The organism is Lysinibacillus sp. NPDC056959 (assembly GCF_042674095.1).
Classification (GTDB): Bacteria; Bacillota; Bacilli; order Bacillales_A; family Planococcaceae; genus Lysinibacillus; species Lysinibacillus zambalensis.
In genome coordinates this window covers 357,656-415,326 of the sequence record NZ_JBHURE010000001.1, presented here as the reverse complement: position 1 = coordinate 415,326, position 57,671 = coordinate 357,656, and the positions used below count along the sequence as shown (strand labels likewise).

47 protein-coding genes (1 of these 47 cut by a window edge) are annotated in these 57,671 nt (G+C 37.3%); 36 read left to right on the top strand and 11 right to left on the bottom strand.

Going from position 1 to position 57,671, the window contains the following annotated elements:
- From ACFTQ7_RS01890 to glpK, 6 genes are all read left to right on the top strand, one after another.
- Window positions 1–1,111, top strand: partial view of an AAA family ATPase gene (locus ACFTQ7_RS01890; protein ID WP_386826987.1) — the 3' portion only. Its footprint begins 179 nt before the window's first position; 1,111 of the gene's 1,290 nt are visible here — the last part of the coding sequence; its start codon lies beyond the left edge, outside the window; its stop codon occupies window positions 1,109–1,111.
- 91 nt (window positions 1,112–1,202) lie between these two features.
- The gene (locus ACFTQ7_RS01885; RefSeq protein WP_079559607.1) at window positions 1,203–1,778 is read left to right on the top strand and encodes an RloB family protein; all 576 of its coding nucleotides are present in this window, start codon (window positions 1,203–1,205) and stop codon (window positions 1,776–1,778) included.
- 451 nt (window positions 1,779–2,229) lie between these two features.
- On the top strand, window positions 2,230–3,873 hold the full coding sequence (locus ACFTQ7_RS01880; RefSeq protein ID WP_386826986.1) for a glycerol-3-phosphate dehydrogenase/oxidase: 1,644 nt from the start codon (window positions 2,230–2,232) through the stop codon (window positions 3,871–3,873).
- 268 nt (window positions 3,874–4,141) lie between these two features.
- Window positions 4,142–4,705 (top strand): glycerol-3-phosphate responsive antiterminator, encoded by a 564-nt coding sequence (locus tag ACFTQ7_RS01875; RefSeq protein ID WP_349659049.1) that lies wholly within the window; start codon window positions 4,142–4,144, stop codon window positions 4,703–4,705.
- Window positions 4,706–4,861: 156 nt separating this feature from the next.
- Window positions 4,862–5,665: an MIP/aquaporin family protein gene (locus ACFTQ7_RS01870; protein WP_386826985.1), complete on the top strand. Its 804-nt coding sequence runs from the start codon at window positions 4,862–4,864 to the stop codon at window positions 5,663–5,665.
- Between the two features lie 31 nt (window positions 5,666–5,696).
- The gene (gene glpK / locus ACFTQ7_RS01865) at window positions 5,697–7,193 is read left to right on the top strand and encodes a glycerol kinase GlpK (protein WP_386826984.1); all 1,497 of its coding nucleotides are present in this window, start codon (window positions 5,697–5,699) and stop codon (window positions 7,191–7,193) included.
- Between the two features lie 442 nt (window positions 7,194–7,635).
- Here glpK and ACFTQ7_RS01860 read toward each other — a convergent pair whose 3' ends face one another.
- Window positions 7,636–9,309, bottom strand: coding sequence for an S-layer homology domain-containing protein (locus tag ACFTQ7_RS01860; protein WP_386826983.1), 1,674 nt, complete (start codon window positions 9,307–9,309; stop codon window positions 7,636–7,638).
- A gap of 407 nt (window positions 9,310–9,716) precedes the next feature.
- On the opposite strand from ACFTQ7_RS01860, the gene ACFTQ7_RS01855 reads away from it, so the two are divergent.
- Window positions 9,717–11,798 (top strand): catalase, encoded by a 2,082-nt coding sequence (locus tag ACFTQ7_RS01855; protein ID WP_386826982.1) that lies wholly within the window; start codon window positions 9,717–9,719, stop codon window positions 11,796–11,798.
- Window positions 11,799–12,131: 333 nt separating this feature from the next.
- Here ACFTQ7_RS01855 and ACFTQ7_RS01850 read toward each other — a convergent pair whose 3' ends face one another.
- Window positions 12,132–12,680, bottom strand: a complete 549-nt coding sequence (locus ACFTQ7_RS01850) for a hypothetical protein (RefSeq protein WP_386826981.1) — start codon at window positions 12,678–12,680, stop codon at window positions 12,132–12,134.
- A 122-nt stretch (window positions 12,681–12,802) separates the two neighbouring features.
- On the opposite strand from ACFTQ7_RS01850, the gene lpdA reads away from it, so the two are divergent.
- Window positions 12,803–14,140, top strand: a complete 1,338-nt coding sequence (gene lpdA, locus ACFTQ7_RS01845; RefSeq protein WP_386826980.1) for a dihydrolipoyl dehydrogenase — start codon at window positions 12,803–12,805, stop codon at window positions 14,138–14,140.
- A gap of 109 nt (window positions 14,141–14,249) precedes the next feature.
- On the opposite strand, the gene ACFTQ7_RS01840 is transcribed toward lpdA, so the two are convergent.
- On the bottom strand, window positions 14,250–14,483 hold the full coding sequence (locus ACFTQ7_RS01840; RefSeq protein ID WP_386826979.1) for a hypothetical protein: 234 nt from the start codon (window positions 14,481–14,483) through the stop codon (window positions 14,250–14,252).
- A gap of 362 nt (window positions 14,484–14,845) precedes the next feature.
- Here ACFTQ7_RS01840 and ACFTQ7_RS01835 point away from each other — a divergent pair, with 362 nt between their 5' ends.
- The 3 genes from ACFTQ7_RS01835 to ssuE are packed head-to-tail and all read left to right on the top strand — an operon-like array spanning window position 14,846 to window position 17,423.
- A complete protein-coding gene (locus ACFTQ7_RS01835) occupies window positions 14,846–15,892 on the top strand; it encodes an LLM class flavin-dependent oxidoreductase (RefSeq protein WP_386826978.1) in 1,047 nt (348 codons plus the stop codon).
- An 11-nt stretch (window positions 15,893–15,903) separates the two neighbouring features.
- A complete protein-coding gene (locus tag ACFTQ7_RS01830; RefSeq protein WP_386826977.1) occupies window positions 15,904–16,863 on the top strand; it encodes an ATP-grasp domain-containing protein in 960 nt (319 codons plus the stop codon).
- A gap of 26 nt (window positions 16,864–16,889) precedes the next feature.
- Window positions 16,890–17,423, top strand: coding sequence for an NADPH-dependent FMN reductase (gene ssuE / locus ACFTQ7_RS01825; protein ID WP_386826976.1), 534 nt, complete (start codon window positions 16,890–16,892; stop codon window positions 17,421–17,423).
- Between the two features lie 148 nt (window positions 17,424–17,571).
- Here the strand turns inward: ssuE and ACFTQ7_RS01820 are convergent, their stop codons facing one another.
- Window positions 17,572–17,727: a hypothetical protein gene (locus ACFTQ7_RS01820; RefSeq protein WP_386826975.1), complete on the bottom strand. Its 156-nt coding sequence runs from the start codon at window positions 17,725–17,727 to the stop codon at window positions 17,572–17,574.
- Between the two features lie 208 nt (window positions 17,728–17,935).
- Here ACFTQ7_RS01820 and ACFTQ7_RS01815 point away from each other — a divergent pair, with 208 nt between their 5' ends.
- The 7 genes from ACFTQ7_RS01815 (at window position 17,936) to ACFTQ7_RS01785 (ending at window position 30,988) form a co-directional block, all read left to right on the top strand.
- Window positions 17,936–19,324 carry an aldehyde dehydrogenase gene (locus tag ACFTQ7_RS01815; protein ID WP_386827019.1) on the top strand — a complete coding sequence of 463 codons (1,389 nt, stop codon included), beginning with the start codon at window positions 17,936–17,938 and terminating at the stop codon, window positions 19,322–19,324.
- Between the two features lie 511 nt (window positions 19,325–19,835).
- On the top strand, window positions 19,836–21,302 hold the full coding sequence (locus tag ACFTQ7_RS01810) for a UDP-N-acetylmuramoyl-L-alanyl-D-glutamate--2,6-diaminopimelate ligase (RefSeq protein ID WP_386826974.1): 1,467 nt from the start codon (window positions 19,836–19,838) through the stop codon (window positions 21,300–21,302).
- Between the two features lie 287 nt (window positions 21,303–21,589).
- Window positions 21,590–23,167 (top strand): peptide chain release factor 3, encoded by a 1,578-nt coding sequence (locus ACFTQ7_RS01805; protein ID WP_386826973.1) that lies wholly within the window; start codon window positions 21,590–21,592, stop codon window positions 23,165–23,167.
- Window positions 23,168–23,987: 820 nt separating this feature from the next.
- Window positions 23,988–27,032: an efflux RND transporter permease subunit gene (locus tag ACFTQ7_RS01800; RefSeq protein WP_386826972.1), complete on the top strand. Its 3,045-nt coding sequence runs from the start codon at window positions 23,988–23,990 to the stop codon at window positions 27,030–27,032.
- A gap of 135 nt (window positions 27,033–27,167) precedes the next feature.
- Complete coding sequence (locus tag ACFTQ7_RS01795) at window positions 27,168–28,253, top strand: SDR family oxidoreductase (RefSeq protein WP_386826971.1); 1,086 nt, start codon at window positions 27,168–27,170, stop codon at window positions 28,251–28,253.
- 511 nt (window positions 28,254–28,764) lie between these two features.
- Entirely contained in the window at window positions 28,765–29,526 is a 762-nt protein-coding gene (locus tag ACFTQ7_RS01790) for a TerC family protein (protein WP_386826970.1), read from the top strand.
- A gap of 106 nt (window positions 29,527–29,632) precedes the next feature.
- Complete coding sequence (locus ACFTQ7_RS01785) at window positions 29,633–30,988, top strand: TrkH family potassium uptake protein (protein WP_197142252.1); 1,356 nt, start codon at window positions 29,633–29,635, stop codon at window positions 30,986–30,988.
- 502 nt (window positions 30,989–31,490) lie between these two features.
- Here ACFTQ7_RS01785 and ACFTQ7_RS01780 read toward each other — a convergent pair.
- Window positions 31,491–33,230 carry a B12-binding domain-containing radical SAM protein gene (locus tag ACFTQ7_RS01780; RefSeq protein WP_386826969.1) on the bottom strand — a complete coding sequence of 580 codons (1,740 nt, stop codon included), beginning with the start codon at window positions 33,228–33,230 and terminating at the stop codon, window positions 31,491–31,493.
- Between the two features lie 199 nt (window positions 33,231–33,429).
- On the opposite strand from ACFTQ7_RS01780, the gene ACFTQ7_RS01775 reads away from it, so the two are divergent.
- Both ACFTQ7_RS01775 and ACFTQ7_RS01770 read left to right on the top strand, forming a co-directional pair.
- The gene (locus ACFTQ7_RS01775) at window positions 33,430–34,905 is read left to right on the top strand and encodes a PAS domain-containing sensor histidine kinase (protein WP_386826968.1); all 1,476 of its coding nucleotides are present in this window, start codon (window positions 33,430–33,432) and stop codon (window positions 34,903–34,905) included.
- Between the two features lie 118 nt (window positions 34,906–35,023).
- Window positions 35,024–35,470: a MarR family winged helix-turn-helix transcriptional regulator gene (locus ACFTQ7_RS01770; protein ID WP_386826967.1), complete on the top strand. Its 447-nt coding sequence runs from the start codon at window positions 35,024–35,026 to the stop codon at window positions 35,468–35,470.
- A 282-nt stretch (window positions 35,471–35,752) separates the two neighbouring features.
- Here the strand turns inward: ACFTQ7_RS01770 and ACFTQ7_RS01765 are convergent, their stop codons facing one another.
- The 3 genes from ACFTQ7_RS01765 to ACFTQ7_RS01755 all read right to left on the bottom strand — a co-directional run bounded on the left by ACFTQ7_RS01765 (window position 35,753) and on the right by ACFTQ7_RS01755 (window position 37,405).
- Window positions 35,753–36,457: a hypothetical protein gene (locus ACFTQ7_RS01765; RefSeq protein ID WP_386826966.1), complete on the bottom strand. Its 705-nt coding sequence runs from the start codon at window positions 36,455–36,457 to the stop codon at window positions 35,753–35,755.
- A 63-nt stretch (window positions 36,458–36,520) separates the two neighbouring features.
- Window positions 36,521–37,135 carry a CPBP family intramembrane glutamic endopeptidase gene (locus tag ACFTQ7_RS01760; RefSeq protein WP_349659027.1) on the bottom strand — a complete coding sequence of 205 codons (615 nt, stop codon included), beginning with the start codon at window positions 37,133–37,135 and terminating at the stop codon, window positions 36,521–36,523.
- Between the two features lie 81 nt (window positions 37,136–37,216).
- Window positions 37,217–37,405, bottom strand: coding sequence for a YkvS family protein (locus ACFTQ7_RS01755; protein WP_053483503.1), 189 nt, complete (start codon window positions 37,403–37,405; stop codon window positions 37,217–37,219).
- A 125-nt stretch (window positions 37,406–37,530) separates the two neighbouring features.
- Here ACFTQ7_RS01755 and ACFTQ7_RS01750 point away from each other — a divergent pair, with 125 nt between their 5' ends.
- From ACFTQ7_RS01750 to ACFTQ7_RS01740, 3 genes are all read left to right on the top strand, one after another.
- The gene (locus tag ACFTQ7_RS01750) at window positions 37,531–37,719 is read left to right on the top strand and encodes a hypothetical protein (RefSeq protein WP_349659026.1); all 189 of its coding nucleotides are present in this window, start codon (window positions 37,531–37,533) and stop codon (window positions 37,717–37,719) included.
- A gap of 92 nt (window positions 37,720–37,811) precedes the next feature.
- Window positions 37,812–37,988 (top strand): aspartyl-phosphate phosphatase Spo0E family protein, encoded by a 177-nt coding sequence (locus ACFTQ7_RS01745; protein WP_079559641.1) that lies wholly within the window; start codon window positions 37,812–37,814, stop codon window positions 37,986–37,988.
- A gap of 332 nt (window positions 37,989–38,320) precedes the next feature.
- Complete coding sequence (locus tag ACFTQ7_RS01740) at window positions 38,321–39,187, top strand: NAD(P)-dependent oxidoreductase (RefSeq protein WP_386826965.1); 867 nt, start codon at window positions 38,321–38,323, stop codon at window positions 39,185–39,187.
- A gap of 123 nt (window positions 39,188–39,310) precedes the next feature.
- Here ACFTQ7_RS01740 and ACFTQ7_RS01735 read toward each other — a convergent pair whose 3' ends face one another.
- Complete coding sequence (locus ACFTQ7_RS01735; protein WP_197142234.1) at window positions 39,311–39,703, bottom strand: DoxX family protein; 393 nt, start codon at window positions 39,701–39,703, stop codon at window positions 39,311–39,313.
- A gap of 159 nt (window positions 39,704–39,862) precedes the next feature.
- Between ACFTQ7_RS01735 and ACFTQ7_RS01730 the strand changes: the two genes are divergently transcribed.
- The 6 genes from ACFTQ7_RS01730 to ACFTQ7_RS01705 all read left to right on the top strand — a co-directional run bounded on the left by ACFTQ7_RS01730 (window position 39,863) and on the right by ACFTQ7_RS01705 (window position 49,155).
- Window positions 39,863–40,180: a winged helix-turn-helix transcriptional regulator gene (locus ACFTQ7_RS01730; protein ID WP_386826964.1), complete on the top strand. Its 318-nt coding sequence runs from the start codon at window positions 39,863–39,865 to the stop codon at window positions 40,178–40,180.
- Between the two features lie 519 nt (window positions 40,181–40,699).
- A complete protein-coding gene (locus ACFTQ7_RS01725) occupies window positions 40,700–42,028 on the top strand; it encodes an MFS transporter (RefSeq protein ID WP_386826963.1) in 1,329 nt (442 codons plus the stop codon).
- A gap of 215 nt (window positions 42,029–42,243) precedes the next feature.
- Entirely contained in the window at window positions 42,244–43,146 is a 903-nt protein-coding gene (locus ACFTQ7_RS01720; RefSeq protein ID WP_197142230.1) for a chemotaxis protein, read from the top strand.
- Between the two features lie 277 nt (window positions 43,147–43,423).
- Complete coding sequence (locus tag ACFTQ7_RS01715) at window positions 43,424–44,977, top strand: Ppx/GppA phosphatase family protein (RefSeq protein WP_386826962.1); 1,554 nt, start codon at window positions 43,424–43,426, stop codon at window positions 44,975–44,977.
- Window positions 44,967–47,123 carry an RNA degradosome polyphosphate kinase gene (locus ACFTQ7_RS01710; protein ID WP_386826961.1) on the top strand — a complete coding sequence of 719 codons (2,157 nt, stop codon included), beginning with the start codon at window positions 44,967–44,969 and terminating at the stop codon, window positions 47,121–47,123. The genes ACFTQ7_RS01715 and ACFTQ7_RS01710 overlap by 11 nt, the downstream gene beginning before the upstream one ends.
- A gap of 28 nt (window positions 47,124–47,151) precedes the next feature.
- Window positions 47,152–49,155, top strand: coding sequence for an EAL domain-containing protein (locus tag ACFTQ7_RS01705; RefSeq protein ID WP_386826960.1), 2,004 nt, complete (start codon window positions 47,152–47,154; stop codon window positions 49,153–49,155).
- A gap of 150 nt (window positions 49,156–49,305) precedes the next feature.
- Here ACFTQ7_RS01705 and ACFTQ7_RS01700 read toward each other — a convergent pair whose 3' ends face one another.
- On the bottom strand, window positions 49,306–49,920 hold the full coding sequence (locus ACFTQ7_RS01700; protein WP_386826959.1) for a TetR/AcrR family transcriptional regulator: 615 nt from the start codon (window positions 49,918–49,920) through the stop codon (window positions 49,306–49,308).
- A gap of 217 nt (window positions 49,921–50,137) precedes the next feature.
- On the opposite strand from ACFTQ7_RS01700, the gene ACFTQ7_RS01695 reads away from it, so the two are divergent.
- The 7 genes from ACFTQ7_RS01695 to ACFTQ7_RS01665 all read left to right on the top strand — a co-directional run bounded on the left by ACFTQ7_RS01695 (window position 50,138) and on the right by ACFTQ7_RS01665 (window position 57,326).
- On the top strand, window positions 50,138–51,031 hold the full coding sequence (locus tag ACFTQ7_RS01695) for an NAD(P)-dependent oxidoreductase (protein ID WP_386826958.1): 894 nt from the start codon (window positions 50,138–50,140) through the stop codon (window positions 51,029–51,031).
- Window positions 51,032–51,046: 15 nt separating this feature from the next.
- Window positions 51,047–52,567, top strand: a complete 1,521-nt coding sequence (locus ACFTQ7_RS01690) for a CoA-acylating methylmalonate-semialdehyde dehydrogenase (protein ID WP_386826957.1) — start codon at window positions 51,047–51,049, stop codon at window positions 52,565–52,567.
- Between the two features lie 63 nt (window positions 52,568–52,630).
- Window positions 52,631–53,947 (top strand): GntP family permease, encoded by a 1,317-nt coding sequence (locus tag ACFTQ7_RS01685; protein WP_386826956.1) that lies wholly within the window; start codon window positions 52,631–52,633, stop codon window positions 53,945–53,947.
- Between the two features lie 12 nt (window positions 53,948–53,959).
- Window positions 53,960–54,721 (top strand): 3-hydroxybutyrate dehydrogenase, encoded by a 762-nt coding sequence (locus tag ACFTQ7_RS01680; RefSeq protein ID WP_349659014.1) that lies wholly within the window; start codon window positions 53,960–53,962, stop codon window positions 54,719–54,721.
- Between the two features lie 16 nt (window positions 54,722–54,737).
- Window positions 54,738–55,922, top strand: coding sequence for an iron-containing alcohol dehydrogenase (locus ACFTQ7_RS01675; RefSeq protein ID WP_386826955.1), 1,185 nt, complete (start codon window positions 54,738–54,740; stop codon window positions 55,920–55,922).
- Between the two features lie 143 nt (window positions 55,923–56,065).
- The gene (locus ACFTQ7_RS01670; protein ID WP_386826954.1) at window positions 56,066–56,518 is read left to right on the top strand and encodes an HIT family protein; all 453 of its coding nucleotides are present in this window, start codon (window positions 56,066–56,068) and stop codon (window positions 56,516–56,518) included.
- Complete coding sequence (locus ACFTQ7_RS01665; protein WP_386826953.1) at window positions 56,511–57,326, top strand: PP2C family serine/threonine-protein phosphatase; 816 nt, start codon at window positions 56,511–56,513, stop codon at window positions 57,324–57,326. The genes ACFTQ7_RS01670 and ACFTQ7_RS01665 overlap by 8 nt, the downstream gene beginning before the upstream one ends.
- On the opposite strand, the gene ACFTQ7_RS01660 is transcribed toward ACFTQ7_RS01665, so the two are convergent.
- Window positions 57,323–57,671: hypothetical protein (locus ACFTQ7_RS01660; RefSeq protein ID WP_386826952.1), on the bottom strand; the 349-nt coding region annotated here is incomplete at its 5' end. The two genes, ACFTQ7_RS01665 and ACFTQ7_RS01660, sit on opposite strands and share 4 nt — an antisense overlap.

Genomic DNA, 57,671 nt, shown 5'->3' with positions numbered 1-57,671 from the left:
ATTCACGGCCATAAAAATTTTACGTTCTTTATTGTTTAACTTTGAAAATCTGAATAATGTTAAACAACTACGTTTGCCCTACCAGCCGTTTAAGTTAGGAGGTCAGCAAGGGAAACCGACAGAATTTATGATTTCATTATTCCTAGATGGGGTACTGTACGATTATGAGGTTCAATATAATGCTTCACAAGTACTTTATGAAGGGCTAACTAAAACGACAAAATCTTTGAAAGAGCAGCTCTTTACTAGACAATGGGATGGGACAGAATATTTGTATGAAACTGCCGAAAGCACAGCGCAAGAGCTGACAAAATATACGCGTAATAATACAGCGTTCTTATCAGTATTAAATGTCTTTAATGACCCAGATGCTACGAAAATATTTGATTGGTTTTTACATAAAATATTGTTTTTAGATGAAGCGAATCGGTTATCAAGTCATCCACTTATTCGTAAACTTGAAGAAGAGCCCTTTAAAAAAGAAGTGATGAAGTTGCTAAAGGTTGCAGACTTTTCTATACAAGATGTGACGGCAAGACGCGTTGAGCGTAGAGAGAAAAATACAATTGGCTATGATTTTGACACGCCAGAGGTTATTCAAGAAGTGGACATCGATTTGCACTATTTATCGTTCGATGAATCAGGTGCGCCAATCGGGACAGAGACGATCAATTGGACGATGGATTCGAAGGGGACAGTCCGTATGCTGCATTTGGCATGTGTCATGGTAGATGCATACAATAAGGAGAAGACTATTTTTATAGATGAATTTGATACAGCATTTCATGTGTCCATCTGCGAATTTTTAATGGCCATTATGAACAGCAAGCGTAATGTTACGAATCAATTTGTTGTCACAAGTCATGAAATTGATTTATTAGACCAGCCACTTCGTTCCGATCAAATATGGTTTGTAAATAAAAGCTTTAAAAATGAATCCGAGTTATACTCCTTATTCGATTTTGCAGATTTGCAGAAGAAACGTGGAGATATTTCCTATGCCAAGCGTTACTTAAAAGGAGAATTTGGGGCTACACCGGTTATTAATGAATATTTATCAGATCAATATTTAACTTCTTTCAACGGGTATCCAAACACCCCGCTAAAATAGAGGGATTCAGCCGAAGAACGCCAAGTCCGGTGGCAATTTATCTGTGCGACAGCCGAGGCATAATTGATAGGAAGTGGGAGGTGTCTGAGCAGTGAGAGTACGTCAGCAAGGGAATCGAACACTGCGTAAAACCATTTTAATTTATTGTGAAGGTGAAACCGAACGCATTTATTTTGAGCAACTGCGTATTTTAAAGCGCTCCAAACTGGTAAGTGTCAAAATAAAAAACGTTAAACGTTCGGCTATTAAGCTTGCTCAGCATGCCTATCGAGATTCAAGCTATCAATATTTTGATGAGGTTTGGATTGTTTTTGATAAGGATGATTTAACGGAAAAACAATTAGAGGAAGTGAATGACTTTTGTGAGGAGAATAATATTCATATTGCCTATTCAAATGAAGCGTTCGAATTATGGCTACTATTGCATTTTGAAGAGGTCGATATGTCTGAAAAGTATCCTCGTGCAGTATTAAATGACAAGATGGAGCAGCATCTTGGTATAACACGTTATATTCGTCATAAAGCGGATGAATCTGTCATTGCACCTATCGCACTTCGACATGAGGTTGCTATTAAAAATTGCACAGATATGATGGCACTTCGCAAGACGGAAAGCCGTGATAATCCTTATTGCAACATACATGAAATGATACAATACATATTTTAACTTCTTCAGCGGGTGTCCATAAACCTGCTGTTTTTATATTTCAACACAAGAGGTGGGAATAACAATTATTAAAAGTATGACATATATTAAGTTGATCTTCGTTACGACTGGGCGACTTCTTCAATGCGACAACGTCAATTAAGATTTATTTATCCATGATTCAAAATGTAGATAAATAAATTTGTTGTATTGGGGAATAAATAACACCAGAAGCCATGACAATTGAACAGTACATATGAACGTTCTAAACCTATAAATGATTGAAAAGGGTATTTTGTATTTGTATGATTTAGTCTATCGAACTTGCCTTTTCTTTCTAAACACATTACAATGAAGTTAAGTTAATATAAGGTTTGAGCGATTGAGAGACCATTAAAAACATATGTACATTGTGTACATGTGCTTTTAATGGTCTCTTTTTTTCGTTCTTAAATTAAGGAGGAATTTTATTATGAGTACGGCTTCAGCAATACAACGTCAACAAACGATTGAAGAATTACAAAGTAAAGAATACGATTTATTGGTGATTGGTGGAGGTATTACAGGTTGTGGTATCGCACTTGATGCAATTGCTCGTGGACTATCTGTAGCGTTAGTTGAGATGCAAGACTACGCTGCTGGGACTTCTAGTCGTTCGACAAAATTAGTGCACGGTGGACTTCGTTATTTAAAACAATTTGAAATAAAAGAGGTTGCAGAATTAGGGAAAGAGCGTGCAATCGTTTATGAAAATGGACCACATGTAACAACGCCAGTTTGGATGCTACTTCCATTCCATACAGGTGGCACATTTGGTAAATTCTCAACGAATGTTGGTTTACGTGTTTATGATTTTTTAGCAGGGGTTAAACGTTCTGAGCGTCGATATATGTTAAACGCTGCGAAAACAATGGAAAAAGAACCTTTAGTCAAAGCTGAGGAATTACGTGGCGGTGGTGTTTATGTAGAATATCGTACTGATGATGCACGTCTGACAGTTGAAGTTGCCAAAGCTGCCATCGAAAAAGGTGCTACACTCATTAACTATACAAAAGCAGAAAACTTTTTATACAATGACGAAAAGAAAATTAATGGTATCGTAGCACAAGATTTGATTGCCCAGAACGCATTTAATATTCGTGCAAAAAAAGTTGTAAATGCTGCTGGTCCATGGGTAGATGACGTTCGTACTATTGAAGGGAAACAAAATGGTAAGCATTTAATTTTATCCAAAGGTGTGCATATCGTTTTTGATGAATTTAAATTCCCACTACGTCAAGCTGTCTATTTTGATACACCTGATGGTCGTATGGTATTTGCAATTCCTCGAAATGGGAAGACATATGTTGGAACGACAGATACATTTTACGAAGGCGATGCGCGCGAAATGAATATTCATCAAGAAGATCGTGATTATATTATGAAGGCTATTCATTACATGTTCCCAAAAGTAAAAGTCACAGATGAAGATATCGAATCAAGCTGGGCAGGTGTTCGCCCATTAATTCATGAAGAAGGTAAAAATCCATCTGAAATTTCTCGTAAGGACGAAGTATGGGAATCTCCTTCAGGTCTTGTGACAATCGCTGGCGGTAAATTAACTGGTTATCGTAAAATGGCTGAAACAGTTTTAAATAAGATTGCACAAGATCTAGAGCAACGCTTTAGTATTTCATCAAAACCATGTCATACAAAGAATATTCGTATATCTGGTGGAGATGTTGGCGGCTCTGAAAACTTAGATGCCTTCGTATCAAAACGAACAAAAATGGGTGTCGATATCGGATTATCGGAAGAGGAAGCAAAACATTTAGCGCATCATTACGGTTCTAATGTGGACACTGTTTTTGAATATGCTAAAGAACAGCATCCTGTTTTACCTCAAGGGTTATACGCTCAACTACTGTATGGTATCCATCATGAAATGGTTGTTCATCCAAACGACTTTATGATTCGTCGTACAGCCTATATGTTCTTTAATATCGCCCTTGTTATACAATATAAAGGTGCAGTATTAGATGAAATGGCAAAACAATTAAATTGGTCTCCTGAACAACGTACACAATTTGAAAAAGATTTAAATTTAGAAATAACAAGAGCTACAACTGCATTATAATAAAAAGGAAGGTCGTCTTAATGGCGACCTGACTTTTTAACTTCTTTAAGCCTCTGGCGGATGTCTTAGAATCGAAAAGGAATTGTTAGCCTAAGATCATCGCCTCCATGCGATATCGGCTAACTGACCTGCATCGGTAAAAACGCCACCTCCTGTGGCATTACCGAAATGACCGACATCGTGTCGGCCCTCGTACAGGCCTAAGTAAAAAGCCGATTCCGAAGCGATTATGCCGAGGCATTATTGATTTATATAAAGGAGAAATCAAATGAATTTCAATAATCAACAAATTATTCCCGCTGCACGAACAGTGAAGCAATTTGATGAAATATTAAATAGTCGATTCGAATACATTGTTCTATTAGAAGTGCATATTAGTTTGCTCATGTCAATAAAACGAGAGGCGGATCGGAACGGTAAAAAATTAATTATTCATGCAGATTTAATTCATGGCTTAAAAACGGACAACTTTGCAGCTGATTTTTTATGCAATGATATCCGTCCGGCAGGAATAATTTCCACGCGTTCTAATATGTTAATAAAGGCAAAAGCTCGTGGGATTATTGCTATTCAGCGTGTCTTTTTAATTGATACGATCGCGCTTGAAAAAAGCTTTTCAATGATTGAATCAGCAAAGCCAGATTATATTGAATTATTACCAGGTATTATTCCTTCTATGATTTCAGAAGTGCACCAGCGTACAAAAATCCCTGTTATTACAGGTGGGCTAGTTCGCACGGCTGAAAGTATAGAGGAAGCGTTATCAGCTGGAGCAGTAGCGATTACGACATCAAATAAGAAGTTGTGGGAAAATTTCCAAAAATATTGTTGACTATGTATATTATTTTCTCTACAATGTACATAAGTTAAAAAGCGCGTGGTTAGGAAAAGGAACCCACATTTATTCATCTGCATTGAAACGTGCAGCTTGTTTAAGTGTGGGTTTATTTTTTTGCTAGGTGTACTATTTACAAAGGGGGCTTTTTGTATGTCAACATTTACAGCTGAACTTGTCGGCACGATGATTCTTATTTTGTTCGGTGGTGGCGTTGTTGCAGGTGTATCACTGCACAAATCGAAAGGTTTTGGCGGTGGATGGGTAGTGATTACATTCGCTTGGGGTCTAGGAGTAGCTATGGCTGCATATGCTGTTGGTGGTATTAGTGGGGCTCATTTAAATCCTGCTTTAACAATCGCGCTTGCTACAATCGGTAATTTCCCATGGGAAGACGTGCCTATGTACATTGCCGCACAATTGATTGGTGCATTTTTAGGTGGGGTACTCGTTTATTTTATGTATTTACCACATTGGAAGGGTACGAAAGATCCGGAAGCGAAACTAGCTGTATTTTCTACAATGCCAGCTATTAAACATCCGTTATCAAACTTAATTTCAGAAATGATTGGTACATTTATACTTGTTTTAGGTATTCTAGCATTAGGAACAAATACAATTACGGATGGCTTAAATCCATTTCTAGTTGGTATGTTAATTGTAGTCATCGGGATGGCATTAGGAGGTCCTACTGGTTATGCAATAAACCCTGCGCGTGACTTAGGTCCACGTATTGCGCACTTTTTCTTACCAATCCCAGGTAAACGTGACTCAGGGTGGTCATACGCATGGATTCCAGTTGTAGGTCCAATTATCGGTGGTACGTTCGGTGCCCTATTTTTCCAGCAAATTTTTGAGGGAGAAAATAGTATCGCATTTTGGGTATTAGCTATTATCGTAATTATTATTTTTATCAGTGCTCAAATGACAGTGAATAATATTATAAGTGAAGAGTAGTAAGAAATTAAAAAAATTGGAGGTATGACCGATGTCAGAAAAAAAATATATTTTAGCTTTGGACCAAGGTACAACAAGCTCACGCGCTATTTTGTTTGATGAAAAAGGGAGCATTCTCCACGTTGCACAACAAGAATTCCCGCAATATTTCCCACAATCCGGATGGGTTGAACATCATGCAGAAGAAATTTGGTCATCTATTCTTTCTTGTATCGCTACAGTGCTTTCTGCAAAAAATATTGAATCAAACCAAATTGCTGGGATCGGTATTACGAACCAACGTGAAACAACTGTTGTTTGGGATAAACATTCTGGGGAACCAATTTATAATGCGATAGTCTGGCAATCACGCCAAACAAACGCTATTTGTGAGGAACTGAAAGAAAACGGTTACAATGACTTATTCCGTGATAAAACAGGTTTATTAATCGATGCCTACTTCTCAGGTACTAAAGTAAAATGGATTTTAGACAATGTTGAAGGTGCCCGTGAAAAAGCTGAAGCAGGCGATTTATTATTCGGTACAATTGATACTTGGTTAATATGGAAATTAACAGGTGGTAAAGTCCATGTTACAGATTATTCAAATGCTTCTCGTACACTAATGTACAACATTTATGATTTAAAGTGGGATGAAGAACTTTTAGACATTTTAGGCGTTCCTGCTTCTATGCTTCCTGATGTTCGTCCTTCTTCAGAAGTGTATGGCTATACGGAGGAAGCTCTGTTCTTCGGCTCTGCTGTTCCAATTGCAGGGGCTGCAGGTGATCAACAAGCTGCACTATTCGGTCAGGCTTGTTTCGAAGAAGGTATGGTGAAAAATACTTACGGTACGGGCTGCTTTATGTTGATGAATACTGGTGAAAAAGCAGTGAAATCAGAAAATGGCTTATTAACTACGCTGGCATGGGGCTTAAATGGCAAAGTAACGTACGCTTTAGAAGGAAGCATTTTCGTAGCTGGTTCCGCGATTCAATGGCTACGTGATGGCTTACGAATGTTCCGTTCTGCCTCAGAATCTGAGCAATATGCTGCGCGTGTAGAGTCAACTGAAGGTGTTTATGTTGTTCCTGCATTCGTTGGCCTAGGAACACCTTATTGGGATTCAGATGTACGAGGTGCAGTCTTCGGTTTAACTCGTGGTACTTCTAAAGAACATTTTGTACGTGCAACATTAGAAGCGTTGGCGTATCAAACAAAAGACGTACTTGGTGCGATGGAAGCTGATGCCAATATACCGTTGTCAAAATTACGTGTAGATGGTGGGGCTGTTTCAAATAATTTCTTAATGCAATTCCAATCAGATTTATTAAATGTACCTGTTGATCGTCCAGTCGTTAATGAAACAACAGCTTTAGGTGCTGCGTACTTAGCAGGTTTAGCAGTTGGCTTCTGGAACTCGACAGATGAAATTAGTGAGTATTGGAATTTAGATCGTCAGTTCACACCTGATATGGATGACTCACATCGTGAAGAAATCTATGCAGGGTGGAAAAAAGCTGTGGCTGCTGCTCAATCGTTTAAATAAAGATAACTGAATAGAGACGAAAAAACCTTGATAGGCTGATTTGAAGCGGATCCCGGTTGTTAGATAAAAATCTAACTGGGGCCACTTCACTAGCCGATGAAGGTTTTGTTATAGGGAAATGTTTAAAATATGTATAATAAATTCTTGATATGCACGATGACTATACAAGAAAAAAATAATAAGCATGAATTATGATTTTTTACTAACATTTGCGTTATGTGTAATAACACGCCATTCAAATGTGATGTCCAAACTAAACAAAAAAAAGAGGCTGGGACAGAACTCGATTATTTTGAAAAATAGCGAAAATAGATAATAACTTTTTCGCTTCGATGATTAGAGTATTCCTTCCTAAATCAAAAAAATGTTAGACCAATACAATCGGTCTAACATTTTTTCTTTTTTGTCCCAGCCTCTTTTTCTCTTTCAAGGATGTTTTAAATTACGATTCCTTCATGTTTTCAAATAAACGATATAAAAACAGAGAAAAATGTTCACGGCTTACTGGTTCGTTTGGCATGAAATTACCGTAACTACCCTTCGTAATGCCATTTGATGCTAAAATTTGAATATAATTATAAGCATAATGCTTTGACGATACATCGTTAAATTCTGTTGAAGTACCCTTCATTTTTAAATCAAACGTATTAACTAAAATTTTCGCAAGCTGAGCACGTGTTAAGTTACTGCTTAAATCCATTTTTCCATTTGAGCCATCAATGATCCCTGCGCTATAAAACGGTAGAATAAGCGTATAATCCGCACTAAAACGTATTATATCTTTGAACTGAATCATTTCACGTATTGGTGTTAAATGTAAATCATTATAACGAGATAACATTGTAAACACTTGTCGACGAGTAATCGAATTTGTTGGTTTAAACTGTCCATCAGGATACCCTTGAATAATCCCCATAGCTGATAGACTCATAATTTCGCTATAATAACGATAAGTTGTAGGCACATCGCTATACGTTACTTCATCAAATTGAATGGTATAATTCACTTCATTTTGTTGTTGCCAACGTGTAGACGGCTCCATTTTATAATTCCCTGCCTGTAACAGTGCCGTAATAGTATATAGCCCTTGCTGTTGCACATACTGATAATCTATAATTTGTCGATATTCCCCGCTTTCATTAGCTTTTTCAAGGATTGCGCTCATTATTTCCTTTGAATCGGTCGTAATTGTAAACTTCACCTTTTGATCATGATCTAAAGTAAAATAGTAATCATCGTTACGCCCTAAAAAGCCACGAATCTTTTTGCCAGCTTTAAGTGTCGTACCAAAAATACTATTTTTATAGGTCTCAGGGTGATCAATAGCTTCAGTCTTTACTATAAATTGATATGTCGGATTATACCCAGAAGTGCTCGCACTCACTTTTAACGTATACGTTCCTGGTGGTAAAACTTCCGTATCCGATTTGGGGAAATCAGGAGTTGTCGTCGTTGCTAAATAACGATGACCTTTATTGTCATCAATATCTACATACAATAATTTAACTGACTGATCGAATGATTGCAGATTAAATTTTGCTGTTCGTAACGTTACTTTACTTGTTTCATCCAATGTAAACCTATAATAATCATCGAAAGCATCGATAGTCCCTACACTTTTAATCGGTGTATTAAGTGCAATTGGGTTTGCTTCCTGTACCTTATTGTTCGGTTCTACATCAATAGGCGACTTTAGTGGTGCAACCGTGTACGTCGCATTGTACGGTTTTTCCTCAGGTCCATCAATTCGTACATAATACAAACCGGCACGTAATTGCAGCTGTTGAACTGTTTTATTTTCATCCCCGTCATCTTCCGTAGTACGGATAAAGGCAAAGCTTCGTCCGTTTTCAGAGCCATCATCTTGCAATAACGCAACTAAAATGGAACCTTTACTTGGATCATCAAATGTAAAGGTCACAAGTGAATCCTCATCTAACTGCATGCGGTAATAATCATAGGAATAGTCTGGTACTTTTTCAATTCGTGCATTTACGGGCAAAAACGGCGCATCTTTCATAAACTTATCAAAATAAGATATCCTGGACGCCTCCGCTTTAAAATCGACCGATAACACCATTCCTAAAAATATGCTTAATAATAACCATTTTTTCAATAGCGGTTCCTCCATATTGAATATTCATTAATTATTGTACAGTATTATTATTTATTGGCTAGATTAATTGGAGAGTAATTACTAAATACCTACATTTAATTGTGAGTAGATAGAGCAAATTATATATGAAAGATTCTCTGTTGATGAAGTTTATCGTAGCTATTGTGAAGAGTGAAAATTTATCTAGTACTTTTCATTGAGCGATGATTGCGATTGGCGTACATGGCAATAGTCGGAGTAAGAGTGTAAAAGGGTATTGCGATAAATCCCAGTCAAATCAGGGGCTGAAAATTTCAAATTTTATCGTAAAATAAGAAAAAATTGATATTATTCTTCCATAGAAATACCTTAAAGCATGTTTATTCTATAAAAACATATAGTATATATTGAGAATTATGAGTATTGGAATGAAAGGGGATTGCGTGGATAAATCTAAGTCGAATCAGGGCAAAAATTTAGATGAGAATGCGAAAGATCAGCAGCTAGAGCAGTTTCGTGTCGATAATGAAGGAAAAAAGATGACGACGAATCAGGGGCTAAAAGTTTCGAATGATGAGGATTCGTTGAAGGCTGGCGTTCGTGGGCCAACCATTATGGAGGATTTTCACTTTCGAGAAAAAATGACGCATTTTGATCATGAGCGTATTCCAGAGCGTGTAGTGCATGCGAGAGGTTTTGCGGCACATGGAGAATTTGAGCTGTACGAATCGATGAAAGAATATACTAAAGCAGGCTTTCTACAGGACCCTAATAAGAAAACACCTGTATTTGTCAGATTTTCAACTGTAGTTGGAAGCTTAGGATCGATGGATACTGCACGTGATGTACGTGGTTTTGCGACGAAGTTTTACACCGATGAAGGCAATTATGATTTAGTTGGAAATAATATACCTGTCTTTTTTATTCAGGATGCAATTAAGTTTCCTGACTTAATTCATGCGGTAAAGCCTGAGCCTCACAATGAAATGCCACAAGCTGCCTCAGCCCACGATACATTTTGGGATTTTGTGGCGAACAATCAGGAAATTGCGCATATGATTATGTGGCATATGTCTGATCGTGCAATACCTAGAAGTTTTCGAATGATGGAAGGGTTCGGTGTTCATGCTTTCCGTTTCGTCAATGACAAAGGAAAGTCGAGATTTGTGAAATTTCATTGGAAGCCTGTGTTAGGTGTACATTCACTCGTTTGGGATGAAGCGCAAATTATTGCTGGAAAGGATCCGGATTTTCAGCGACGTGATTTATGGGAATCAATTGAGATCGGTGATTATCCAGAATATGAGCTTGGTGTACAAATGCTTGAGCCAGAGGACGAGTTTAAATTTGATTTTGATATTTTGGACGCAACTAAGCTTTGGCCCGAAGAGATAGTGCCAGTTAAAAAGATTGGAAAAATGACCTTGAATCGTAATGTAGATAATGTTTTCGCAGAAACAGAGCAAGTCGCCTTCCATCCAGGAAATGTTGTGCCGGGCATAGACTTTACAAACGATCCACTTTTACAGGGCCGGCTATTTTCTTATTTAGATACACAGCTAATTCGTCTGGGAGGACCAAACTTTGCAGAAATACCGATTAACCGACCAGTTTGCCCAATTCATAACAATCAGCGCAATGGCTTTAGTCGACAAACGATTAATGTAGGAAAAGTGAGCTATCATAAAAATTCTTTGGCCAACAATTCACCTTCAACATCAACGGCAAGGGAAGGTGGCTTTGTTCATTATGAAGAAAAGGTTGAAGGACGTATTACACGGGCACGTAGTAAATCGTTTGATGATCATTTCTCCCAGGCAAGGCTATTTTGGAATAGTATGTCGCCCCCTGAAAGACAACATATCATTGACGCCTTTAGTTTTGAGGTAGGGAAGGTGAAAAGTAAATCGGTTCGACAGCAGGTTGTCGATATGTTTGTTCGTGTTGATAAAGCAATGGCAACGACTGTGGCCGATAATATTGGTGTTAATCGTCCAAAAGGGGAGCAAGTAAATGTCACGTTATCATCACCTGCACTTAGCCAGGCGAATACAATAAAAATGCCACAAACACTTAAAGTAGGCGTGCTTATAGGTGATGGATTTGATGCAAATGAAGTTGGCGAAATGCTGAAATCTTTAACAAGACAGGGTGTTCGATACAGTATTATTTCCGATAAATTAGGGGTTGTCACTAGTAGTGACGGCGTACAGTTAACAGCCACTGACACATTTATAACTACTGATGCGGTACTATTTGACTCGTTATATGTTGTTGGCGTAAAAGCAAAAAATCAGGCAAAGTTCAATTCTTATATTGTTAATTATATCAATGAAGCGTATAGACATTACAAACCAATTGGTATTGCTACAACCGGAACGACATTTTTTAATATGTCCAATGCCAATGTCGGGCCAGGCATTGTGTTGGCTACTGGTGACAAAGACTTCGCTAAAAAATTTGTCAACGCCATAGCTCAACAACGCTTTTGGGAACGCAATATTTATTAACTAATATAATTTTGATCGTGTGTCTAGGGGATATCCGCGGGAGTGGAGTGAATACCCACGGAAGGAGAATGAATACCCGCGGAAGGAGAGCGGGGTGAATACCCGCGGAAGGCGAGCGAATACCCGCGGAAGGCGAGCGAATACCCGCGAGCGGAGTGAATACCCGCGGAAGGCGAGCGAATACCCGCGAAAGCAGGGTGAATACCCGCGGAAGGCGAGTGAATACCTGCGGAAGGCGAGCGAATACCCGCGAAAGCAAAGCGAATACCATGCACACAACGTATAATGAAAAACTCTCCTTTTTCTATTAAGAATAAGGAGAATTTTTTTTGCTTACTGCACGTAAAATTCAATTGTAGCGGATGGTTTGTACTCCGTTTTTTGTTCATTAGGGTCTTCTGTGTAAAAGTCAGTACTTCCTTTTACGATATAATGTCCTTTTGGAAAATGACCTTTCATTGTTTGTTTCATAAATTCAACGAGTTTAGGTTCTGAAAATTCGTTGTAACTGCCACCGCTCGTGTAGAACTCTTCGTAGGGCACATTTCGTTCAAGAATGCGTGTAATTAGTGGAGTATCCATTGCACTAGGTATTTCAAAATTTCGTGTAGTTTCCTGTAAATTAAATCGAAATGGGGAGCCTCCATGGTAAATAGTTACGTTTTGTGCCTGCCCTACATATGTGAGTTTAGCCGTTATCTTTATAGGTTCTCCCTCTGTGAAGGTAGGTTTTGCAATAGAAAGTTCATAAAGAAAGTCTTCCTGTTGTGTAGTAGCCGTTTGTGAATAGTTCTTAATTGGTGGGGGTTTTAATACTTCTTTGTCCTGACAGGCGGCAACTAGTATTAGCATAGAAAACAGCAAAAATAATGTTTTAGGCATACAATCCTCCTTTTACAGTAGCTGACGCTGAGGCAGACGAAATGTTACTAAAATTCTTGTAACATTTATGGCATTGCATTCAAATTTTGTAAATGCTATGGTGGTAAATGAGGTGATTTTTCGTGGAAAAATTTGATATTGCAATTATTGGTGCGGGGCCTGGGGGCTATGTAGCAGCTATACATGCAGCAAAAAGTGGCAAGAGGGTCGCTTTAGTAGAGCGCGATAAAGTTGGAGGGGCTTGCTATAATGTCGGCTGTATTCCTTCGAAAATTATGTTAGAGCACAGTAAGCTTATTCAAGAAATAAACCGTGGTAATGACTGGGGCATTGAAACTCCTACAGTAAACGTGAATTTTCCACGATTGATGCAACGTAAGGACGCTATTATAGACGAGCTTTTAACAAATATTGAAGGCTTTATTTTGAGCAATCAAATTACTTTTTATCGAGGAGAAGCGGCATTATCTAGTGACTTGACTGTAACAGTTGATAATGATGCATTTACAGCTACGGATGTTATTTTAGCAACTGGAAGTAAACCATTTGTACCACCATTTGAAGGATTAGAAACGTCTTCTTACTATACAACGGATACATTTTTTAGTCTTGAAGAACTGCCGAAGCAATTAACAATTATCGGTGGTGGTGTTATTGCAGTCGAGATGGCATTTAGTTTAGCGCCACTTGGAACAAAGGTGACGATGCTAAATCATAGTGAAGATATTTTACAGACGGAAGAGCCAGATGCGCGACCACTTATTCGTGAACAGATGAAAAAGCTTGGTATTGAGCTTGTAACGGATTTCCACTTTAAACATTTTAATGGCAATGAGATTTATACTTCTAAAGGAATTTATACATATGAAAATCTTTTATTTGCAACAGGTCGACGTCCAAATACCGAGATAGCTCAGCAGCTTGGTCTAGCATTTGATGGTCGATTGATTGCTGTCAATGAGCATCTTGAAACGAGTCAGCCACATATTTATGCGATAGGTGACTTAGTGGGTGGTTACCAGCTAGCTCATTCAGCGAGTGCGGAGGGAATGCATGTTGTGGATCATATTTTAGGGAATAAGCCAGCACTGATTGATCAAACTTCGATTCCTCGCTGTGTTTATACACATCCTGAGATTGCGACATTTGGTTTGCTGGAAGAGCAGGTGAAAGAACCTTATACGGTTACTCAAATGCCTTTACATACAAACCCTAAGGCATTAATGGAAGGTAATACAGCGGGCTTTATAAAGCTTATTGCGACGAAAGAGGAAGGACGTATTTTAGGGGCTTGTGTTGTTGCTGATGGGGCAACAGAAATGTTAAATGCTATTTTAGCTACTAAAAATGCTGGTGGCACTGCCCAAACTCTCGCAAATATGATTTTCCCACATCCTACAGTATCAGAGCATATAGGGGATGCTGCCAAAGCTATTTTTGGTAAAGCCATTCATCAATAAAGATTTCGAAAACTACATTCATCAGCGGAAGGCTATCCTTTTCGTTGAGGGAATGTAGTTTTTTCTTTTCATTAAAGTATCCATAACAATACTGTAAAGCCTAATATCATTAGGCCAAAAAAAAAACGGAGAGCGTTTTAAAAATAATAATATGATACTTTTTAGGCGCGAATTTTTCGGAAATTAATAATACAACAGCTAATACCAAATCAATTAAAAAGAATGTTTCCGCCCCTCCCGAAAAATCATCATCTTCTTCGTACTTTTTAAAAGCAATATAAAAAGCGTTCCCAGCAAAAAATAATAAAACTAATGAGCATGCAAATAGCATTAATTTACTCATACAATTACATCTCTCCTAATGATTCAGCTGCACAATAAAGGCCTCAACGCCTTCTTTGAAGCGAGTTTTTCTCATGTCATTGCTCCAAAAAAGGTCACCTGCCCAAATGTTTGTTCCTATGCAGATTATAATAAGCATTCGTACAGGCTTCAAGTAGCAAAATTTACCCTTAACAGAACAATCTAAAAATTCTGTTGACTTTATGTTTTGTTATGTTATGTTAATTCTATAAGAATACTTGGTTTTAAATTCGAGTTGACTAGAAGGCTTCTTTTTACGTAACGGATATTCTACGAACTAAACATAGGAGTTTTTTTATCTTTATGCTGTGAAGATTCATAAGGACTTAAGGAGGATGGAAAATGAGATTAGGATTTTGGTTACCGATTTTCGGAGGATGGTTACGTAATGTAGAAAATGAGAATATGCCTGCGACATTTGATTATGCAAAACAGGTTATTCAAACAGGAGAAAAACTTGGCTTTGATGCGACGCTTATTGCAGAACTATATTTAAATGATATTAAGGGCGTAAATGCTGACGTACTTGAGGCGTCGTCAACCGCCGCAGCTTTAGCAGCAGTTACTGAAAAAATTGAAATATTGGCTGCAGTTCGGCCTGGCTATCACAATCCTGCGGTAATGGCAAAAGTAGCCGCAAATATTGATCAAATTGCTAATGGTCGTTTTACTTTAAATGTAGTTTCAGCTTGGTGGGAAGAAGAAGCAAAGCAATATGGTGGTTATTTTACAGAGCATGGAGAACGTTATGACCGCACAGAGGAATTTATTGAGGTTTTAAAAGGTTTATGGACAGAAGAAACGTTCAGTTATGACGGTAAATATTACAAAATAGAAAATGCACATTTATCTCCTAAGCCAGTTGGAAAACCATACCCAAGACTTTACGCAGGTGGGGAAAGTGATCGCGGTAAAGAGGCAATTGCAAAGTTATGTGACGCCTATGTGATGCATGGCGGAACAGTAGAGGAAGTTGGGGCTAAAATTAAGGAAATGCTTGACCGTCGAAAAGCAATTGAAAAAGGACCATTCGAAACTTTCGGGATGGCTGCATATGTCATTGTGCGTGATTCAGAAGAAGAAGCACTTGCTGAACTAGCCCGAATTACCAATGTAGAGGATGCGGCAGGGTATGCAGGTTTTAATGACTTCACTAGTAAATCAAAGTTAGAGCAACAAATTACACTACAAGATTATTCAGTTTCAAACCGAGGGCTAAGACCAAATTTAGTAGGCACACCTCAGCAAGTGGCTGAGCGCATTTTAGCTTATGAAGAAGTTGGTGTAAATCTCTTGCTCCTTCAATTCTCTCCACATCTAGAAGAAATGGAACGTTTTGCAAGGGATGTTATGCCTTTAGTGAAAATAAAATCAGCTATCATACGGTAAGGAGCGATACTATGACTGCAAAAATTTATATTATTCATGAAAATGATGAGTGGACAATTCATTTAACAAACCGTTTAGATGAACTAAACCTACCCTATGAGGTTTGGCATTTGGCGAAAGGATTGATTGACCTATCAAAAGAGCCACCACAAGGAATTTTTTATAGTCGTATGAGTGCTTCATCACATACGAGGGGGCATGAATTTGCACCTGAACTAACGGAGGCAGTGCTTGCCTGGCTAGAGTATCATGGCCGTCCAGTTATTAATGGAAGTCGTGCCTTAAGATTAGAAGTAAGTAAGGTCAATCAATATTGTGCACTTGAAGCTGTTGGCATTCAAACACCTAAAACGATAGCGACAGTTGGTAAATCGCAGCTAATAGAAGCGGCAGGAACAATTGGTACAACACCATTTATTACGAAGCATAATCGAGCAGGAAAAGGACTTGGGGTACAACTATTTCATTCAGTTGAAGCGCTAGAAGCATATGTAAATAGTGATACTTTTGAGTCACCTATAGATGGTATTACGCTTATTCAACAATATATAAAATCTCCAGATTCTTATATTACGCGATGTGAATTTGTTGGTGGTAAATTTTTATATGCAGTTCGTGTAGATACATCAGAAGGATTTGAACTTTGTCCTGCTGATAGCTGTCAAATAGTGGACCAGTTTTGCCCAGTAGGTGAAACAGCAACTAAGAAATCAAAATTTCAAATTATAGACAGTTTTTCAGATGAGTTTATAGGGCGATATGAAGAATTTTTAGGGAAAAATAAAGTAAGAGTCGCAGGGATTGAGTCGATTATCGATGAAGAAGGTAATATTTTTACATATGACGTAAATACCAATACAAACTATAATGCAGAAGCCGAAAAAGCTGTGGGGAAATATGGCATGTTAACTGTGGCCAAATACTTAGGGGATACATTACGTCAATATGAAAAAACATTGCAATTTTCGTAAGGACTATGTAAAGGGGAGTGGTTAATTTGATAAAAGCAGTTATTATTAATGGCAGTAATTCGAGAAATTCACGCGTGACAGCTATTCATGATAAGGTGGAAAATTCTTTAAAGGTAGAAGGAATAGCAGTACACACAAATTACGTACATGAACTGCCAGCTGAGGACTTAATTACGGCTAATTTTGCAAGTGAGGCCATCATTTCAGAAAATAAACAAGTTGAAGAAGCGGATATTATCGTGCTTTTGACGCCTATTTATAAAGCCTCATATTCAGGAATACTTAAAACTTATTTGGACTTACTGCCACAAAAAGCATTGCAAGGAAAAATTATCTTACCAATTGCTGTAGGTGGCTCTATTGGACATTTACTCGCATTAGAATATGCATTAAAGCCAATATTAGCTGTATTAGGGGCTACAAATATTGCACATTCTGTCTATATTGTTGATAAACAAATTATTCGGCTTGAAGATGGAAGCTTTGCCATCGAGGAAGAAGCAATTAACCGACTTGATGTAGAATTAAAACAATTACAGCAAATGGTATTGGTAAACTGAGGCGTCGCCCTTATATTCCGATAAAATGAGATTTTGTTCCGATAAATCTTCATTGTATTCATAATGACATCTACAACTTTTGGTGATGAGACATGAAGTACAAAATAGCGCATTATAGGAAATAACCACCTCCTATAACGCGCTATTTTTAATTAGCTTCAAGTTCTTCTTTTTTCTCAATCGGTGCTGTAGAGAGATATAAGAAAGCCTCATCTTGTAATAGCAATATTTTTTCTTCACTAATACCGTGCGCCAATGGTCCAGAAAAAATGGACTCCCACCAAGTTCCTGTTGTTATTGTCATTCATCTACGCCCCCGTTTCAAATTTTCAATATGTAGTTGTAAGTTTCTCGAAGTCACAAAATCGTCTACAGTTCTAACATATTCTTTACACATCCCCCGTTTAGAAAGAGGAATTTTGGTTGTCAATGTTGTATCGTATAGACAAAGATAGTTTGTTTCGAAATGAAAAAACTATGTATGCCATTTTTAAAAAAGGGGTGCTTTTATGATGAATTTTACGACACAAGATGTAGAAAATATGATTACAGAGCAACGTCAATTTTATTTTTCTCGAACGACGAAGAGTACAAAATTTCGAAAAGAGCAATTACTAAAACTGAAGAAAACGATTTTAAAATATGAAAAAGAAATTTTGAATGCTCTATATTTAGATTTACGTAAGAGTGAGTTTGAGGCATATGCAACAGAAATTGGCATTGTATTAGATAGTATTTCTTATATGGTAAAGCATGTTGAAGAGTGGATGAAACCTGAAGCTGTAAAGACACCGATTCAATATCAGGTGGGAAAAAGTTTTATTGTAAGAGAACCATTTGGCGTAACATTAATCATTGGTCCTTTCAATTATCCATTTCAACTTGTTATGGAGCCATTAATCGGGGCAATTGTTGGTGGTAATACGGCTATTGTAAAACCATCAGAAACATCTGTGCATACAGCAGCAATCGTTAAAAAAATAATTGAAGAAACATTTAATCCTTCATACGTGCGTGTTGTAGAAGGAGAGAAAGATGAAGTGACGGCGCTTATTCATGCGTCCTTTGACTATATATTTTTTACAGGGAGTGTGGCAGTCGGCAAAGTTGTTGCAAAGGCAGCGGCAGAACGATTAACACCAATTGCTCTCGAACTTGGCGGGAAAAGTCCTGCAATTGTCGATCAAACAGCCAATTTAGAAGTAGCCGCGAAAAGAATTGCATGGGGAAAATTCACAAATACCGGACAAACTTGTGTAGCACCAGATTATATCCTTGTCCATAAAGAAGTCTATGACCGATTTATGAAAATATTGAAAGCAACTATTCGATCTTTCTATGGTAAAAACGCAATAAAAAGCCCTGACTACGGCCGTATTGTCAATCTAAGACAATTTGATCGGCTACAGCAAATTATTGTAGAAGAACGTGATGCCATTACATTTGGTGGTAGAACAGATCGTGATGATTTGTATATGGAGCCTACTATTATTGAATATGTGAAATGGTCAAGTCCTTCGATGCAGGATGAACTATTTGGTCCAATTTTACCTGTGATGATGTATGATGATTTACCGCTAGCCATTCACCAAATTCGTCAGTTACCAAAACCTTTAGCGGCGTATTTTTTCTCCGAGCATGAGAAAGCTATTCAGTACTTTTTAGAGGAACTACCATTTGGTGGCGGGTGTATAAATGATACGATTACACATGTTGGAAATTTACATTTACCATTTGGCGGTGTCGGGTCATCGGGGGTAAAAGCATACCATGGGAAAGCAAGTTTTGAAAACTTTACTCATCCCAAATCAATATTAAAAAAATCTTCTAAGTTAGAGACGAATGTTCTCTTTCCCCCTTATAAACAAAAGGTTAAGCTTGTGAGAACTATAATGAAATAGTAAAAGGAGGTGTCGAATCATTAAAGATTCTTGACACCTCACTTTTTTTAGGGGAAATGTAGTTGTCGATAAATGTCGGTTTTTTTATAAAGTAAGTACATTTCGAGCATTTAAGCCATATATAAGCTGTTTGGAGGGAAAGCACGGGTTGAAAACTTTTAGAGAGCGCAGAAATGGAATGAAGGCTAAGAGCAACTGATAATGCTCTTTTGACTAGCTCGATGGTACAACTGCGCCTTGCTTCAAAGAGCTCATCGATGTTCCGAGTAGACGCTCAGCCGGATGGAAATCAACACCACGCGATGGTGATGAGCGAAATTTTAGTGAAATATTAAAGATATATTAAAATGATAGCGTTTTCATCGGAAAAACGTCCTAACAAGCATTTTCTTTATGGGCGAATAAGTAGTAAAATAAATTCAATAGATTGTGGGGGACTCATCTTGTCATTTATTGTCGAATAAACAACAAATGATGAAATGAATGTAGAGATTGAATGGAGGACTATGAAATGTATGCAGAGGAATTGTTGAATGCATTACCTTTGAAAAAAATAATTGGAGTGCTACCTGATCAAGTAACTGATATTGTAATTGATTCACGTAGTGTGCAACCAAATAGTATGTTTGTTTGTATTAAAGGTTATACGGTAGATGGTCATAACTATGCACAGAAAGCTGTTGAAGGTGGCGCAACAATTGTTGTGACAGAACGACAGTTACCATTAGAAGAAACGATTGCGCAAGTCATTGTGAAAGATACGGATCGAGCAGTTGGCTTGTTAGCTGCAAAGTTTTTTGACTATCCATCAAAGGATATGGCGATGATTGGTGTAACAGGAACAAATGGGAAAACATCAGTAACAGGAATTATTCAAAACATCATGCATGGTATGGGCGAAAAATCCGCGCTATCAGGGACAATCGGCTTTAATTTGAATGGTATTTTATATGAATCAGCCAATACTACAAGCGATGCATTATCGACACAACAAATGATATTCCGTGCAAAAATGGAAGGTTGCCGATTAATGACTATGGAGGTATCTTCACATGGTTTAGCACTTGGACGTCTAGCTGGCGTAGAATATGATGTAGCTATTTTTACAAATCTTACACATGATCATCTTGATTTCCATGGAACGATGGAGGAATATGGCCATGCGAAAGGCTTATTATTCTCTCAACTCGGACAAGACTTAGAAAAGAATAAATTTGTCGTATTAAATGCCGATGATGCTTGGTCAGAACGCTATGCAGCGATGACACCATTTCCAGTATGGACATATGGTTTGAAAAATGAAACAGCAGATTTCCGAGCTATTAACTGTGAGTATCATGATTTCATGACTTCTTTTGACGTTGAAACGCCAGAAGGAATATACCGTGTGAAAATGCATTTACTTGGGGAATTTAATATATACAATGTACTTGCAGCTATGGTTGCTTTTTATGGACGTGGTTATTCAATTGAAACAATTATTGAGCAAGTTGAGCAAATACCACCAGTAAAGGGACGTATGGAGAAAGTTTGCTCAGATTTACCGGTGCAGATGTTTATTGATTATGCACATACGCCTGATGCAATTGAAAAGGCGATTTCTTCAGCTCAACCATATAAAAAAGGTAAACTTATTTTCTTAGTTGGCACAGGTGGCAATCGTGATAAATCGAAACGTCCAACAATGGCAGAAAAGGCATCAGCTGCTGATTACGTTATATTAACGACAGATGACCCGCGCTATGAAGAATACGATAGTATTACAGGTGATCTTGCCAAAGGGATGTTACATGATAATTATGCATGTATAGGCGACCGTGCTGAAGCCGTGCGCCATGCGATTGAGGTTGCTGAACCAGGAGATATCATTATTTTTGCTGGTAAAGGACATGAAGATTATCAAATTATTGAGAATACTAAATATCCACATAGTGATGCGGATATTGCAATAGAAGCTGGCCAATTAAAATTTGTATAATATATGATCTCCAATTAGGATGTTAGAGTGTACGATAGTGTGAATAAATGCATGTAGTCATGCGATAAGTTCACCATACTTTGAAACCCCTTTTAGTCTAAGGGGTTTTCTTTTTGGGTTAACATGAAGGTGAATGTATGGAAAGAAAATGATCTTCATCGGAGTGTTTGAGGAACTATCTACATTGGACCTAGCTAAGTATTCTTTGGGGAATTCATGTAAAAAGGTTGTAAGAAAGGCAAGTCTTCTTTTATTATTAGTAAGTATGAAAAAAGGAGAATGACGAGATGAATTCAAATTTAGAAAAAGATATATTATCACGTCGAACTTTTGCCATTATCAGTCACCCTGATGCTGGGAAAACGACGATTACAGAAAAGCTTTTACTATTTGGTGGTGCGATTCGTGATGCCGGTACGGTAAAAGGGAAGAAAACAGGTAAGTTTGCAACATCTGACTGGATGGAGATTGAAAAACAACGTGGGATTTCTGTAACATCTTCAGTTATGCAATTCGATTATAATGGATCACGTGTCAATATTTTGGATACTCCAGGTCACCAAGATTTCTCGGAGGATACGTATCGTACATTAATGGCGGTGGATAGTGCTGTCATGGTTGTAGATGCTGCCAAAGGTATTGAAGCACAAACTTTAAAGCTGTTCAAAGTTTGTAAAATGCGTGGTATTCCAATTTTTACGTTTATTAATAAACTTGACCGTCAAGGGAAGGAGCCACTTGAGCTGATAGAAGAGCTTGAGGAGGTATTGGGCATTAACGCTTACCCAATGAACTGGCCGATTGGTATGGGTAAAGAGTTTTTAGGTATTTATGATCGTTATAATAAACGTATCGAGCAATTCCGTTCTGATGAAGAAGAACGTTTCTTGCCAATTGATGAAAATGGGGAACTTGCAGTTGAACATCCGATGAAGGTGACTTCTTATTATTCACAAGCAATGGACGACATTATGTTGCTTGACGAAGCGGGTAATGAGTACTCAGAAGAAAAAATTCGTCGTGGTGAATTAACACCTGTTTTCTTTGGTTCTGCATTAACAAATTTCGGTGTACAAACATTCCTTGAAACATATTTGCAATTTGCACCGACACCACAGCCTCGCATTACTGAGAATGAATTATTTATTGATCCAGTTGAGCATGAGGAGTTTTCAGGCTTCATTTTCAAAATTCAAGCGAATATGAACCCTGCACACCGTGACCGTATTGCCTTTGTGCGTATCGTATCGGGTAAATTTGAGCGTGGCATGAACATGACTTTATCTCGTACAGGTAAATCATTCAAAGTGACACAATCTACACAATTCCTAGCGGATGACCGTGAAACAGTAGATGAAGCAGTAGCTGGTGATATTATCGGTTTATATGACACAGGTACTTATCAGATTGGCGACACAGTCGTAGGTGGTAAAAAGACATTCCAATTTGAAAAACTGCCACAGTTCACTCCGGAGCTATTTGTGCGTGTAACTGCGAAAAATGTTATGAAATCTAAGCAATTCCATAAAGGGATTTTACAATTAGTGCAAGAAGGCGCTATTCAATATTATAAAACATTGCATACAGAAGAAGTTATTCTTGGAGCAGTTGGTCAATTACAATTTGAAGTTTTTGAGCATCGTATGAAAAATGAATATAATGTTGAAGTGAAGATGGAGCCAATTGGTTCGAAAATTGCAAGATGGATTGAAAACGAAGAGGATGTTAAAGAATCTATGTCTTCAGGTCGTTCAATGCTTGTAAAAGACCGTTTTGATAATCTTGTTTTCTTATTTGAAAATGAATTTGCTATGCGTTGGTTTGCAGATAAAAACGAAAACATTAAATTGTATAGCCTTTTATAATAAAAAGCAAAATTGTCAGGTTGATTTCCGTTCCAGTCTACCCGCTTTCCCACGGGAGTCGAGTAGCCTTCCACTCCAATCAACAATAGCGTAGAGCTTTTATCATTTTTAGGCATTTCAAAAGTGAACAAACTAACACGAATCGCATGTTGCGATTCGTGTTTTTTTACAAGGGAAATTAGAGCTATATGTAGAATATATACAATATTAGGAAATATAAGGTTGGGCACCGTAACGTGTGGTTGATTTCCGTTCCGACTGGGCGCTTTGTTGCTGCCGCTACGCTTTCGCACAGTTAAAACATTTGCCGCTGCCGCTTCGCTTTCGCGCAGATAAAACATTTGCTGCCGCTACGCTTTCGCGCAGATAAAACATTTGCTGCCGCTACGCTTTCGCACAGATGAAACATTCGCTGACGCTTCGCTTTCGCGCAGAGCAGAGCTTCCTGGGGGCGTCCGATGAGCCGCTCCGGGGTCTCGGGTCAACACGATGTTGGTCACGAAGGCGTTATCACAGGACGTGATGGTTTTAGCCTTCGTTCCTCTATCGCTAATCCCCAAGGAGTCGCCCAGTCGGAACGAAGATCAGCTTAAATAGGGTATTCGTTATAACTTCTTTCAGCTGGTATCCAAACACCGCTGAAAGAAGTTAAAGCCTCCGGACGCAATTATGCCGAGGCATAGTTGATCAAATTGCATTTCCTAATTTTCACGTTGTGCTATATATTAAACCTATAATACATGGAGGAGTTTTTAAATTTATAAAATATTCGCCTTTTCGGGTATTATAGAAGGGAAGAGATGGAAAAGGAGCTTGCGAAGTGAACATTAGTAATTTTTCTATTAAAAGGCCTGTTTTTACTATAGTTACAATGATATTAGTCATTATTTTAGGTGGCGTTTCATTATTAAAAATACCTATTACGCTTATTCCTGAGTTACGTCCACCAATTGGCATCGTTGTTACCTCTTATCCTGGTGCAAGTCCGACCGAGGTTAATGAGAAAATAACAAAGCCCTTAGAGACAACGCTTGCCACCTTACCAGGGATCAAAAAACTACAGTCTACCTCTCAAGAAGGATCCAATTTAATTGTTCTCGAATTTGATTGGTCAACCAATATTGAAGATGCTCAGCTCGATATTTTACAACGCATCGACATGACCCCTTTACCGAATGATGCTGAGAAACCTAGCTTTTTAAAATTTGATCCATCTCAGTTTCCTATCATACAACTTTCACTACGGGCGGAAAATGACCATGTAGATGTGCGTTTACTGGCAGAAGCTTTGGAAAAGGAACTTCGTCGAACTGCTGGTGTCGCGAGTGTAAATATTTCCGGTAAGCTAGTCGAAGAAGTTCAAATAACTTTAGATGAATCGAAGTTAGTTGAAAAAGGATTAACTCAAGCAGATGTTATTCAAATTATTCAATCGAACAATGTTTCTCTTCCTGGAGAACCCGTATTAACAGCAGATGGAAAGATGTTAACAACTCGTATTTTAAGCACATTAAATTCACCTGAAAGCATTGCAGAATTAATCATTTCGGTAAATCCTCTAGATGGTAAAGCATTAACAGTTGGAGAAGTAGCAACTGTTGAACGCACGGAGCAAAAATCTATAACTACGACACGTGCAAATGAGCATCCTGCAGTATTAATGTCTGTATTACAGGAATCGGGCGCTAATACGGCAGAAGTATCCAAAGCTTTCAAAAAGGCTTTAAATGAATTATTGACGAAGAAGCAATATGAAGGAATCGTTGCAGACGTGCTAGTGGACCAAGGTAATTACGTAGATTTAGCGATTAGCAATATCGGAACTTCTTTACTTTTAGGTGGATTATTCGCAATGTTCGTGTTATTTGTCTTTCTACGAAGTGTGAAAAGCCCTATTATTATTGGAATTGCGATTCCATACTCGGTTATTGTTACATTTGTTTTAATGTTTTTCGCCAATTTCTCACTCAATATTATGACATTAGGTGCGTTAGCACTTGGCATCGGTATGCTTGTTGATAATGCTATCGTTGTTATAGAAAACATTGAACGACATTTAGGAATTGGCAAGGATCCTATCGAAGCAGCTAAGGAAGGGACAAAGGAAGTGGCACTTGCGATTACGGCGTCCACGCTCACAACAATTGCAGTATTCATTCCTGTAATGTTTATTAAAGGATTAATAGGGCAAATTTTCACAGAATTTGCTTTAACTATTTCCTTTAGCTTAATCGCTTCTTTAGTCGTTGCGTTAACGGTTGTCCCAATGCTTGCAAGTCGTCTTTTAAAAATGAAATCAATCAATGTTTATGAAAAACGAAATGAATCATCCTTTTACAAGAGCTACAAAACATCAATTATTTGGGTATTGCGTCACCGTATGCTTGTACTAATCTCAACAGTTGTCTGTTTTGGACTTGCCTTGTTTGGACTTATGAAAATTGGCACAGAGTTTTTACCGCCAACCGATGAAGGATTTGCATCCATAAGTGTAAATCTTGAAAAAGGGGTAGCCGTATCAGAAACAGAAAAAGTGGTTGCGAAAATTGAGGAACGTTTGAAACAGGAGAAAGATGTTGACGTATATGTTAGCTTAATCGGTGGTACACAACAAGCACAAGCTCGGGGACAAACAAGTGCCAACCAAGCTGAGCTATATGTAAAGCTTGTCCCTTTAGCAGATAGGGATCGTTCGATTTTTGAATTTGTAGAAGAGGTTGAAGGAGATTTGCATGCAAAGCTAGGGGAGCAAGTTGAAATCAACTTCAATGTCTCAACGACAACAGGTTCGTCACCAAATACATTAACGTTTAGGTTAACAGATTCTGATGAGAGAAGACTTCATAGCTCTGTTGATAAAGTGCAGCAGGAGCTATCAAAGGTGAATGCTATCACAAAGGTATCTACGGATTTAGATATCACTGTAAAAGAAATTCAAGTCGAAGTAGACCGTGAAAAGGCGAAGGACTACGGATTTGTGCCTGCACAAATTGCTCAGACGGTCAATCAAATGACAAAGGGTCAGCTAACTACGCAATTAATGGCAGAGGATGGTGCTGTATTGCCTGTTTATACAGGCTTTGGACAAGTGTTTAATGATAGTATCGAGTCATTAAAATCGATGCAGCTACGTTCACCTGCAGGTTTATTTGTAAAACTAGAGGACATTGCAACTGTTTCTGTACAAGAAGGGCCAGTATCGATAAGACGTTCTGATCAGGCTGCTGCTGTTGCATTTTTTGTAGAATATAAAACGAAAGAATCGCTAGGAGGCATCTCAGCTAAAGTGGACAAAGCATTGGAAAAAGCGGATTTGCCGACTGAAACTCAAGTTGTCTTTAGTGGAGATCGTGAGCTATATGATAGTGCAATTAATGATATGCTTTTAGCAGTTGCGTTAGCGGTCGTACTTGTATATATCGTGATGGCCGCACAGTTTGAATCTTTTAAATATCCATTTGTTATCATGTTCACAGTACCTTTAATGATTATTGGTGTTGCTATTGCTATGTTTGCTACGAACACGCTAATTGGTGTGACATCAGTTATAGGCATCTTAATATTAGTTGGAATTGTCGTGAATAACGGAATTGTCCTTGTAGATTACATTAATCAACAAAAAGCTAGAGGACTGGCGACGTATGATGCGATCATACTTGCTACACAAGATCGACTTCGACCAATTTTAATGACTGCACTAACAACGATTTTAGGATTGCTACCACTTGCTCTTGGCATCGGTGAAGGAACAGAGATGAATAGACCGATGGGAATTGTCGTAATCGGAGGGCTTGTGACATCAACTTTATTGACACTATATATTGTACCGATCGTGTACAGCTTAACTTCTTCTAAAAGAAGTTAAAGCCTCCGGCGGATGTCACGGAATCGGAAAGGAGTCCTTTATGCAACAAAGGCGATTCTGGACGCAATTATGCCAAGGTATAATTGATTGGATAAAAAAACTAGGAAGATGCGGTAAGTTCAGGGGGGATGAGAGATGGGGAGGCATTTTTTTACAGGCTTTCCGGGTTTTATTTCAAGTCAATTAATACGAGAGTTATTTCGAAAAAATCAATCACAGGAAGTCATCACTATTGTTTTAGCTGGTGAGTTAATAAAAGCAAATTTAGAAAGAGAACATATTTTAGCGGAGTTTCCTAACTGTTCTATTCGTATTGTAGAGGGAGATATTACATTACCGAATCTCGGTCTAGAAGACCAAGCTGTACAGGAAATTGTACCTCAAATAGAGGTGCTCTGGCATCTGGCTGCCATTTATGATTTAGCCGTACCACGCGATATCGCATGGAAGGTAAATGTGCATGGTACGACTATGGTCAATGATTTTGTTCGTACACTTCCAAACGTAAGACGCTATATGTATTTCAGTACAGCGTATGTCGCAGGAATACGCGAAGGTATTTTGAGAGAAAATGAATTAATTCGCCCGCCTGCATTTAAAAACTATTATGAGGAAACAAAATATGAAGCGGAGCATCTGGTAAAGGATTTGAAATTAGAAATACCACTGACAATTATTCGACCTGGTATCGTACGTGGACATTCCGAAACAGGAGAAACGATTAAATTCGATGGGCCGTATTTCTTTTTAAATATGGTAGATAAATTAAAATGCCTACCTTTTATTCCGTACATTGGTCAATCGAAATCAACAATAAATGTAGTGCCAGTGGATTACATTATAAAGGCTTCGACTTATCTAGTTGATGAAAAATGTGCTGAAGGGAAAACATTACATCTAACGGACCCAAATCCGCATCCGGTGCAGGAAGTGTATCGGACGATGGTTAAATTATTAACGAACCATTACCCTAAGGGGCGATTACCGCTAACACTAGCAAGACTATCTTTACAAGTCCCACTTCTTCGGAAAAATCTAGGTGTTGAGCAAGAAACTTTAGATTATTTAACTTGGGATGCTAAATTCGATACGTTGGAAGCAGAGACTATTTTGAAAAAAGGTAATATTACATGCCCCGACTTTATACAAACTATGCCAAGAATGATTGAATTTTATTTAGCGCATAAAGAGGATAAAAGCTATCAAATTCAAATAAAGTGACTTCAAGTAGTAGTACACTAATTGAGGTTGATGCAATCGGCTACAGATGTGTTTATTGGGAAATATAGGTTTGTTATTAATTGATAAAAGCATTTTTAGTTTATTTTTTGCTAATGTATGCCAATTTTAACTAATAGTAGCCCGTAGCGGAAATCAGAGCCTTCTATTAGATAGTAGGGTAGAATAATTTTGCCACTCCTATATGATAGTGCTATAATGAGTTAACAGAAGAAGAACCTTCGACGTTTTGTCAAAGGGGAGTAGCTAACAGATACGAGCGATGTATCTGGATTACATCCGTCAGGACATGGTTTTTACCATCGGGTGTGATAAGCGATTAACTCTATGCTTGCGGAATTCATTCCACTAGTAATAGAGAGGTACTGATGAATTGTCAGATATTATTTGCTTAGCGAGACCTTTGCCTTTTAATAGGGGCAGAGGTCTTTTCTTTTGTACTCGTATAGTGAAAACTAATTTGGGTATACAGAGCTTTAGAGGAGGCACATGAATGGAATCAATTGTATTACAATACGGTTGGGTACTTATTGTACTTGTAGTATTAGAAGGGTTATTAGCAGCAGATAATGCAGTAGTAATGGCTGTGATGGTGAAGCATTTACCACATGAGCAACAAAAAAAGGCACTATTTTATGGATTATTCGGTGCATTAATTTTCCGATTCGCAGCACTATTTGTCATTACAGTATTAGTGAATTATTGGCAAATTCAAGCATTGGGAGCAGCTTACTTATTATTCATGTCCGCCAAAAATATATATGATTTGCGCCATAAAAAGAATTCAGAAGATGAATCTAGTGAAGAAACGAGGAAAAAGGGCTCTGGTTTTTGGATGACAGTGCTTAAGGTAGAGGCAGCGGATATTGCATTTGCTATTGATTCTATGCTTGCTGCAGTTGCCATCGCGGTCACTTTACCGAAGGTAGGAAGCTTTGATATTGGTGGCATCAATGGTGGACAATTTATTGTCATGTTACTTGGTGGGTTTATCGGAGTGATCATGATGCGATTTGCGGCACAATGGTTTGTGAAAATATTAAATGACTACCCTTCACTTGAAACAGCTGCGTTTTTAATTGTAGGTTGGGTAGGCGTGAAGCTTGTTGTGTTGACTTTGTCACATGAGAAGGTGGGTATTTTACCTGCAGAATTTCCACATTCAACTGTGTGGGAGTTAACTTTCTGGATCGTACTAGTGGGCATCGCATTAGTAGGTTATTTAGTAGGAGTTCGTTTTAAAAATAAAGCTTAATATCATTTAGAGGGATAGTCGTAGCTATTCCTCTTTCTTTTTTTAAGTATTTTTCCTATACTAATATCTATCGAGTTTGGCATCATATTAGGAAGGGGTTGTCAACGTGCCCTGGAAAAGATCAAAAAATAGACTTGTTACACCTTTTCAGGTGCTTGTCTCTTATTATTTTATTGCTATAGCGATTTCCTTCCTGTTACTACGGCTACCAGGCGTTCATCAAGAAGGTGTACACGTTTCATTATTAGATAGCTTGTTTACGGCTGTAAGTGCAGTTAGTGTAACGGGTTTAACAACATTCGATATATCTGAAAGCTACACAACATTTGGCCTCGTGATGGTACTTGTCATTTTACAACTTGGCGCAATTGGCATTATGTCACTTGGTACCTTTGTGTGGTTACTAGTTGGGAAAAAAATAGGAATGCGTGAGCGTCAATTAATTATGATTGACCATAATCAATACAATTTGTCAGGGGTTGTCCAATTAATTCGCGAAATATTGAAAATCTTAATCGGTATTGAAGTGATGGGTGCGTTTATTTTAACGTTGCACTTTACAAACTATTTCGATACTTTCGAAGAAGCGCTGATTCATGGTGTTTTTGCCTCCGTTTCTGCTACTACAAATGGTGGTTTTGATATTACGGGCATGAGTTTATTACCGTTTCATAACGATTACTTTGTACAAATAATAACGATGTTATTAATTGTGCTAGGCGCGATAGGCTTCCCAGTATTAATTGAAGTGAAATCGTTTTTACTTCATCGCCATGCAAATTTCCGCTTTAGTTTATTTACAAAAATAACGACTTCTACATATGCAATTTTATTTGTGGTAGGGGCTCTCGTTATTTTATTGCTTGAATCATTCCATTCCTTTAAGGGAATGTCTTGGCATGAAGCGCTATTTTCTGCAATGTTCCATTCTGTTTCAACACGATCAGCTGGACTGACGACGTACGATGTCACAACCTTTAGTGAAGCGACAGATATTTTTATGAGCTTTTTAATGTTTATTGGTTCTTCGCCAAGTTCAGTTGGTGGAGGGATACGTACAACAACGTTTGCCATGGCTATTCTATTCCTAATTACCTTTTCACGAGGAAGAGAGGATATTCAAGTATTCGGACGTGAAATACATTTAATCGATGTATTCCGCTCGTTTGTTGTTATTTTATTGGCATTCTTTATGGTATTAGTCGCGACAATTATGTTACTCATTACTGAGCCACACGCATCACTGATTCAAATAATTTTTGAAATTACATCAGCGTTCGGAACGTGTGGGATGTCTTTAGGGATTACCTCGGATTTATCTGCATTTGGTAAAATTATTATTATGATTTTAATGTTCGTTGGTCGTGTCGGTTTAATCTCCTTCCTTTACACTCTTGGTGGTGGTGGTAGAGGAAAAAAATCAAGTTATCACTATCCTAAGGAACGAGTAATTATCGGGTAAGTACTAGACCATTCAATACTTGAATAGCCCCATATCTAAGATTGAATTAAAAAAAGAGCTAATGTAGCTCTTTTTTTATTTCCGTACTATTTTCCGGTTGCCAATAAGTTTATTGAACGAGAATTTTAAAGGTTAACTTAGTAGAAAATCTATTCATAAAGAGGGATTTAGATTGCGTAATTGACAAGGAATTGCCGTTGACACACAATTGTCGAAAAATTTTAAATTGTTTTTTCCTGGTTATTATGACTATTTAATAGGTAATATTTCCAATAAATAGCTATCAATACTTTGATATTTTCGAACTAAACTTTTTTAGGATAATAGTAATACTTGAAAGAACATCTGTTAAGTGTAATAAAGCTATCATTTTTAATTGCCATAGATTTAATAAAAATATAATTATATGGGTTATTTTTAAAGGGTGCTGAAAAATTTAAGAGTTTTTAATGTATGAAAAAAACGCTAGTCCTAAATTTTCTTCATGGACTAGCGTTTCTTATTATAAAGAGTCGATTGTTGCAAAATATGGAGCTTGACCGTGACGGAAGTAAGTTAAAAGATAGCCATTTTTTTGTACAATTTTGCCTTTTGAAAAATTTTGGTAATCAATGTAATGCGGAATAATGAGCGTATGTTTAAACAACTCTTTTTCAGATAGATTGAAGTTGGCAAATGTCTCACCTGCGATGGCAGGGTTTTCACGTAATGCCGAATAAAGTGCTTTTTGTTGCTCCTCTGTAGGACGCTCCTTCCACCATAATTTACGCGGCTGGAACTGTTGAGCCATTAAATAATCTAGTTGCATTAGGCTTTGAATGGTAGTTAAATCAGCACCTTCAACAGTTTCTAAAAACATTAATAAGCGAAGGAATAAATCCTCAAGCTGATGTCCGATACGCGACCAACCTTTAGTTTCCCAATAAGTACCGAAGTTTTGGAAGAAATCAAATGGTGTTTCAAACACTTCAGTTACTAAATATTCAATCGTATGATCCATACGGTGATCGTTCCAGTATTTCTCAAGCACGTCCTCTGCATGTTTAATGCGCACAATATCATCAAATGTTAAGACATTATTAGAGAAAATCTCGTAAGGTGATTGGTCTACATACGTATAGCCAAATTTTTCAGCCTCTAGACGAAGGCCTGTACCACGCAGAAGCTTAAGGAATCCAAGCTGTAATTCTTCTGGACGCATTGCGAAAACGTCATTAAAGGTTTGACGGAAGCTTGCATAATCCTCCTCTGGTAAACCAGCGATTAAGTCTAAATGCTGATCAATCTTTCCACCTTCTTTGACCATTGTCACTGTACGTGTTAGTTTTTCAAAGTTTTGACGGCGTTTCACGAGAGTATTTGTTAAATCGTTCGTTGATTGAACACCGATTTCAAAACGGAAAAGACCTTTTGGTGCGTTATCATTTAAAAACTGGATAACCTCAGGACGCATAATATCAGCGGTAATTTCAAATTGGAATACAACCCCAGGCTTATGTTCATCGATTAAAAACTGGAACATTTCCATCGCATAGCTGCGGCTTATATTAAATGTACGGTCAACAAATTTAATAGTACGTGCACCGTTGTCCATCAAGAATCGAATATCTTCTTTTATTTTTTCTCGGTTAAAATAACGAACCCCTACTTCAATAGAAGATAAACAAAATTGACAGCTAAATGGACAGCCACGACTTGTTTCAATATATTGGATTCGTTTGCTTAGATGAGGGAGGTCCTCCTCGAAACGAAATGGACTTGGCAATTCACGTAAATCAATTTTTGGTGCTTGTGCGTGAATTCGTACTTTACCATCCTCTAAGTAGCAAATCCCTGGAACATCCTCCAATGCTATTTCTCCATGCAAATGGCGTAGTAATTGTTTAAAGGAAGTTTCTCCTTCACCCATAACAATGAAATCAACCTCTTCAATTCTACGTAACCAATGGTGCGAATCGTAAGAAACTTCAGGTCCGCCGAGCAAAATTTTAACATTTGGACAGACAGTTTTTAACATCTTGATGACGTGAATGGTTTCTTCGATATTCCAAATATAGCAACTAAATCCTACGATATCAGGTTTTTTTTGGAATAAATCTGATACAATATTAAAAGCAGGATCTTTAATTGTATATTCTGCAATGATCGGATTAAATTCTGGTAAAGCAGCACCTTTTAAATAACGCAGTGCTAAATTTGTGTGAATATACTTTGCATTTAAAGTAGTTAAAATAGTATTCATGAAATAATCTTCCTTTCAATTTCTAATTGTAACAGTCAAGTAGCTGTCAAACAATATAATCCTTTTTGCCTATTTATTTTGTGAACAGTTCGTGAAATAATTTTAAATACTTAAATTTACTAAATTTTGTAATAATAGAATCGTGCAGTCATAAAGTATAGTAAAGGCTCAAAATTCGATTAAGGGGTTTTTTACTCTATTGAAAGGTTCGGTGAGAAAGTTGAAGCAAAATGATATTAATCAATGTTTTGGAAATCTTATGACAAGTACTTCGTCACCAACACTTATTCTTAATAAAGTAGGTAAAATTTTAAACATGAATGAGGCTGCTGTTAAACTGTTTAACCTCAATTCATCGTATATAGGTTATTTAACAATGGACGAGTCCTCTAATTTAAATTGGGCAAAATTCGTTAAACAATTACAAAGTGATTTGAGATCAGAAGAAATCTTCAATATTCAAACAGCTAGTAATGAGTTTGAAATGATGTCTTTCAAATGTTTTTTTGATCCGAACACAGAAGAAATCGTTGCGCAAATTTCAACATTAAATAATGACATAGCTCATGAATTATATGTTAGCCAAGAGCAAGAGAGATCACAATCTTTCCATGCTTATGATCACTTACCGTACGCTGTTATTATAAGTGACGCTAGCGGGATTATTCTTGGGCTAAATAAGTATGCTGAGATGTATTTAAAAATAGAAAAATCGCAGCTTCTTCATAAGGCACACCAGCACATCTTTGATACTTTTACACTTAAGAAAGGCCAAATTACTTCATACCTTTCTAAACTGATGGGTGAAAAGCATGCAAATATTCATGTAGTCGATGAAACGCAAGTTATTACCCCTTGCTATTATGAAATTTCAAGTATCTATGATGAATACAACAATATTATTGTCACAGTCATTAATGATGAAACAGAAAAGAAACAACTTCAACATAAAGTTGAACATCAACAAGCTTTAAATGTTGTCGGTCAAATGGCCGCAAGTATCGCCCATGAAATCCGTAATCCATTAACTTCTTTAAAGGGCTTTACCGAATTATTAAAGTTAAATGCTGATGAAGAGTCCAGTATGTATTTATCTGTCATCGATAGTGAACTCCAACGGATGGAACAAATTTTATCCGAGCTTTTAGTATTGTCCAAGCCAACAAGTATGAAAGTAGAATTATTAGAGCTAAATAACATTGTGAAGCAAGTGATTGAGTTTATGCTTCCAGATGCGCTTATGAAAAATATTATGATTCAATACATTTCTCCTTCAACACAAGTATACATTGGTGGCAATGAGAATCGCTTAAAGCAAGTATTCATGAATCTTATTAAAAATGCGATGGAATCCATGAATAATGGTGGAACGATCACAGTAGAAATGACTGCTGACTGTGCAATTGTTGAATTACAGATTAAAGACGAAGGTGTCGGCATGGACAGTGCTACCCTTCAAAACTTATTCCAGCCTTTTTACACGACGAAATCAGCAGGGACAGGACTAGGCCTTGCTTTCGTGAAAAAGGTGATTGAAGAGCATGAAGGTGTAATAGGTGTGAGTAGTGAATTACAAAAGGGGACATGCTTCCACTTACAATTCCCCATTTACTCATTTAATCAGGTGGATACAATGGATGTGTCCACGAAAGATTCTGCTTATTTAGTAACATAAAAAGAGTCAATGTGTACCGTAAACGACATATGAGGCTTAAAATCAAATAATGCTTTTGACAATGCTTTTCTAATATCGCTATAATGGCAAGTATAAAGCGAATTGAGAGGAAAAGGATATGACGTCAGAAGATATAAAGCAATCTTTAAAATTGTATATCGTATTATCACGTGCACATAAAGCAATTAATGAGACAACCCATCAATTTTTTCAAGAGAATGGACTAAATCCTACTGAATTTGCTGTCTTAGAGCTTCTTTATCATAAAGGAAGACAGCCATTACAGCAAATTGGCAATAAAATTTTGCTTGCTAGTGGGTCTATTACGTATGTCATTGACAAACTTGAAAAAAGAGGATATTTATTACGTGTTTCATGTCCGTCAGATCGCCGTGTTACGTATGCAGAAATTACGGACAAAGGTGAAGCATTTATGGCGGAACTATTTCCAAAGCATGAACAGCATTTACATGAATTGATGAGCGTGCTATCTATTGAGGAAAAAGATCAAGCTATCACTTTATTAAAAAAATTAGGACTGTCTATTAAGGATTTGTCTTATTAAGAAGGGTTGTCTCAATGAATTTGAGGCAACTTTTTGTGTTGAACAAAAGGCTTAAAACTATTAGGGAGAGAACTTGGTGATTAACTTCATGGAAAAGGGGAAAGCGAGCGACAAAAAAGTATCTTGTCCTGCGTAAACGCCCTTGTAACCGTTCCTAGCTACCCATGGTACCAATCCGACCAATCGGAAGGGAAATGAGCCTCACGCTATGGTATAAACCGTATTAAAAACAATAAAAAGACTGTAGAGCAAACAAGTTTGTCTACAGTCTTTTTTGAATCATTATTTTTTAGAAATAGTTGCTGCCATTTTAAACATAGCATCAGTTAAATCTAGTTCTTCGTTATCGTGAATAGTTAATTTAATAATTAAACCATCTTTTTCAAAAACAACGCCGATTACTTTTTCTTTGACATCAACAAAATTTACAACATAACCTTCAATGTTTTTAATACCCTTAAATGCAGCTAGATCCTCAGAAGATAAAGTTGATGGTTCACCAACAGCATTCATATAATCTTGCATAGATGTTTTTACTTCATCATAGCTTGATTGTGAAACATCTTCGATACGCATGAATACTTCAGCATTTTCGTTAGAAATTAACATGTCTTTACCAGGTTCTTCTTGAGAAAGTGTAAATCCAGGTAGTTGTTGCATTTTATAGCCTTGATCAGCACTTTTCGATTCGCTTGCTGTTTCAGTTTTTTCTTTGCCTTTTTGTACATAGTTAACTTCTTGTTTCGGAGTATTTGCACTATCTGTAGTGTCTGCTTTGTCTGTAGTATCTTTATCTGTTTCATTTGTAGGCGTTTCTTCTGAGTCATTTACAGTTTTATCCTCAGCTGATGGTTTTTGCTGTTGTTCAGTATTTGATGGCTCATTTTTTTGAACATCAGAATCCTCTGTTTTATCAGAAGTGTTACATCCTACGACTAAAATGGCTGTTAGTATTAATGCAGGTAGAGAAATTAATTTTTTTTGCATGAAAAGCCCTCCTTTTATTATTAAACGTTGGTAAAGAGAAAATGTTTCCAAATTTTAATGCTATTATGTTAAAGGTAACACTAAAAATAAGAGTAGTACAAAGACTACATGGGATACAATAACAAGTGGCATACTCTTACGCCATTCATATAACAAGCCCCAAATAATGCCGGTTACAAGTGCAGCAATCATACCAAGCATAAAGCCGCTTATTGCAATAGAGATTGCACTTAAAATCGCTGTTACAATGACTGCTAAAGTAGGTCTCATAAAGCGTTTCAGCTGTTGTTGAACATAGCCACGCCAAAAGAGCTCTTCACCAATAGCAACAATGAATACAAGTAATATATAGTGCCAAATAGTCTGTGGTCCATAATTTGCTAAAAACTTTTGTACTGATTGTACCAATGAACCATTAATATATGGTGCAAGCCAATAGCCAAAGCGTATAATACCGTATGTTATTGTACCGTATCCAATACCGAAAAGTAAAAATTTCCATGTCGGTAACTGATCTTCAATTTTACCAGCTAAAATCGCAATGGCAATACATACAAGTAAAGTAAATGCATATAGGTACCAAAATACAGCTTGGTTTGCAAAGGTAAAAGCAAGCATGCCATAAACGAATAATAAAGAAAGGAGCCATATTATTGTTTGTTTCGAATTTGTAAGCATTATTCGACCTCCATGCTTTTAATTTTATCAAAAAAATAGTCCCTTATCATCTATAAAGACAAATAGGGACTATTCAGACTATTAAGCTTCATTTGTATATAAAATTTTGTAACGTTTATGGTTGACGACCGTCTTTTCTTCAATTTCAAGGGAATCGAAATTCTCCATGTATGTTAAATCAACGATCACCGAATTTTCATTTACTTTTTCGACTATACCTTGTAAGCCGTCTTTAAACTCGATAATATTTCCAACTTCAGCTATTTTCACAGACAGTCAGCTCCTTCATCGACTAATAATATACAGTTTGCATGAAAAAATGGAAAACGTAAAGCCTTTTTTGAATAATTCATAATTAATTACACAGAATGCTAAAGAAGAGAGGAATCAAAAAAATGGAAAAATACGAAAATATGCTTAAACAATTACAAAACGGGGAATTAAAAAGTATAGAGATAGAAAAGGAACAATTTTATGAGTTCCGAGAAGTACTAGTAAAACATCCTTTATTTAAACATTATAGAGGTGAGGCCAAACAAAATGGACGCGTAATTTATACTTATCAAGAAATTCCAAGAAGCTGATTTGTCGAACATTGTCGTAAGTTAATGCTGTAAGAAATGAAATATAAATGTATAATAATGGTATGATTATTTGTGTGTGGAGGGTTATATGAATGGTCAATCTACTCTTGAAACAAATGGAACAAACTCGTGAGATGATGATTCGCTCAGGTGTAGAGAACGGGTTACAAAATGCGAAAACCATTCAACTGAGTCGCAGATTAGATCAGTTAATGAATACTTATTATAGACAGACAACATTTGAAGAAGAAGAGCGTCAAGAAGATTGAAAGAATGTTCCAGTATTCAGAGTATAAACTTTTTAAATAATATGTTTAAAAAGTATTTGGTGGGGAATACTTATTTTGAACACAGCAACATTCTCATTTCCCCTTTAGAGCAGTGATACCCCATCTACTGCTCTCTTTTTTTTGTCTTCATTACGCCAAGGTGAAATTGATTTACTCGTATATATGCAGCGCATAAAGTTTTTAGTACAAGTTAATAAGAGAAGTTTGAATTATCGAACTTATTCAACTACACTTATAGATAAGAATAAGTGCTAACGGTTGATCATTTAAAAAGATCAATTATTGCCTTGATCACAAAGGAGTATGTACATATGGGAAAAGAAGGTATTGCATTTGTCGGCACAGGCGTAATGGGCGCAAGTATTATAAAACATTTATTAAAAAATGGTCATGAGGTAACAGTTTTTACACGCACAAAGGAGAAAGCGGAGCCACTCTTGGCGTTAGGTGCAACTTGGGCAAGTACACCAGCAGAAGCATTTAAACATAAGGATATTGCCTTTACGATGGTTGGATACCCTGCGGACGTAGAGGAAGTATATTTTGGAGATAACGGTTTATTTCAAACAGCTGAATCCGGCAATATCGTTATTGATATGACCACTTCAGAGCCAACATTGGCAAAGAAAATTTTCGAACATGCTCAAAAACAAGGAGTAGAAGCGCTGGATGCACCTGTTTCAGGAGGAGATATTGGCGCTCAAAATGGGACATTATCAATTATGGTTGGAGGTAGCCAAGCTACATTCAATAAAGTATTACCAATTATGAAGCATTTTGGTGAAAATATTGTTTATCAAGGAGAAGCGGGTGCAGGGCAGCATGCTAAAATGTGTAATCAGGTCGTTATTGCATCTGGAATGATTGGTGTGTGTGAGTCATTGGCTTACGGTTTAAAGGCTGGACTTGATTTATCGACAGTATTGCAATCCATTTCGTCTGGTGCAGCAGGCTCTTGGTCGTTAAGTAATTTAGCCCCTCGTATGATCAAAGGAGATTACGCACCAGGCTTTTATATCAAGCATTTTGTAAAGGATATGAAAATAGCATTAGATGAATCTAAAAAAATGGGGATTACATTACCAGGTCTAACACTTGCTTATGATATGTATGAAAGGCTAATAGAAGAGGGTTATGGTGAAAACGGTACTCAGGCACTTTTAAAGGCTTATCAATAGAGGTTAACCGACCACTAGAACACTGAAGAATATAAAATTTTATAAAACCCGAAGTATCGATCTTAGATACTTCGGGTTTTATTTTAAAGTAGCTCACTCAGAAAATAGTTAACTACGGCAGCATTACTCTTTATCAAAAAGTTTTGCGTCTAAAGAAAAACTAGATGCTCCTGCAAGTGCAAAGTATAAAGCCATCGCAGCTAAAGCTAAATCCAATTCGTACCCGGCTAAGCCGTTTTCCCCGATAAAGCCAACGCTAAGCTTCGCTGTAAAAATGGCAACGATCATTGTTACTGTCAATAAAGCGCCGATAAGTCTTGTACCTAAGCCTAAAATAATGGCTACACCACCGACTAGTTCTATAATGGCAACAATATAAGCCATGAAGCCTGGAATACCAATGGCATCAAAATAATCAGCTGTGAAGCCGATACCTCCCTGAAACTTTTGGAAACCGTGAGTTGCAAAAATAATGCCAAGCACCACACGTAAAATAGTTGAACCGATATTTTGCATAGTCAAATAAACTCCTTTTGTTTTTTTGCTTACATTTCGTAACTTAGTTTATTTTTAAAAACAACTTTTGTCAAGTAACTAAATTTTATTTTTGGAAATGATTTTCGAAAAAATGATATACTGTTATATAAGAACAAAATACATTGGAGGCAGGAAAATTTGGATCAAAAAAAAATTTGTCCCCGATTTGAAAAAGCGCTGAAAATATTAAATCATAGCTGGAACACCCTGCTTATATATCAGTTATTGGAAGGTCCTCAACGATACTCAACGATAAAAAATAAAGTGGGTATTAGCAGTCGTGTGTTAACGGAAAGATTAAAAGAATTAGAGATTGAGAACATTGTGGAGCGCACGGTTATTCCATCAACACCAGTAGTGATTGAATACAAGCTAACAGAAAAAGGATATGCACTTGCACCGGTCCTTAAAGCAATTGAACAATGGTCTTCTATGTGGGTGAATATAGAAGAATAGTAAAAAGGATATCCAAGCGAGGGGGCTTGGATATCCTTTTTAGTGTTGAACAATGGTCAAGGGAAATGAGGGTAACTACCGTTCATGCTCCCCTTTTTCTGTGGATGAGCGTCGAGCCGTTACTCCGCCTTGTTGTTGCTACTGTCGCTTCGTTTCGCACATAAAAAACATTGCAGAAGTTTTTTTAGCATTATTAATTAGCGTTCATACAAGATGATATGTGAAGTGATTGATCTTCGTTCCGACTGGGCGACACCCTGCCGAAGAGCGATACTTTACTTATAATTTCATTAATAAAATAGCTTTTAAAAAACACTTTGATATCCAAGCGAGGAGAGCTTGGATATCTTTTTTATTATGAGTTGCTCGCAGCAAAGGAGAAGATTCGTTCATTTTAGAGTGTTAGTTAAATAAAAATGCATGTATATTGTAAAAAGTGTTAATTTTCATTAAATAAAAGGTATTTTTTATTACATGAGGGAATTTATTTAATAATATAGAAAAGGGAAGGAGGGTTTTATGAAGCGGAATTCAACAGTAGACGTTCAGCATCGGAGTCAGTTAGCACTTTATTTATCATTGCCAATTTTGTCATGGGCATTTTATGATTTTGCGAATACAATATTTTCTTCAAATATTAATACGATATTTTTCCCGTTTTATATGGATGAGGTTTTAGGGACGAATGAGGTAATGCAGCAGGTGGCAAGTACATTTATTTCTTATGCGAATGCGATCGCTAGCTTGTTTCTCGTTCTTTTTTCGCCACTTTTTGGAGTATGGATCGATCAAACAGGCTATAAAAAGAGATTCATAGTATGGTTTGCATCTATATCCATCTTCTTTACTTTTATGATGGGGGTTTTTGCGAATTTACAGATGCCAACCAATTTTTCGGGTGTGCCACTTAGTTTGTTTTTAGTTGTAGCTAGTTTTATCATCGCAAAATTTTTCTTTAATTCCAGTCTAGTATTTTATGATTCCATGATGGGTGATTTAGGGACAAAAGAGGAAATGCCCCTTATTTCGGGCTATGGGGTAGCGATTGGGTATCTTGGTACAATATTGGGACTACTTGTTTATTTGTACGTAGGAAACAGTGATTTCCATCGAGCATTTATTCCGACTGCCATTTTATATTTATTATTTTCTTTGCCATTATTTTTTATTAATAAAGATACACCGATACCAACATCTCAACGAAAGCCCATCAAATTTTTAGATGGGTATAAGGAAATTGTTCAAACCTTTAAGGACATGAAGCAATATAAAGCTATTTTCACCTTTATGATTGCTTATTTCTTTTTAAATGATGCAATTGCAACAACTATTGCAATGATGGCTGTATATGCAACAACAATCGTAGGCTTTACTTCAGGTCAATTTATCGTGCTTTATTTAGTGTCTACGGTGTCAACTATTATTGGCTCTTTTGCATTTGGTTATATTACAAAAGCAATCGGTGCCAAACGTGCGATAACTATGGTCGCAATATTAATGATAGTTGCTTTAGCATTTGCTGTTTTTGCGACTGAGCAATGGATGTTCTGGCTTGCAGGTAGTATGTTTGGCGTATCGCTAGGATCCATGTGGGTAACATCTAGAACATATATTATTGAATTGTCTCCTGAAGAAAAACGGGGTCAGTTCTTTGGCTTATTTGCATTTTCGGGTAAAGTATCCTCCATTATCGGGCCAGCAGTCTACGGAACCGTTACGTTATGGATGAAAGATTACGGAACGCTAGCGAGTCGTGTTGCGTTATCGACATTAATTGTGATGACGATAATTGGCCTATTGATACATTTAAAAGTCAATGGCTCAAAAGTTGGAGATGATATTAGATAAGACATATACGCATTCTATGTATATCCGGCTGAACACTTTCCTGAGGGCGTTTGGAGAGCCATTTGACTTTTTTGTTTTCTGTATGGTAGTTCACCCGTGTTATGGATGGTGAGCCATGTTAATAATAAAATTGGAAAAAGCAAGTAGGAGAAATGTATCGCCTATGATACAATTGAATTATAAATAGAAGTTGGATAGAAAGGAGCGGGGTTGCATTGGAACATAAAGGTATATTATTAGAAAGTGGCACAAATGAGCTAGAAATTGTTGAATTTGAAGTAGCTAATAATAAATTTGGTATTAACGTTATTAAAGTAAAAGAAATTATTCAACCGATTCCAGTAACATTTATTCCACACGCGCACCCGCATGTAGAAGGGATTATTCAATTACGAGGTGAGGTATTACCAGTAGTTGATATGCTCCGAGTATTAGGTATTCAAAGTCAAGAGCGTAGTTCTCAGCAAAAATATATTGTAGCTGAGTTTAATAAACAGCGTGTAGTATTTCATGTAGATAATGTAACACAGATTCACCGTATCTCATGGAATCAAATCGAGAAGCCTTCTGATATGTATCAGGGAGGAACATCACAAGTTATTGGTGTTATTAAGCAAAACGAGCAAATGATTTTATTGCTTGATTTCGAGAGAATTATGGTAGACATAAATCCCGATTCTGGTATTAGTGTAGAAGCCGTTAAAAAGCTTGGTAAACGTGAGCGTTCTGAAAAACGAATTTTAATTGCAGAAGATTCACCATTATTACGTAAGCTCTTATTCGATACTATGAATGAAGCAGGTTATGAGAATGTTGAATTCTTTGAAAACGGCCATGATGCTTATGAATACCTCCAAGCTATCGTTAAAAGTGGTAGCGATGTAGCCGAGCATATTCAATTAGTTGTGACGGACATTGAAATGCCACAAATGGATGGGCATCATTTAACGCGTAAAATAAAGGAGCATCCAGATCTCCAAAAGCTTCCTGTCATTATTTTCTCAAGCTTAATTACAGATGATCTTCGTCATAAAGGTGACCAAGTAGGTGCAGAGGATCAAATTAGTAAGCCAGAAATTACGGAGCTTATTTTACGAATCGACCAACTTATCATATAAAATAAAATTAAAGTTGGAAAAGGTACTTCACAATATTAATAATGGGTATCCTGAAAGTATAATAATAATGTAAGAAAGTCGGATGCCTCTTTTAGGCTCCGGCTTTTTTGTATAGATACATGAGGCTAGGGAAAAATAATATACAACGAGGAAGGCAAACCATCAGTCGACGAAAAAGAGGAGAGCACCCGAATGTTCGAGTACCTATACATTGCGGTTCACCTCAATATTTAATGTAGATCCATTAATACTATGCATGCGCTAAGGAAGTGATTATTTGAATGATTTAAAAACCGCTATTATCGATATTGGCTCAAACACTGTTCGCTTAGTATTGTATCGATATGATAAAGAAGAGGGACTTCGTGAGATTGGAAATATTAAAACGGTTGCACGTTTACGTACATATTTACAGCCCTCTGGTGAAATGTCTGAAGAAGGTATAAAAGTATTAACAGAAACATTATTGACTTATAAAGCAATACTTGATGATTATGAAGTGACTGATGTGAAAGCTGCTGCAACAGCTGCAATCCGTCAGGCAACTAATAGAGAAGAAATACTGACCTTAATGAAAAAACAGACAGGCATTCAAATAGAGCTTTTAACTGAAGAAGAAGAGGCATATTATGGCTTTGTTGCAGTGGCGCATTCTATAAGCACAAAGTCCGCTGTAACGATCGATATTGGTGGCGGTAGTACAGAAATAACGCTATTTGAAAATAAAGAACTACAGAAATCTCATAGTTTCCCGTTTGGTACAGTTTCTTTAAAGCAACGTTTCGTAAAGGGCGAGATTATGAATGGTAGTGAAAAAAAGGAACTTATTGCATTTGTGAAGGAACAGTTCAAATCACTTTCATGGATTCAGAATATCGGTTTACCGATTATTGCTATTGGCGGTAGTGCTCGAAATATTGCCCAAATTCATCAACAAAAACATGCATATCCAATCGCAAGTGTACATGGCTACGAAATGACGCAGGGCAATTTAGATGAGCTCAGTGTATTTTTAAATAATTTAAGCTTTCATGATTTGAAACAGTTAGATGGGCTTTCGACAGATCGTGCGGATATCATCGTTCCTGCATTAGAGGTTTTTAATGTGTTAATGGAAATTTCTGGAAGTGGATTATTCCAGATAACAAAAAAGGGTTTGCGAGAAGGGCTCGTTATACAGCGTATTTTACAAACAGATAAAAGTGCGTTTGATAAATACAATGTGTTTGAGGGAAACGCTAAAAGATTTGCTCGTCAGTATGGTCGTTCTGAAGAAGAAGCGGACTATTTAATGCAGTTAACGGATCAATTGTACCGTGAATGTTGCCACTTTGGTTATTTACAACATCATCCAAAAGATTTGCACTTATTGTCGAAAGCGGCGAGGGTGTTTAATATTGGGGAGTATATTGAGTTAAGTTCGGCTAGTCAGCATACTTTTTATTTAATTGCGAACCAAACTATCGATGGGTTAAGTCATAAGGAACGTGTAAAATTAGCACTTTTAGCTTCGTATAAAAATAAAGATTATTATCAGCGATTCGCTGCTCCGTTTACAGAATGGATGAGTCGTGAGGAGTATCGCAAAATACGAGACTTTGGTGCTTTTTTGAAATTTGTCTATGCGTTAAATGTGTCTAAACGAACAATTGTTAAAACTATAAAGATGCAAACAAAAGAGGATTATGTACAGCTTAGCATCTATGTGAAAAATAATGCGGCCGCTGAAAAATACCAAGCAAACCGACAAAAAAAACATCTAGAGCGCGCACTAAAGATACCGATAAAAATAAACTTTGTGGAAGTAGGGTTGAACAATTATGACAACTGAAATTACGAATAATCAGTTAAATGAAAAGGAATCAACAGAAATACAAGGTCGATTACTAGAGGAAATCGCTAAACCGCAATACTATAACAACCGTGAATTAAGCTGGCTTGCCTTTAATGAACGAGTTTTAGAGGAAGCAGAGGATATCGATAATCCTCTGCTAGAACGATTGAAGTTTTTAGCAATTTTTAGTTCGAATTTAGATGAATTTTTCATGGTGCGTGTTGCAGGACTACAGGATCAAGTGCGTGCAGGTTTCCATAAGCCCGAAAATAAATCAGGCTTAACACCAAAAGAGCAATTAGCGAAAATTGCAGAACGAACTCAGGCATTAGTGCGCCGACAAACTGAAGTTTACAGACACTTAATATATGATTTATTACCACAGCATAATGTACATATCGCAGACATGAAAGACTTAAATAGTGCACAGAAAGCATTTATCAATGAAATGTTTGCAGAAACAATCTTCCCTGTTTTAACACCCGTAGCTGTAGATGCTTACCGTCCTTTCCCGACTTTGCTTGGTAAAACATTAAATTTACTTGTTTTATTAGAGCAAGATGAAGCGGACATTGAGAATCATGAAAAGGTAGCTATTGTACAAGTTCCATCAGTTTTAGATCGTTATATTAAAGTACCATCAGCAGACGGAGAGACGGTTATTGTCTTATTAGAAGACGTGATTGTAGCGCATATAGAAAAGCTCTTTTATGGTTACAGTGTCAAATCAGCGCAGGCTTTCCGTTTGACACGTAATGCTGATTTAACGATTCATGAAGAAGGTGCAAGAGATTTACTTGTAGAAATCGAAAAAGAGCTGAAAAAACGTAAATGGGGTGTAGGCAGTCGTCTCGAAGTTCGTGAGGGTGAGATGAGTGAGGAAGTGCTTACATATTTACTCGATGAATTTGAAATTGAAGAAACGGATGTTTTCCATATAGATGGACCATTAGATTTAACATTTATGTTCTCTTTTGTAAAAGGTATATCTGTTGGTCGAGAACATTTAGAATATGAAAGCTTTATCCCACAGCCGCCATTAGATTTGCAATCGGATGAAAATATTTTTGAAAAAGCGCTGCAACAAGACATTTTCTTCCATCATCCGTTTGAATCATTTGCGCCAATTGTAGATTTTATTGCAGAAGCGGCCGTTAATCCGAACGTTTTAGCGATCAAACAAACTTTATATCGTGTAAGTGGTAATTCACCCATTATACAAGCCTTAAAGCTTGCAGCAGAAAATGGTAAACAGGTAACAGTTTTAGTTGAATTAAAAGCACGTTTTGATGAAGAAAATAATGTTCTTTGGGCAAAGCAACTTGAGCAAGCTGGCTGCCTTGTTATTTACGGCATGAATAACTTAAAGACACATTCAAAAATAACGCTTGTTGTAAGTCGTCGTAATGGGAAAATTGAGCGCTTTGTTCATCTGGGTACAGGAAATTATAATGATGCAACTGCAAAAATTTATACAGATATGGGTATCATAACAACAGATAAGGAATTTGGCATTGATGCCACTAACTTCTTTAACTATTTAAGTGGCTATACAGAGAAACCAACTTTTAATCATTTAGTTGTGGCCCCGTTTGATATTCGAGATGAATTTATCCGCTTAATGGATGAGGAAATTGCCTGTCATAAGAAGCATGGTAATGGTTTTATTCGAGCTAAAATGAATTCACTAACGGACAAAGACTTAATGATGAAGCTATATGAGGCATCGATTGCAGGTGTGAAAGTAGAGCTGATCATTCGTGGAATTTGTTGCATTAGACCAGGCATCCCTGGAATTAGTGAAAACATAACAGTAACGAGCATTGTTGGTCGTTTCCTCGAGCATTCGCGTATTTATTGGTTCCATCATAATGGGGAAAATAAAGTATATTTGTCTTCGGCGGATATGATGACTCGTAATATGATTAAACGTGTGGAAATTTTATTCCCAGTATATGCAAGCGAAGCCAAAGCTCGTATTATTAACATTATGAATACACAACTTGAGGATACAGCAAAAGCTCGTATTCAAGACTCCAATGGAAAATATCATTATAAAGAATTTGATCGTGGTGAAGATCCAATTAACAGTCAGGAAATTTTCCTAAAGGATGCACTAAAACCTACGCTAGACGAAGAATAAGCAAACACGCTACTTAGTGAGGGATATAATGAAAAAATATAAAGAGAATGTAGCGCAATTTGCAGACTATCATCAAATCATACAACTTAATCCATTTGATGCGGTCGTATGTTTGAGAAAAGTGGATACAAAAGCGTTTGAGGTCGTTAATTTTAACGATAAACTACCGTCATTTTTGAACCTACAAGATGTGAAAGCGACTAACGCTGAACAATTTTTTACGGAGCAGTGCTGGCTACAATTATCGAATATAGTACAACAACAATTAAATCTAGAGCAAAGGCTAGAAGTATGTACGGAGCACAAAGTAAAAACATTTGCTGTTCGTGTACAGCACTTAGAAAATTCAGTTGTAGCAGTTATTCTACGTGAGAAGAAAATTGAAGTAGAACCTTATTTGCAATTTGTGGAACAGCACGTATGTCCGGTGTTAACAACTGATTTACAAGGTCGCATTATTCATCAAAATGTTGCTGCCACTTCTCAGTTGTTAAAAGAACAACAAAGCTTGATCGGACAAAATATTTTTTCATTATTAGAGAGTAAGTATATCGACGAATTTAAATTATTATTTGCAAAAACTATTGAGGGCTCAGCATTTGGTATGCCGGAATGCTTGTTTAAACAACAACTGTTAAGTAAAGAACCATTTTATTTACGAACGCATCCAACATACTTTAATGGTGAAATTATAGGTGTACATTTATTTGTGAAAGACGCAACCTCATTTATGAATGATCATCAAGCCTTTTATTACCTAGCGTTAATGGACGAATTAACGGGTATTTGGAATCGTAAGGCTTTAAAGGAACAGTGGCTTCAGCATTTAAATGATAAAAAGAAAAATAAGCAAGCAGCTATTATTTTGATGGATATTGATCGTTTTAAAAAATTTAATGAATCCCTTGGCGAAAGTAAGGGTGATGAGCTTATACGAATGTTTAGTCAAAGACTTCGGGAGCTCTGTCACGCTAAATGCTCGTTTTATCGTTATAATAGCGATGAATTTATTTTTGTTCTAAAAGATGCAACCGTCGACAAAATTGAACAGATGGCCAATGCTATTTTAGATGCATTAAAACAGCCATTCATGATTGATGGGCAGGAATATTTTATTAGTGTGTCGATTGGTATCTCCCATAGTCCAGCGGATGGCAAAGATTTAGAAACACTTATACGTAAAGCAGATAAAGCATTATTTTCTGTAAAAGACCATGGTCGTTCACACTACCGTTACTATCGTGAAGATACGACAACTATTTTTCCAAATGAGGCACTAATGGAGGCGCATTTACGTCGTGCTATCGAATTTAACGAGTTAAGTATTCATTTACAGCCACAAATGGATTTAACGAATAACAGTATTAATAGCTTTGAGGCATTATTACGATGGAATAACCGGAAATTTGGCTTTGTGTCACCTGCACAGTTTATACCCATTGCAGAGGCATCAGGCTTAATTATTGAAATCGGTGATTGGATTATTGACGAGGTGTGTCGCTATCAAAAAGAGTGGCAGATGAATGGCTATCGACCAGTACGAATTGCCATCAATATTTCGCCAAAACAATTTAGAAAAGAAAACTTTGCTCGGAAAATTAAAGCGGCTTTGAAAAAATATAATGTGCCACCTGAATTATTAGAGGTGGAAATTACCGAAAGCTCTATGACGAATGTCCATGAAACATTTTCAATTTTAACCGAATTAAAGCAGCTAGGTGTTTATGTTTCCGTCGATGATTTTGGAACGGGCTATTCATCTTTAAGCTATTTAAAACGTTATCCGATAGATATTATAAAAATTGACCAATCGTTTATAGCGGATATTACGAAAGATGATAAAAATGAGGCCATTATTAAAGCCATTATTTCAATGTCCCATAATTTAGGGTTGGAGGTCGTAGCTGAAGGAATCGAGGAACTATCACAGGTCGATTTTCTAAAACGTCACCAATGCCAAAAAGGACAAGGCTATTTATATAACAAGCCATTGCCCGTAGAAACCATTGTTAATAAATATTTTGTTAGCTAAAGCCAACAAACAAAGTAGCACTTCATCAATTCTGATGAAGTGCTACTTTGTTGTAGAGCTTTGGGAAGACCGAGCAAATAGAGATCCAATACAACCTAATCAGAAAATGACTTCACCCGAGCTCTCTAAGCAACCCCTTCTAAAAGTTGGCTATTTATTTTCTGCTTTCAATCCATCTAAAACAATAGCTGTAAATTGCGCCATTTCCACAGATAAATTGAAGTCTTCATTATGAATTAGCCAATCATAGACATTTGCACGCATACAGCGCTGAATAATAGCCTGTACTTGAGTAACCTGCAAATCTTGACGAAATTCTCCAAGACGAATGCCATCCTCTAAATAAGCATTAATTATTTGGAATATTTTCCTTTGTGGACTAATTAAATAATGATCTTGTTCCACTTGACTTGTCATCGCCGCAGTATAGACTGTACGCAATAAATCCTTTCCCACAACGTTCGTTAAATACTTCATTTGCTCTTGATAAAGCGTTAAAATTTTTTCGCTTGCTGGTAAAGAAGAGTCGATATTTTTTTCTACAGTGCTATAAAAACTATCGAGTTCCTTAAATTTTTCTAAAATAACATCGTACTTAGTTGGGAAATAAGTGTAAAACGTTCCCTTCGATACATTGCATGCTTTCGTAATTTGTTCAATGGATACATGCTCATATCCATGTTTATTAAATAAATCTAAAGATGTTTTAAGTAATTTTCCCCGTGTTTCTAATGCCTTTTTTTGACGGCTCGTTAGTGGATTCATGTTCTCATATTCCTCCGAAATAAGTATATTAAGATGCCTTTGTAAAAAAACTGAAAATATAAAATATTTTGATTGACGTAATGGATTTAGTTTGATTATCATTTAATTGACTGGGGTCAATGACTGCGGTTAATTAATATTTTGTTATTAATGTTACGACAAAGGAGTAGAGTTGGCTAGTGTTTCTCGGATTTTCAAGGAGCAGGGGAGGTCAATAATGACGGAGAAATTAGGTTTTATCGGCTTAGGCAATATGGGGTTACCGATGTCAGTAAATTTATTAAAGGCTGGCTATAAGGTTTATGGTTTTGATATTAATTCGCAAGCAATTGAGCAATTTAAAAAAGAAGGTGGAGTTGGACTTGCAACAGCAAAGGAAGTTGCTGAGCAAAGTGATATTATCATGACTAGCTTGCCGACACCACAAGTAGTAGAACAAGTATATAGATCTGAACAGGGTATATTGCACCATGCTAAGAAAGGATGTTTATTAATAGACTTTAGTACGGTGAATCCCGAATTAAATGATTCCTTACATAAGGAAGCACAATTATTGGGATTAAGTTATCTTGGGGCACCTGTTAGTGGAGGCGTTATAGGTGCTATTAATGCAACACTTACGATAATGGTTGGTGGTAAAGAGGAGGATTATCAAACTGGGTCTGAAATTTTCCGAATAATAGGGAAAAATATTTATCATCTTGGTACGTCTCCAAGTGTAGGTACACATATAAAATTACTCAATAATTTAATGATTGGATTCTATACAGAAGCAGTCGCTGAAACAATCGTGCTTGGTGAAAAAATGGGGATCCATGCAGATACGCTGTATGAAGTATTAAGTAATAGTTATGGTCAAAGCCGTATTTATGAACGCAATTATTTGGAATACATGAAAAACGACAACTATCAGCCAGGTTTTTCTACAAATCTATTACTAAAAGATTTGAAGCTTGCAAAAAATATGGCAGATGAAGCAGGGGTACCACTTCGAATCGGGGAAAAATTAGTGAATCTTTATAGCGATATTTCTCAGCAGGGCTATGGAGAAAATGATATGTCTGTCACTTATTTAAGTCTAAAAGAAAACTGTAAAATTGAACAATCTTAAAGGAGGACTAAAAATATGACAACAGCACAAGAGGTTAAAACTTTAACACACTTTATTGGTGGAGAACTTGTAGAAGGGAAAAGTGGACGATTCGGTTCAGTATATAATCCAACGACGGGTGAGGTAATTGCAAAGGTTCCACTTGCAACTGTAGAAGAAACGCGGGAGGCTATTGATAAAGCACAGGCAGCGTTTCCACAATGGAGAGATACGTCAGTAGCAAAACGTGCTGAGATTGTATTAAAGTTCCGTAATCTTATTACTGAAAATATGGAGGAACTTCTACAAGTTATTTGTACAGAGAGCGGTAAAACAATTGAGGATGCGAAAGGTGAAATTACACGTGGTTTGGAGTCTGTTGACTTAGCTATTAGTGCACCTCATTTAATGAAGGGAGAGTATTCTGTCAACGTCGGTGGTCAGATTAATGCCTACTCTGCAAAGTATCCATTAGGTGTAGTAGCGGCTATCTCGCCATTTAACTTCCCAATCATGGTGCCTTTAGCACAAACAAGTATGGCAATTGCTGTCGGCAATGCAGTTATTTTAAAAGCTTCTGAGCGTGTTCCTATGACTGCCTTATATGTGAGCGAACTTTGGAAAAAAGCTGGTTTACCAGATGGTATTTGGACGGTAGTAAACGGGGATAAAGATGCAGTGAATGAACTATTAGAGAACCCGATTGTACAAGCAATTTCATTTGTAGGATCGACACCAGTTGCCCAATATATTTATGAAACAGGCTCGAAATACGGTAAACGTGTTACAGCTCTTGGTGGAGGGAAAAACAATATGGTTGTGATGCCTGATGCAGATCTTGATCAGGTAGCAAATGCATTTATCGGAGCAGCTTATGGGGCAGCCTCTCAACGTTGTATGGCCATTTCAACGATTATGCCTGTTGGCAAGGATACAGCAGATCGTCTTGTTGAAATCTTAAAGGAGAAAATCTCTAACTTGAAGGTAGGTTCATATACAGATCCAGAGACAGATTTTGGCCCTGTCATTTCACAGCAATCGAAGGAAGCGATTATTGCGGCTATTAAACGAGGCGAGTCTGAAGGTGCGACGGTTATTTGTGATGGTCGTGAGCTCGATATTGTCAAAGAGTCAAAAGGATTCTTTGTAGGGCCAACATTGCTAGATAACGTAAAACCAGGCATGGAAATTTACGAACAAGAAATATTCGGTCCAGCTCGAAATGTTGTACGTGTTGATTCATTAGATGAAGCCATCCAACTTATTAATAAGCATGAGCTTGGAAATGGAGTAACAATCTTTACGAATGACGGTTTAGCAGCTCGTAAATTTACAACAGAAATCGATGTTGGGATGGTTGGCGTGAATGTACCAATTCCTATACCAGTTGGTTACCATAACTTTGCAGGATTTAAAGGCTCTCGTTTTGGTGAAGGGCATATGTTTGGTCCTGATCAGGCACGCTTCTTTACAAAAACAAAAACAATATCAGAGCGTTGGATGACAGGTCAAGTATCGACAGCATCTACGTTTGCATTCCCAAGTAATAACGACTAATAAAGATAGAAGAGCTGTGTTCTTTTACAGCTCTTTTTTCAAAAAGAATATGAGGAGGATGGGATGTTAGAATACGTTGGGCTTTTTGGTAGTTTAGCTTTACTCGTGTATTTAACGATGAGAGGCGTAAATTTACTGATTTCAGCGCCGTTGACAGCGTTGATAGCGGCAGTAACGAATGGTCTAGCATTTTTTCCACAAACAGCTGATGAGAATCAGACTAACTTCTTAACAAGTTATATGGACGGGTTTACGGGATTCGTTGGTTCATGGTATTTAATGTTCATGGCAGGTGCTATTTTTGGAAAGGTAATGGAGGATACTGGGGCGGCCGATAGTGTTTCTAAATGGATTGTAGAAAAAATTGGAGTGAAATATGCAGCCTATGCAGTAGTACTTGCTGCAGCTGTACTAACATATGGTGGTGTCTCAGTGTTTATCGTAGCCTTCTCGGTCTATCCAATGGCTATCAGTTTATTCAAGCAAGCGAATTTTCCTCGTCGCTTTATACCTGCTGCACTTGGTTTAGGTTCTGTAACCTTTACGATGACCTCAGCAGGTTCACCGGAAATTCAAAATTGGATTCCTATTCCATACCTTGGTACAACGCCATATGCTGGATGGGAAGTAAGTATAGTTGTTGCAATTTTTATGGCCATTGGTGGGTCACTGTGGCTAAATTGGATGATCAAACGTGCAGTAAAAAGCGGAGAGGTATTTATAGAACGATCTAATGACCCAGTAGTTGATGAATCTCGTAAGCTTCCGAGTCCAAGTTTAAGTGTTGTACCACTATTGGTAGTTTTAGGTATTTCCTTTGTGTTCCATAATTCTCTTGGAACTTCAGCTTTAATTGTGGCATTAACGAGTGGATGTATTACTGCTTATTTAGTGAGCTATAAATATTCAAAATCTGTCGGTGCCACACTAGGAGCTGGTGCTATGGGTGCTGTTGTAGCTATTGCTAATACAGCAGCAGTGGTTGGTTTCGGAGGTGTGGTAAAAGCTACACCATCATTTGTGGCAACTGTTGACGTTATGACTAATATTCCTGGAAGCCCGTTAATTGGCGGTGCATTAGCCATTGCTGTAATAGCTGGTTTAACAGGCTCAGCTTCTGGCGGTCAAACAATTGCAATGCCTTTACTTGCGCCTCACTATATTGACATGGGAGTTGATACCGAAGCATTACACCGTACAATTGCTATTGCGTCGGGGTCTCTCGATTCATTGCCGCATGGCGGTTATGTAGTAACGACGATCAATTCTGTATGCAATGAAAAGCATAAAGATGCTTATATGCCATTTGGTGCCTTAACCGTCATTATACCAATTATAGGTACGATAATCGCAATCATATTATTCTCACTAGGAATGTAGGAGGACTTTGAGGTGAAAGGAAAAACAGTTTTTATTACTGGAGCAGCTCGTGGTATCGGGTTATCCATGGCATTAGCGTTTGCTGAGCAGGGAGCGAATGTAGTGATAACAGATATAAATGAACAGCTTTTAGCAGAGGCAGTTAAGCATAATCCGCAATTAACTGCATACACATGCGATGTTACAAATGAACAAGCTATATGTGATGCGATTGACTTTACTGTTAAAAAGTTTCAGACAATAGATGTTTTAATCAACAACGCAGGGTTTCAGCATGTTTCTCTTATAGAGGATTTCGCGACTGAAATCTTCGAATCCATGCAAAAGGTGATGCTTGTTGGGCCTTTTATAGCAATGAAATATGTTTTACCACATATGAAGAAAAATAAGTTTGGACGCATTATTAACATGGCATCTATTAATGGCGTTATTGGGTTTGCAGGTAAAGCTGGATACAATGCCGCAAAACATGGGCTTGTCGGTTTAACGAAAGTGGCTGCACTAGAGGTTGCAACTGAGGGGATAACCGTGAATGCCATTTGTCCAGGATATGTCGATACAGAATTAGTGCGTAATCAGTTTAGGGATTTGGCAAAGACAAGGGGAATTCAAGTAGAAGAAGTGCTTGAGCAGGTGCTATATCCACTCGTTCCTCAAAAACGTTTACTAGATGTATCGGAAGTTACAGGACTTGCGCTTTATTTAGCTAGTGATATGGCAAAGGGTATAACAGGTCAAGCAATACTTTTGGATGGCGGTTATACAGCACAATAGCTTAGGAGGGTGAAATATGATTCAAACAAAAACAATCTATACAGTTCATTCACCAGGAACAATCGTTTATGGACGAGATTCTTTTGAAGAAGTGGGCGTATATGCAAAAAAATTAGGGACTAAAGCACTTATCATTAGTGATCCGATCATGGATCGCTTAGGCTTTGTAAATCAATGTAGCACATTCTTAAGAGACAATGGAATGGAAACGCTTTCATATTTAGGCGTAACAACGGAACCAGTGGATACGTATGTAGCGGAGGGGCTTCATATTTTACAGTCTGAGGGTTGTGATCTTATTATTTCCGTCGGTGGCGGGAGCTGTATCGATACAGGAAAAGCTATCGCAGTAATCGCAACAAATGGTGGATACATTGGCGATTATATGAAAATGGCAAAAATTGCAGAGCAAGCATCGATTCCACATATCGCAATTCCGACAACAGCGGGAACAGGCTCAGAAGCAACAGATGCAACCGTCATTACTAATACGAAAAATGAAGTGAAAATGATGATTAAGCAGCCCGCATTTATGCCAAACATAGCTATTGTTGACCCGATTTTAACGGTTACATCTCCACCATCCATTACTGCGGCAACTGGTATCGATGCATTAAGTCATGCCATTGAAAGTTATTTATCTCGATTAGCACATCCGTACTCGAATGCCCTTGCATTATCAGCTATGGAGCTAATCGTTAATAATATTTTAAAAGTTTATGAGCAAGGTAACGATATTGATGCGCGGGAAGCGATGTCACTAGGCTCAATGCAAGCAGGTCTTTCATTCTCAAATGCTTCTGTCGCTTTAGTGCACGGCATGTCTCGTCCAATAGGAGCGCTATTTCATGTACCACATGGTATTTCAAATGCCATGCTTCTGCCAGCAGTATTAGAATTTTCAAAGGATGCTTGTGTCGATCGACTAGCAGATCTAGGTAAGTTTTTCAATAAAGATAATGAACTGTTATCTCAAGAAGAGCTTGCCGATTTAGCTATTGTTTCAATTAAGGAAATGTGCAAGAAGATGGATATAGGGAATTTGAAACAATGGGGAATTGATGAGCAAGCGTTTTACGATGCTATTCCAAAAATGGCAGCTGATGCAATTGCCAGCGGTAGCCCCGAAAATAATCCTAAAGTTCCGACACAGGAAGAGTTAATGGAGCTTTATAAAATTGCTTACCATTATGAGTTTTAGGAATTCGAAAAGAGACTGTCTAAAATAGAGTTACAAATTCATATGTAATTTGCAACTCTATTTTTTATTAGTTCGGAAAAATATCCCAACTTATTAATAAATGTGTTATAATTTTGAAAATTTCGACGAAGGAGTGAGGATTAATGGAGGAATGTTTTATTTGCAATAAACATGCTGGCAACATTCAAGCTTCAGAGTTAAGGATTTATGAAGACGAATATGTTTATGTTGGGCATATAGACAGAAGTGGAGCACCAAATTATTTAGGTCATATCATGATTGATTTAAAAAGACATGTTCCTACTCTTGGAGATATGACTATAGAAGAGGCAAAAGCATTTGGTGTTATTATGGCTAGAGTTAGTAAGGCAATAATGGAGTGTGAGAATGCAGAGCATATCTATTCATTGGTTTCTGGAAACTCAGTGCCACATTTGCATATGCATTTAGTTCCTCGATATCCGAATACGCCTAAACAGTATTGGGGACCAAATGATGTGTATGATTGGGAAAATGCCCCTATGGGCGACAATATAGAAGTTGTTAAGCTTTGTACTCGAATAAAAACATATCTTGAGAATAATGCATATGAGTGAATCTATAGAAGATTTTAGTTGGATAGGTAGCCAAGACAACTTCATAGATCACCCGAATCTTTATCAAATTAAACATGTTATTGTTGGACGATATGGTGGTAACTCCGACGCAGGACAATATAAAAACGAAGACGGTTGCTTAGTATGGCTAGATGAAAAGCAAGATTGGGAGTTTTCCATTTTACTAGATGCTCATAATACATCTGAGAGTGCTCAAATAATTATCGAACAATTTCTTGCTCATAAAAATAAACTTACACATTTATTATCTTTACCGACAAATCATCAAACCTTCAAAAGGATCGAAGAGAAAATTTTAACTATATTTCAAGCGGAACAATTCTTATCTATTTGCCGCAATATTACTGGAGAAACTGCGTGTTTAATTGTCGTAAGAAAGGATAAATATGTATGGTGGTTTTCGATTGGAGACTGCGTTCTTTTTTTACTTCACCAAGAATTGGCTGCATTAGGTCAGTTTCAATTAAATCAAAGGCAATTTTACGAATGGATAGGACAAGTCAACACGTTTGAACAGGACGTCCCTTGTTATAGTGTAGGAATTAAAGAATTAAGAAAAGGAGAAAATCGTCTTTTTCTAACTACAGATGGCTTACTTGAATGTCCTCATGAACCATACGCTAACCCAATTAACATTTACAATTCCTTCTGTAACGCAAACGATAAGGAAAGCATTTGGTCAATGTTAAAGAATATCCAAAAAAATGGTGTCAAAGATAGCACTACTATAGTTTTCTGGAAAGTGAATATTTCAAAGGAAGCTACTAGAGCGAGTAATCAAGATTAATGGGTGTAATACTCGTGCGGGTCAGTGAAATATCCGCGGAAGAGAAGCAAAGCCCGCGCGAGGTGGTGAAATACCCGCGGAAGAGGAGCAAATACCCGCGCGAGGCGGTGAAATATCCGCGGAAGAGAAGCGAAGCCCGCGCGTAGTGGTGAAATACCCGCGGAAGAGGAGAGAAGCCCGCGCGCGTTGGTGAAATACCCGCGGAAGAGGAGAGAAGCCCGCGTGCCGGTGAAATACCCGCGGAAGAGGAGTGAATACCCGCGCGAGGCGGTGAAATACCCGCGGAAGAGAAGCGAATACCCGCGCGTAGTGGTGAAATACCCGTAGAAGAGAAGTGAATACCCG

What these genes read in the sequence shown, in the direction of transcription:
- ACFTQ7_RS01880 (WP_386826986.1), top strand. Translation starts at nt 2,230, where the DNA reads ATGAGTACGGCTTCAGCAATACAACGTCAACAAACGATTGAAGAATTA.
- ACFTQ7_RS01875 (WP_349659049.1), top strand. Translation starts at nt 4,142, where the DNA reads ATGAATTTCAATAATCAACAAATTATTCCCGCTGCACGAACAGTGAAG.
- ACFTQ7_RS01870 (WP_386826985.1), top strand. Translation starts at nt 4,862, where the DNA reads ATGTCAACATTTACAGCTGAACTTGTCGGCACGATGATTCTTATTTTG.
- glpK (WP_386826984.1), top strand. Translation starts at nt 5,697, where the DNA reads ATGTCAGAAAAAAAATATATTTTAGCTTTGGACCAAGGTACAACAAGC.
- ACFTQ7_RS01855 (WP_386826982.1), top strand. Translation starts at nt 9,717, where the DNA reads ATGAAAGGGGATTGCGTGGATAAATCTAAGTCGAATCAGGGCAAAAAT.
- ACFTQ7_RS01850 (WP_386826981.1), bottom strand. Translation starts at nt 12,680, where the DNA reads ATGCCTAAAACATTATTTTTGCTGTTTTCTATGCTAATACTAGTTGCC.
- ACFTQ7_RS01840 (WP_386826979.1), bottom strand. Translation starts at nt 14,483, where the DNA reads ATGAGTAAATTAATGCTATTTGCATGCTCATTAGTTTTATTATTTTTT.
- ACFTQ7_RS01835 (WP_386826978.1), top strand. Translation starts at nt 14,846, where the DNA reads ATGAGATTAGGATTTTGGTTACCGATTTTCGGAGGATGGTTACGTAAT.
- ACFTQ7_RS01830 (WP_386826977.1), top strand. Translation starts at nt 15,904, where the DNA reads ATGACTGCAAAAATTTATATTATTCATGAAAATGATGAGTGGACAATT.
- ACFTQ7_RS01820 (WP_386826975.1), bottom strand. Translation starts at nt 17,727, where the DNA reads ATGACAATAACAACAGGAACTTGGTGGGAGTCCATTTTTTCTGGACCA.
- ACFTQ7_RS01815 (WP_386827019.1), top strand. Translation starts at nt 17,936, where the DNA reads ATGAATTTTACGACACAAGATGTAGAAAATATGATTACAGAGCAACGT.
- ACFTQ7_RS01810 (WP_386826974.1), top strand. Translation starts at nt 19,836, where the DNA reads ATGTATGCAGAGGAATTGTTGAATGCATTACCTTTGAAAAAAATAATT.
- ACFTQ7_RS01805 (WP_386826973.1), top strand. Translation starts at nt 21,590, where the DNA reads ATGAATTCAAATTTAGAAAAAGATATATTATCACGTCGAACTTTTGCC.
- ACFTQ7_RS01795 (WP_386826971.1), top strand. Translation starts at nt 27,168, where the DNA reads ATGGGGAGGCATTTTTTTACAGGCTTTCCGGGTTTTATTTCAAGTCAA.
- ACFTQ7_RS01790 (WP_386826970.1), top strand. Translation starts at nt 28,765, where the DNA reads ATGGAATCAATTGTATTACAATACGGTTGGGTACTTATTGTACTTGTA.
- ACFTQ7_RS01780 (WP_386826969.1), bottom strand. Translation starts at nt 33,230, where the DNA reads ATGAATACTATTTTAACTACTTTAAATGCAAAGTATATTCACACAAAT.
- ACFTQ7_RS01770 (WP_386826967.1), top strand. Translation starts at nt 35,024, where the DNA reads ATGACGTCAGAAGATATAAAGCAATCTTTAAAATTGTATATCGTATTA.
- ACFTQ7_RS01765 (WP_386826966.1), bottom strand. Translation starts at nt 36,457, where the DNA reads ATGCAAAAAAAATTAATTTCTCTACCTGCATTAATACTAACAGCCATT.
- ACFTQ7_RS01760 (WP_349659027.1), bottom strand. Translation starts at nt 37,135, where the DNA reads ATGCTTACAAATTCGAAACAAACAATAATATGGCTCCTTTCTTTATTA.
- ACFTQ7_RS01750 (WP_349659026.1), top strand. Translation starts at nt 37,531, where the DNA reads ATGGAAAAATACGAAAATATGCTTAAACAATTACAAAACGGGGAATTA.
- ACFTQ7_RS01745 (WP_079559641.1), top strand. Translation starts at nt 37,812, where the DNA reads ATGGTCAATCTACTCTTGAAACAAATGGAACAAACTCGTGAGATGATG.
- ACFTQ7_RS01740 (WP_386826965.1), top strand. Translation starts at nt 38,321, where the DNA reads ATGGGAAAAGAAGGTATTGCATTTGTCGGCACAGGCGTAATGGGCGCA.
- ACFTQ7_RS01735 (WP_197142234.1), bottom strand. Translation starts at nt 39,703, where the DNA reads ATGCAAAATATCGGTTCAACTATTTTACGTGTGGTGCTTGGCATTATT.
- ACFTQ7_RS01725 (WP_386826963.1), top strand. Translation starts at nt 40,700, where the DNA reads ATGAAGCGGAATTCAACAGTAGACGTTCAGCATCGGAGTCAGTTAGCA.
- ACFTQ7_RS01710 (WP_386826961.1), top strand. Translation starts at nt 44,967, where the DNA reads ATGACAACTGAAATTACGAATAATCAGTTAAATGAAAAGGAATCAACA.
- ACFTQ7_RS01705 (WP_386826960.1), top strand. Translation starts at nt 47,152, where the DNA reads ATGAAAAAATATAAAGAGAATGTAGCGCAATTTGCAGACTATCATCAA.
- ACFTQ7_RS01700 (WP_386826959.1), bottom strand. Translation starts at nt 49,920, where the DNA reads ATGAATCCACTAACGAGCCGTCAAAAAAAGGCATTAGAAACACGGGGA.
- ACFTQ7_RS01695 (WP_386826958.1), top strand. Translation starts at nt 50,138, where the DNA reads ATGACGGAGAAATTAGGTTTTATCGGCTTAGGCAATATGGGGTTACCG.
- ACFTQ7_RS01690 (WP_386826957.1), top strand. Translation starts at nt 51,047, where the DNA reads ATGACAACAGCACAAGAGGTTAAAACTTTAACACACTTTATTGGTGGA.
- ACFTQ7_RS01685 (WP_386826956.1), top strand. Translation starts at nt 52,631, where the DNA reads ATGTTAGAATACGTTGGGCTTTTTGGTAGTTTAGCTTTACTCGTGTAT.
- ACFTQ7_RS01675 (WP_386826955.1), top strand. Translation starts at nt 54,738, where the DNA reads ATGATTCAAACAAAAACAATCTATACAGTTCATTCACCAGGAACAATC.
- ACFTQ7_RS01670 (WP_386826954.1), top strand. Translation starts at nt 56,066, where the DNA reads ATGGAGGAATGTTTTATTTGCAATAAACATGCTGGCAACATTCAAGCT.
- ACFTQ7_RS01665 (WP_386826953.1), top strand. Translation starts at nt 56,511, where the DNA reads ATGAGTGAATCTATAGAAGATTTTAGTTGGATAGGTAGCCAAGACAAC.